58 protein-coding genes (2 of these 58 only partly in view) are annotated in these 55,917 nt (G+C 57.8%); 35 read left to right on the top strand and 23 right to left on the bottom strand.

Annotated elements, in window-relative coordinates; translation table 11 throughout:
- The 13 genes from BQ5462_RS01440 to BQ5462_RS01380 all read left to right on the top strand — a co-directional run.
- A protein-coding gene (locus tag BQ5462_RS01440) for an enolase C-terminal domain-like protein (RefSeq protein WP_071141667.1) crosses the window boundary here: on the top strand, positions 1-925 show its 3' portion. 404 nt of this gene lie to the left of the window's left edge; 925 of the gene's 1,329 nt are visible here — the last part of the coding sequence; its start codon lies beyond the left edge, outside the window; the stop codon is at positions 923-925.
- Positions 926-959: 34 nt separating this feature from the next.
- Positions 960-2,372 carry a GntP family permease gene (locus tag BQ5462_RS01435; protein WP_071141666.1) on the top strand — a complete coding sequence of 471 codons (1,413 nt, stop codon included), beginning with the start codon at positions 960-962 and terminating at the stop codon, positions 2,370-2,372.
- Between the two features lie 224 nt (positions 2,373-2,596).
- A complete protein-coding gene (locus BQ5462_RS01430; protein WP_071141665.1) occupies positions 2,597-3,556 on the top strand; it encodes a hydroxyacid dehydrogenase in 960 nt (319 codons plus the stop codon).
- 60 nt (positions 3,557-3,616) lie between these two features.
- Complete coding sequence (locus BQ5462_RS01425) at positions 3,617-3,814, top strand: 4Fe-4S binding protein (protein ID WP_083378025.1); 198 nt, start codon at positions 3,617-3,619, stop codon at positions 3,812-3,814.
- Positions 3,815-3,816: 2 nt separating this feature from the next.
- On the top strand, positions 3,817-4,962 hold the full coding sequence (locus tag BQ5462_RS01420; protein WP_071141663.1) for a 2-oxoacid:acceptor oxidoreductase subunit alpha: 1,146 nt from the start codon (positions 3,817-3,819) through the stop codon (positions 4,960-4,962).
- The gene (locus BQ5462_RS01415) at positions 4,962-5,777 is read left to right on the top strand and encodes a thiamine pyrophosphate-dependent enzyme (RefSeq protein WP_071141762.1); all 816 of its coding nucleotides are present in this window, start codon (positions 4,962-4,964) and stop codon (positions 5,775-5,777) included. Before BQ5462_RS01420 ends, BQ5462_RS01415 begins: the two co-directional genes overlap by 1 nt.
- A 3-nt stretch (positions 5,778-5,780) precedes the next feature.
- The gene (locus BQ5462_RS01410; RefSeq protein WP_071141662.1) at positions 5,781-6,311 is read left to right on the top strand and encodes a 2-oxoacid:acceptor oxidoreductase family protein; all 531 of its coding nucleotides are present in this window, start codon (positions 5,781-5,783) and stop codon (positions 6,309-6,311) included.
- A gap of 66 nt (positions 6,312-6,377) precedes the next feature.
- Positions 6,378-8,063 carry a dihydroxy-acid dehydratase gene (gene ilvD / locus BQ5462_RS01405; RefSeq protein WP_076978281.1) on the top strand — a complete coding sequence of 562 codons (1,686 nt, stop codon included), beginning with the start codon at positions 6,378-6,380 and terminating at the stop codon, positions 8,061-8,063.
- A gap of 60 nt (positions 8,064-8,123) precedes the next feature.
- The gene (locus BQ5462_RS01400) at positions 8,124-8,477 is read left to right on the top strand and encodes a VOC family protein (protein ID WP_071141661.1); all 354 of its coding nucleotides are present in this window, start codon (positions 8,124-8,126) and stop codon (positions 8,475-8,477) included.
- A gap of 227 nt (positions 8,478-8,704) precedes the next feature.
- Positions 8,705-10,024 (top strand): acetyl-CoA hydrolase/transferase family protein, encoded by a 1,320-nt coding sequence (locus BQ5462_RS01395; RefSeq protein ID WP_071141660.1) that lies wholly within the window; start codon positions 8,705-8,707, stop codon positions 10,022-10,024.
- A gap of 162 nt (positions 10,025-10,186) precedes the next feature.
- Positions 10,187-11,500, top strand: a complete 1,314-nt coding sequence (locus tag BQ5462_RS01390; protein WP_071141659.1) for a nickel pincer cofactor-dependent isomerase, group 22 — start codon at positions 10,187-10,189, stop codon at positions 11,498-11,500.
- 133 nt (positions 11,501-11,633) lie between these two features.
- Positions 11,634-13,154, top strand: a complete 1,521-nt coding sequence (gene garD / locus BQ5462_RS01385; protein ID WP_071141658.1) for a galactarate dehydratase — start codon at positions 11,634-11,636, stop codon at positions 13,152-13,154.
- A 126-nt stretch (positions 13,155-13,280) separates the two neighbouring features.
- The gene (locus BQ5462_RS01380; RefSeq protein WP_071141657.1) at positions 13,281-14,573 is read left to right on the top strand and encodes a Na+/H+ antiporter NhaC family protein; all 1,293 of its coding nucleotides are present in this window, start codon (positions 13,281-13,283) and stop codon (positions 14,571-14,573) included.
- 57 nt (positions 14,574-14,630) lie between these two features.
- On the opposite strand, the gene BQ5462_RS01375 is transcribed toward BQ5462_RS01380, so the two are convergent.
- From BQ5462_RS01375 to BQ5462_RS01365, 3 genes are read right to left on the bottom strand one after another with little or no spacing between them, the layout of a single operon-like run.
- Positions 14,631-15,080, bottom strand: a complete 450-nt coding sequence (locus BQ5462_RS01375) for a Fur family transcriptional regulator (protein WP_071141656.1) — start codon at positions 15,078-15,080, stop codon at positions 14,631-14,633.
- Positions 15,067-15,885 carry a metal ABC transporter permease gene (locus tag BQ5462_RS01370; RefSeq protein WP_071141655.1) on the bottom strand — a complete coding sequence of 273 codons (819 nt, stop codon included), beginning with the start codon at positions 15,883-15,885 and terminating at the stop codon, positions 15,067-15,069. The genes BQ5462_RS01375 and BQ5462_RS01370 overlap by 14 nt, the downstream gene beginning before the upstream one ends.
- Positions 15,878-16,552 carry a metal ABC transporter ATP-binding protein gene (locus BQ5462_RS01365; RefSeq protein WP_071141654.1) on the bottom strand — a complete coding sequence of 225 codons (675 nt, stop codon included), beginning with the start codon at positions 16,550-16,552 and terminating at the stop codon, positions 15,878-15,880. The genes BQ5462_RS01370 and BQ5462_RS01365 overlap by 8 nt, the downstream gene beginning before the upstream one ends.
- A 183-nt stretch (positions 16,553-16,735) precedes the next feature.
- Between BQ5462_RS01365 and BQ5462_RS01360 the strand changes: the two genes are divergently transcribed.
- From BQ5462_RS01360 to BQ5462_RS01340, 5 genes are all read left to right on the top strand, one after another.
- Positions 16,736-17,635 (top strand): metal ABC transporter substrate-binding protein, encoded by a 900-nt coding sequence (locus tag BQ5462_RS01360; RefSeq protein WP_071141653.1) that lies wholly within the window; start codon positions 16,736-16,738, stop codon positions 17,633-17,635.
- Positions 17,636-17,861: 226 nt separating this feature from the next.
- Positions 17,862-18,137, top strand: a complete 276-nt coding sequence (locus BQ5462_RS01355) for a hypothetical protein (protein ID WP_143037994.1) — start codon at positions 17,862-17,864, stop codon at positions 18,135-18,137.
- Positions 18,138-18,202: 65 nt separating this feature from the next.
- Positions 18,203-18,916, top strand: coding sequence for a response regulator transcription factor (locus BQ5462_RS01350; RefSeq protein ID WP_071141651.1), 714 nt, complete (start codon positions 18,203-18,205; stop codon positions 18,914-18,916).
- 2 nt (positions 18,917-18,918) lie between these two features.
- Positions 18,919-20,091, top strand: a complete 1,173-nt coding sequence (locus BQ5462_RS01345; RefSeq protein ID WP_071141650.1) for a sensor histidine kinase — start codon at positions 18,919-18,921, stop codon at positions 20,089-20,091.
- 155 nt (positions 20,092-20,246) lie between these two features.
- Complete coding sequence (locus BQ5462_RS01340; protein ID WP_071141649.1) at positions 20,247-20,792, top strand: DUF6803 family protein; 546 nt, start codon at positions 20,247-20,249, stop codon at positions 20,790-20,792.
- A 144-nt stretch (positions 20,793-20,936) separates the two neighbouring features.
- Here BQ5462_RS01340 and BQ5462_RS01335 read toward each other — a convergent pair whose 3' ends face one another.
- The gene (locus BQ5462_RS01335) at positions 20,937-21,794 is read right to left on the bottom strand and encodes a LysR family transcriptional regulator (RefSeq protein WP_071141648.1); all 858 of its coding nucleotides are present in this window, start codon (positions 21,792-21,794) and stop codon (positions 20,937-20,939) included.
- Positions 21,795-21,995: 201 nt separating this feature from the next.
- On the opposite strand from BQ5462_RS01335, the gene BQ5462_RS01330 reads away from it, so the two are divergent.
- On the top strand, positions 21,996-23,318 hold the full coding sequence (locus BQ5462_RS01330) for a CitMHS family transporter (RefSeq protein ID WP_071141647.1): 1,323 nt from the start codon (positions 21,996-21,998) through the stop codon (positions 23,316-23,318).
- Between the two features lie 72 nt (positions 23,319-23,390).
- Here BQ5462_RS01330 and BQ5462_RS01325 read toward each other — a convergent pair whose 3' ends face one another.
- The 16 genes from BQ5462_RS01325 to rsxC all read right to left on the bottom strand — a co-directional run bounded on the left by BQ5462_RS01325 (position 23,391) and on the right by rsxC (position 37,413).
- The gene (locus tag BQ5462_RS01325; protein WP_143037993.1) at positions 23,391-23,729 is read right to left on the bottom strand and encodes a hypothetical protein; all 339 of its coding nucleotides are present in this window, start codon (positions 23,727-23,729) and stop codon (positions 23,391-23,393) included.
- Positions 23,730-23,748: 19 nt separating this feature from the next.
- Positions 23,749-24,510 carry a hypothetical protein gene (locus tag BQ5462_RS01320; RefSeq protein WP_071141645.1) on the bottom strand — a complete coding sequence of 254 codons (762 nt, stop codon included), beginning with the start codon at positions 24,508-24,510 and terminating at the stop codon, positions 23,749-23,751.
- Between the two features lie 237 nt (positions 24,511-24,747).
- Positions 24,748-26,166 carry a HAMP domain-containing sensor histidine kinase gene (locus BQ5462_RS01315; RefSeq protein ID WP_071141644.1) on the bottom strand — a complete coding sequence of 473 codons (1,419 nt, stop codon included), beginning with the start codon at positions 26,164-26,166 and terminating at the stop codon, positions 24,748-24,750.
- Positions 26,150-26,824, bottom strand: coding sequence for a response regulator transcription factor (locus BQ5462_RS01310; protein WP_071141643.1), 675 nt, complete (start codon positions 26,822-26,824; stop codon positions 26,150-26,152). Before BQ5462_RS01310 ends, BQ5462_RS01315 begins: the two co-directional genes overlap by 17 nt.
- A gap of 584 nt (positions 26,825-27,408) precedes the next feature.
- A complete protein-coding gene (gene amrS / locus BQ5462_RS01305) occupies positions 27,409-28,248 on the bottom strand; it encodes an AmmeMemoRadiSam system radical SAM enzyme (protein ID WP_071141642.1) in 840 nt (279 codons plus the stop codon).
- Positions 28,245-29,642, bottom strand: coding sequence for an AmmeMemoRadiSam system protein A (amrA, locus tag BQ5462_RS01300; RefSeq protein WP_071141760.1), 1,398 nt, complete (start codon positions 29,640-29,642; stop codon positions 28,245-28,247). Before amrA ends, amrS begins: the two co-directional genes overlap by 4 nt.
- 103 nt (positions 29,643-29,745) lie before the next feature.
- A complete protein-coding gene (locus BQ5462_RS01295) occupies positions 29,746-30,393 on the bottom strand; it encodes a uracil-DNA glycosylase (RefSeq protein WP_071141641.1) in 648 nt (215 codons plus the stop codon).
- A gap of 13 nt (positions 30,394-30,406) precedes the next feature.
- Complete coding sequence (locus BQ5462_RS01290) at positions 30,407-30,928, bottom strand: Gx transporter family protein (RefSeq protein ID WP_235819532.1); 522 nt, start codon at positions 30,926-30,928, stop codon at positions 30,407-30,409.
- A complete protein-coding gene (locus BQ5462_RS01285; protein WP_071141639.1) occupies positions 30,909-31,286 on the bottom strand; it encodes a NusG domain II-containing protein in 378 nt (125 codons plus the stop codon). Before BQ5462_RS01285 ends, BQ5462_RS01290 begins: the two co-directional genes overlap by 20 nt.
- A 13-nt stretch (positions 31,287-31,299) precedes the next feature.
- The gene (locus BQ5462_RS01280) at positions 31,300-32,298 is read right to left on the bottom strand and encodes an FAD:protein FMN transferase (protein WP_071141638.1); all 999 of its coding nucleotides are present in this window, start codon (positions 32,296-32,298) and stop codon (positions 31,300-31,302) included.
- 11 nt (positions 32,299-32,309) lie between these two features.
- Positions 32,310-33,227 (bottom strand): RnfABCDGE type electron transport complex subunit B, encoded by a 918-nt coding sequence (locus BQ5462_RS01275; RefSeq protein ID WP_205407911.1) that lies wholly within the window; start codon positions 33,225-33,227, stop codon positions 32,310-32,312.
- Between the two features lie 18 nt (positions 33,228-33,245).
- On the bottom strand, positions 33,246-33,821 hold the full coding sequence (locus tag BQ5462_RS01270; protein WP_071141637.1) for an electron transport complex protein RnfA: 576 nt from the start codon (positions 33,819-33,821) through the stop codon (positions 33,246-33,248).
- Positions 33,814-34,410 (bottom strand): RnfABCDGE type electron transport complex subunit E, encoded by a 597-nt coding sequence (locus BQ5462_RS01265; RefSeq protein ID WP_071141758.1) that lies wholly within the window; start codon positions 34,408-34,410, stop codon positions 33,814-33,816. The genes BQ5462_RS01270 and BQ5462_RS01265 overlap by 8 nt, the downstream gene beginning before the upstream one ends.
- Before the next feature lie 14 nt (positions 34,411-34,424).
- Complete coding sequence (locus BQ5462_RS01260; RefSeq protein ID WP_071141636.1) at positions 34,425-34,985, bottom strand: RnfABCDGE type electron transport complex subunit G; 561 nt, start codon at positions 34,983-34,985, stop codon at positions 34,425-34,427.
- On the bottom strand, positions 34,982-36,016 hold the full coding sequence (locus BQ5462_RS01255; protein WP_071141635.1) for an RnfABCDGE type electron transport complex subunit D: 1,035 nt from the start codon (positions 36,014-36,016) through the stop codon (positions 34,982-34,984). The genes BQ5462_RS01260 and BQ5462_RS01255 overlap by 4 nt, the downstream gene beginning before the upstream one ends.
- Before the next feature lie 26 nt (positions 36,017-36,042).
- A complete protein-coding gene (rsxC, locus tag BQ5462_RS01250) occupies positions 36,043-37,413 on the bottom strand; it encodes an electron transport complex subunit RsxC (protein WP_071141634.1) in 1,371 nt (456 codons plus the stop codon).
- A gap of 310 nt (positions 37,414-37,723) precedes the next feature.
- Between rsxC and BQ5462_RS01245 the strand changes: the two genes are divergently transcribed.
- The 7 genes from BQ5462_RS01245 to BQ5462_RS01215 all read left to right on the top strand — a co-directional run bounded on the left by BQ5462_RS01245 (position 37,724) and on the right by BQ5462_RS01215 (position 46,181).
- A complete protein-coding gene (locus BQ5462_RS01245; protein WP_083378023.1) occupies positions 37,724-38,632 on the top strand; it encodes a radical SAM protein in 909 nt (302 codons plus the stop codon).
- Positions 38,633-38,691: 59 nt separating this feature from the next.
- Positions 38,692-39,390 carry a C40 family peptidase gene (locus tag BQ5462_RS01240; protein ID WP_076978280.1) on the top strand — a complete coding sequence of 233 codons (699 nt, stop codon included), beginning with the start codon at positions 38,692-38,694 and terminating at the stop codon, positions 39,388-39,390.
- Positions 39,391-39,405: 15 nt separating this feature from the next.
- Positions 39,406-41,322: a sigma-54-dependent Fis family transcriptional regulator gene (locus BQ5462_RS01235; protein ID WP_071141633.1), complete on the top strand. Its 1,917-nt coding sequence runs from the start codon at positions 39,406-39,408 to the stop codon at positions 41,320-41,322.
- Between the two features lie 72 nt (positions 41,323-41,394).
- On the top strand, positions 41,395-42,036 hold the full coding sequence (gene trmB, locus BQ5462_RS01230; RefSeq protein ID WP_071141632.1) for a tRNA (guanosine(46)-N7)-methyltransferase TrmB: 642 nt from the start codon (positions 41,395-41,397) through the stop codon (positions 42,034-42,036).
- A 30-nt stretch (positions 42,037-42,066) separates the two neighbouring features.
- A complete protein-coding gene (locus BQ5462_RS01225) occupies positions 42,067-43,251 on the top strand; it encodes an FtsW/RodA/SpoVE family cell cycle protein (RefSeq protein WP_159429662.1) in 1,185 nt (394 codons plus the stop codon).
- A 2-nt stretch (positions 43,252-43,253) separates the two neighbouring features.
- Entirely contained in the window at positions 43,254-45,341 is a 2,088-nt protein-coding gene (locus tag BQ5462_RS01220) for a penicillin-binding protein (RefSeq protein WP_235819543.1), read from the top strand.
- Positions 45,342-45,362: 21 nt separating this feature from the next.
- Entirely contained in the window at positions 45,363-46,181 is an 819-nt protein-coding gene (locus tag BQ5462_RS01215; protein ID WP_071141630.1) for a bifunctional 5,10-methylenetetrahydrofolate dehydrogenase/5,10-methenyltetrahydrofolate cyclohydrolase, read from the top strand.
- 5 nt (positions 46,182-46,186) lie between these two features.
- On the opposite strand, the gene BQ5462_RS01210 is transcribed toward BQ5462_RS01215, so the two are convergent.
- The gene (locus tag BQ5462_RS01210; RefSeq protein ID WP_071141629.1) at positions 46,187-46,582 is read right to left on the bottom strand and encodes a thioesterase family protein; all 396 of its coding nucleotides are present in this window, start codon (positions 46,580-46,582) and stop codon (positions 46,187-46,189) included.
- A gap of 74 nt (positions 46,583-46,656) precedes the next feature.
- On the opposite strand from BQ5462_RS01210, the gene BQ5462_RS01205 reads away from it, so the two are divergent.
- The 4 genes from BQ5462_RS01205 (at position 46,657) to BQ5462_RS01190 (ending at position 50,144) form a co-directional block, all read left to right on the top strand.
- Positions 46,657-48,153 (top strand): class I adenylate-forming enzyme family protein, encoded by a 1,497-nt coding sequence (locus BQ5462_RS01205; protein ID WP_071141628.1) that lies wholly within the window; start codon positions 46,657-46,659, stop codon positions 48,151-48,153.
- Positions 48,150-48,926: a hypothetical protein gene (locus BQ5462_RS01200; RefSeq protein ID WP_071141627.1), complete on the top strand. Its 777-nt coding sequence runs from the start codon at positions 48,150-48,152 to the stop codon at positions 48,924-48,926. Before BQ5462_RS01205 ends, BQ5462_RS01200 begins: the two co-directional genes overlap by 4 nt.
- Positions 48,927-49,017: 91 nt before the next feature.
- Entirely contained in the window at positions 49,018-49,413 is a 396-nt protein-coding gene (locus BQ5462_RS01195; protein ID WP_071141626.1) for a DUF190 domain-containing protein, read from the top strand.
- 251 nt (positions 49,414-49,664) lie between these two features.
- Complete coding sequence (locus tag BQ5462_RS01190) at positions 49,665-50,144, top strand: S-ribosylhomocysteine lyase (RefSeq protein ID WP_071141625.1); 480 nt, start codon at positions 49,665-49,667, stop codon at positions 50,142-50,144.
- Between the two features lie 200 nt (positions 50,145-50,344).
- Here the strand turns inward: BQ5462_RS01190 and BQ5462_RS11395 are convergent, their stop codons facing one another.
- Together BQ5462_RS11395 and BQ5462_RS01180 are read right to left on the bottom strand one after the other, a co-directional pair.
- Positions 50,345-52,081 (bottom strand): ATP-binding protein, encoded by a 1,737-nt coding sequence (locus tag BQ5462_RS11395; protein ID WP_071141624.1) that lies wholly within the window; start codon positions 52,079-52,081, stop codon positions 50,345-50,347.
- Between the two features lie 10 nt (positions 52,082-52,091).
- Positions 52,092-52,769: a response regulator transcription factor gene (locus BQ5462_RS01180; RefSeq protein WP_071141623.1), complete on the bottom strand. Its 678-nt coding sequence runs from the start codon at positions 52,767-52,769 to the stop codon at positions 52,092-52,094.
- 216 nt (positions 52,770-52,985) lie between these two features.
- Here BQ5462_RS01180 and BQ5462_RS01175 point away from each other — a divergent pair, with 216 nt between their 5' ends.
- The 5 genes from BQ5462_RS01175 to BQ5462_RS01160 all read left to right on the top strand — a co-directional run.
- On the top strand, positions 52,986-53,282 hold the full coding sequence (locus tag BQ5462_RS01175; protein ID WP_083378021.1) for a LysM peptidoglycan-binding domain-containing protein: 297 nt from the start codon (positions 52,986-52,988) through the stop codon (positions 53,280-53,282).
- 245 nt (positions 53,283-53,527) lie between these two features.
- A complete protein-coding gene (locus BQ5462_RS01170; RefSeq protein ID WP_071141621.1) occupies positions 53,528-55,078 on the top strand; it encodes a hypothetical protein in 1,551 nt (516 codons plus the stop codon).
- Between the two features lie 11 nt (positions 55,079-55,089).
- On the top strand, positions 55,090-55,239 hold the full coding sequence (locus tag BQ5462_RS11200; protein ID WP_159429661.1) for a hypothetical protein: 150 nt from the start codon (positions 55,090-55,092) through the stop codon (positions 55,237-55,239).
- The gene (locus BQ5462_RS01165) at positions 55,236-55,694 is read left to right on the top strand and encodes a hypothetical protein (RefSeq protein WP_071141620.1); all 459 of its coding nucleotides are present in this window, start codon (positions 55,236-55,238) and stop codon (positions 55,692-55,694) included. The genes BQ5462_RS11200 and BQ5462_RS01165 overlap by 4 nt, the downstream gene beginning before the upstream one ends.
- Positions 55,684-55,917, top strand: partial view of an AAA family ATPase gene (locus tag BQ5462_RS01160; RefSeq protein ID WP_071141619.1) — the 5' portion only. It continues 1,389 nt past the right edge of the window; only the first 234 of its 1,623 coding nucleotides appear in the window; the start codon lies at positions 55,684-55,686; its stop codon lies off the right edge, out of view. Before BQ5462_RS01165 ends, BQ5462_RS01160 begins: the two co-directional genes overlap by 11 nt.

The following is a 55,917-nucleotide window of genomic DNA, read 5'->3' as shown; positions in this document are numbered from 1 at the left end:
CCAGCAGCGGGACTTCGTCCGGTTCCTGGGATATCTGTTCTTTGTGGGTGATCGGAAGAAAACGGATCTGCCCTACGACCACGAAGAAGATTCCGATTGCGAATGGTACCGCCTGCGCAATGAGGAGGCCCTGGATGCCGACAGCGTGGTGGCCCTGTGCAAAGCCGCCAAAGAGAAATATGGCTTCAAGGATTTCAAACTGAAGGGCGGCGTACTGGCCGGCGACGAAGAAATGAAAGTCATCAAGGCCATGAAGAAAGCCTTCCCGGATGCCCGCATGGACCTGGATCCCAACGGGGCCTGGAAGCTGGATGACGCCGTGAAGTACGTTTCCGACATGCACGGAATCCTGACCTACTGCGAAGATCCCTGCGGTGCGGAAGGCGTCTACTCCGGCCGCGAGATTATGAGCGAATTCCGCCGCCGCACCGGGTTCCCCACGGCGACCAATATGATTGCCACCGACTGGCGGCAGGTGGGTCACTCCCTGGAAAGCCAGGCCGTGGACATCATCCTGGCCGATCCCCACTTCTGGACCATGAACGGCTCCGTACGGGTCGCCCAGATGTGCCACGAATTCGGCTATACCTGGGGCAGCCATTCCAACAACCACTTCGACATCTCCCTGGCCATGTGCGTCCAGGTAGGGGCTGCTGTACCGGGCTTCTACAATGCCCTGGATACGCACTGGATCTGGCAGGAAGGCCGGGAACGGCTGACCAGAGAACCGCTGCAGATCAAAGACGGCGGCATCAAAGTGCCGGATAAACCGGGTCTGGGCGTGGAAGTGGATCGGGAACAGGTCCTGAAAGCCCATGAACTGTACAAGAAACATTGCCTGGGCGTTCGGAACGATGCTGTGACCATGCAGTATCTGATCCCCGGCTGGAAATTCGACGCAAAATCTCCCTGCCTGGTACGGTAAGAAATACTCGTAAGGAGAACTGGAGGAATCTGAAATGGCAGAATCTACACGGATGGTCCTGGGCCTGGGCCTGGGCATCCTGGTTATGATCATATTGGTAGCAAAAACCAAAGTACACAGTTTCATTGCCCTGCTGATCGCAGCCCTGATCACCGGCATCATCGGCGGCATGCCCATCCTGACCGTGAAAGTGGGGGGCAAGACCACGGTGGGCGTCATCAACGCCATCAGCACGGGCTTTGGCAACACCCTTTCCAGTACCGGCATCATCATCGGCCTGGGCGTCATGATGGGGGCCATCCTGGAAAAATCCGGGGCGGCTGAAAAGCTGGCTGTGAGTTTCATCAAACTGGTGGGCAAAGGCAACGAAGAATGGGCCCTGGGCGTAACCGGCTGGGTGGTTTCCATCCCCGTGTTCGCCGACTCTGCAGTGGTCATGCTGTGCCCCCTGTGTAAAGCAATTTCCCGGGTAACCGGTAAATCCGTCATCGGCCTGGGCTTGTCCCTGGCCTGCGGCCTGCAGCTGACGCACGTGCTGGTGCCGCCCACTCCCGGCCCGCTGACCGCGGCCGGCATGCTGGGCATCGACGTGGGCCAGATGATTGCCGGCGGCGCCATCCTGAGTGTTCCCATGCTGCTGGTGATCGTTCCCTACTGCAAATGGATCGGCAAGAAGATCTACCAGGTGGTGAATGAAGAAGGCGAATACATCCGCCCGGCCAAAGGCGAACAGGTGAAACTGGCTTCCACTGAAATGCTGGACCAGTTCCTGAACCGGACTGACCTGCCGCCTCTGTGGATTTCCGCAGCCCCCATCGTACTGCCCCTGGTCCTGATCCTGACCAAGACGGTGCTGGATCTGGTGGGCATCGACAAGGGCACGTCCTTCTATTCTGTGGTGGCCCTGCTGGGCAGCCCCATCGTGGCGCTGATGATCGGGTGCCTGATTGCCATCTATGGCCTGGTCCCCAACCGGGATACCAAAGAAGTGCTGAAGATGATGGATGACGGCATCAAAGATACGGGCATCATCATGCTGATCACCGGCGTGGGCGGATCCCTGGGCTATGTGGTGCGGGCTTCCGGCATCGGCACGGTACTGGGCCAGATGGTGGTTTCCTGGCCGATTCCCGCGGTCCTGATCCCCTTCTGCATCGCCGCTCTCATGCGGATCTGCCTGGGATCTGCAACGGTTGCCATCGTAACCTCTGCTTCCCTGACCATGCCGTTGATGGGGCAGCTGACCATCAGCCCGCTGCTTATGGCGCTGTCCTGCTGCGTAGGTGCCATTTCCTTCGGGTACTTCACCGACTCCGGGTTCTGGGTCTGGAATGGGATGTTCGGTGTCAGCGACCTGAAAGAACAGCTGCAGTGCAAGACCGCAGTTTCCATGATCATGGCCGGTACGGGCCTGCTGGAACTGCTGGTGGCACAGTATTTCATCTGATGGAGTGAGTAGTGGCTAGTGACCTGTCCTGCGTAGGGACGACCCATAAGGGGCGTCCGTTCCCAGGTCGTCCGGAGGGCTTCCTTCGGCTAGTGACTAGTGACTGTTCAGGGGTCTGTGGGCTGCACAGACCCCTGGGAAAGACAGAGACGGTCCTCTGTTTTTCCCAGGGGCTTTTCCCCGGAATTTGCATTACACAGGAGTTTGTATAGGAGGGGTATGAAATGTATAAGATCCTGGTTCCCAAGGCACTGAAACAGGTTGCCCGGGATTTCCTGACGGACCGGGGCTACCAGCTGGTCAGCCCGGAAGCCACGGACGAGGCTTCTCTGGAGAAAGCCATTGCCGACGTGGACGCCGTCATCGCCCGGACGGAAAAATACACAAAAAATGTGATCGGTGCCGCCAGGAACCTGAAAATCATCGCCCGGTATGGGATCGGATATGAAAACATCGACCTGGCTGCCTGTGACGAGAAGAACGTGACAGTGACCCTGGCCCGGGGGTGCAACACCTATTCCGTGGCCGAACATGCCATTTCGCTGATGCTTGCCTGCCTGCGGGCCATTCCCCAGTTCAACCAGGAAATCTGCCAGGGGAACTGGAAGAGCCGGGATGCCATCCCCACCCACGAGGCACGGTACAAGACCTTTGGCAGCATCGGCATCGGACCCATCGGATGGGAAGCCGTGAAAATCGCCCACTACGGGTTCCAGATGAAGATCCTGGTCTACGACAAATTTGTGGACCGGAGCCAGTTCCCCGACTGGGTGGAATTCACCGATACCCTGGATGAGATGATGGAACGGGCGGATGTGGTTTCTCCCCATCTGCCGCTGAACAAGGGTACCTTCCATATCATCGATGAGGAAGCCATCTCTCACATGAAGCCCACGGCGGTGCTCCTGAACGTATCCCGGGGTGCCATCTGGGATGAAAAGGCCGTGTATGAGGCTTTGAAAGATCACAAGATCGCCGCTGCCGGTGCCGACGTGTTCGAAACAGAACCGCCCAGCCCCGACATGCCGCTGTTCAGCCTGCCCAACTACATCGGCTGCCCGCACACAGCAGCCCTGACGAAAGAAGCCATCGAAGCCGTGGCCATGAATTGCGCCCACGCCATCGACGATCTCCTGAACGGGCGGGAACCCAAATACATCATCAACCATCCGAAAAAAGGCTGACGCCAGTCACTGGCTGAAGAAAGCCGGCTTTGCTGGCAAAGGAATATGGGAGGATCGACAATGAGCAAAGAAATCACCATCAACATCAATGACAAACTGTGCAAGCAGTGCGGCATCTGCTCTGCCCTGTGCCCCAAACAGGTCCTGGAACAGAGCTATGGCAGCTATCCTCGGGTAGCCCATCCGGATGCCTGCATCGGCTGCAAGCTGTGCGCCCTGCGCTGCCCTGATTTTGCAATTGAAGTGGAGGTCAAATAAATATGGCTAAGGTAGAAAAGAAATTCATGGAAGGCAACGAAGCGATGACCGCAGGTGCCATCGCTGCCGGCGCCCGGTTCTTCGCCGGGTACCCCATTTCTCCCAGTTCTGAAGTGGCCAAGGCCGCTGCCAAGGAACTGCCCCGCCACGGCGGCATCTACATCCAGATGGAAGATGAACTGAGCTCCATGGCCGCTCTGCTGGGGGCCTCCCTGGCCGGGAAGAAGGCCTTCACCGCCACCAGCGGCCCGGGCTTCTCTCTGATGCAGGAAAACCTGGGCCTGGGCATCATGAGCGAACTGCCCTGCGTGCTGTATAACGTACAGCGCAGCGGCCCGTCCACCGGTGCTGCCACGAAACCGGCCCAGGGCGATCTGATGCAGGCCCGGTACGGGACTCACGGGGATCACAGCATCATCGCCCTCAGCCCCTCCTCCGTACAGGATTGCTACGACCTGTCCATTACGGCCTTCAACCTGGCTGAAAAATACCGTACGCCGGTCATCTTCCTGGCCGATGAAGTGGTAGGACACCTGCGGGAAACCCTGACCATCCGGGAACCGGAACCGGACGAAATCGTGAACCGGAAAGCGCCGGCCACCACGAAACAATCTGAATTCCATCCTTATGATTACAGCGGTACGGAAGTGGCTCCCATGGTGGGTGTAGGCGACCGGAACCTGCTGATGCGGACCACCGGCTCTACCCACGATGAAAAAGGGGAGTTCTGCCCCTCTCCGGAAAACATCGACCGGGTGACCCATTACCTGGTGGACAAGATCGAAAAACATGTGGATGACATCACCATCACCCGGAAATACCAGATGGAGGATGCGGATGTGGTCCTGATCTCCTTCGGCTGCTCCGTACGGAGCTCCCTGAGCGCCATCGAAATCCTGCGGAAGAAAGGCGTCAAAGCCGGGTTGCTGCAGCTGGTCACTGTATGGCCCATGCCGGAAAAAGAAATCCGCGCTGCCCTGCAGCAGGCCAAAACGGTGATCGTACCCGAACTGAACCTGGGCCAGCTGGCCGGGGAAGTCCGGAAGTACAACGACTACGGCTGCAAAGTGCTGCAAGCCAACCGGACCGACGGGATCCTGATCACCCCGCAGCAGATCGTGGATGTTTATGAGGAGAGTGAAAGATGATGAAATCCTTTAAAGACTATATGCTGTTCGACAAACTGCCCCACACCTGGTGTGCCGGCTGCAGCCACGGTATCGTGCTGCAGTCCATCGCTGCGGTGCTGGCAGAACTGGGCCTGGACAAGCACGACATCGCCCTGGTATCCGGTATCGGCTGCTTCGGCCGTGTGGATGACTATCTGGACATCAACTGCATGCACGTGACCCACGGACGTGCCCTGGCAGCAGCCACCGGCGTAGCCCTGGGCAATCCGGATCTCCATGTGCTGTGCACCATGGGTGACGGCGACGGCACCACCATCGGGGGCAACCACCTGATCCACGCTGCCCGCCGGAACATCAACGTGACGGCCATCATCTCCAACAACTACAACTATGGGCAGACCGGCGGCCAGTACTCCGGGACCACCCCCACCCACAGCATCACCCAGACCTCTCCCTACGGCCATATCGAACAGAACTTCGACGTGTGCAAGCTGGCCATGGCAGCCGGTGCTTCCTACGTAGGGCGGGCCACCGCCTACAATCCCATCATGATGCGGAAGCTGATCAAGGAAGCCATGCAGGTGAAAGGGTTCTCCCTGGTGGAAGTCATGAGTGCCTGCCCCACCCACTTCGGCAAGTTTAACAAACTGGGGGCTGTTTCCCATATGATGCAGCTGATGAACGAACAGAGCGTCACCGTGGCCCAGGCTGCCAAAATGAGTGACGAAGAACTGAAGGGCAAGATTGTGGTGGGCTGCCTGAAGAATGAACCGCGGGATGACTACTACACCAGCTACAAGCGCATCATCGATGCCAACAGAATCGAGGGTTAAGTTATGAAAAAAGAAATCGTATTGTCCGGTGTGGGCGGCCAGGGCGTAGTCTCCGTAGGTGAAGTCATGGGACTGGCCTCCCTGAACGAAGAAAATATCAATGCCACCATGAGTGCATCCTACGGGGCAGAAGCCCGGGGAACCTTTACCAAGACCGATGTGGTCCTGAGCGATGGACTGGTGGGCTATCCCAACGTGGAAGTGCCGGATCTGATTCTGTGCCTGGCCCAGGTTGCCTATGACCGGTATGTGGACAAATTCACCGATGACACCTTGGTGTTCTATGATTCTGACGAAGTGAAGCCCAAAGAAGGCTCCAAAGGGATCCAGATCGGCCATCCCTTCCGGAAACTGGCCGTGGAACTGGGCAGCATCCAGAGCGCCAACTTCATCGCCCTGGGGGCCATGATGAAGAAAACAGGCCTGCTGCAACCGGAAAGCGTGGAACAGGGCATCGAAAAACGATTCGCCGGCAAGCAGAAAGTCATTGACAGCAACCGGAAGGCATTTGAAAAAGGACTGACCCTGGAATAAGGGGTTAGTGAGTAGTGGTTAGTGACTGGTGACTGACCAAATCAGAATGAATTGAGGTAGAACTCCATGAGCGGAAATGAATTGCATTATAAGGATACCCGCAGTGGAATCATGGTCAATGGGGTCGGCCGGAGCGGCAACCGGGCTCTCTTGTACAGCATGGGCCTGGAAGAGGACGATTTTCGGAAACCCATCATCGGGATCGCCAATTCCTTCAGTGAACTGGTACCCGGCCATATCCACCTGCGAGAACTGGCCAGGGATGTGAGCGACGGCATCCTGGAAGCCGGGGGCATTCCCCGGGAATTTGATACCATCGCCCTGTGCGATGGCCTGTGCCAGGGGCACAGCGGCATGCGGTATTCCCTGCCCAGCCGGGAAATCATTGCGGACTCGGTGGAAGCGGTGGTCCAGGGCAACCAGCTGGATGCTGTGGTGATGCTGGCCAGCTGCGACAAGATCGTCCCCGGGATGATCCTGGCCGCAGCCCGGATGAAGATCCCGGCCATCATCGTCACCGGCGGCCCCATGATTGCCGGCCACTGTGACGGGTACGACAACATCTGCCTGAGCAACCTGCGGGAATTCGTGGGCCAGTATCAGGTGGGCAAGATGACCTATGAAGAACTGCGGAAAATGGAAATGGCTTCCCTGCCCACCGTGGGCTCCTGTTCCATGATGGGGACGGCCAACACCATGAGCTGCCTGGCCGAAGTGCTGGGACTGACCCTGCCCCGGATGGGGACTTCCCCCGCCGTCTCTGCCGAAAAACGGAGACTGGCCCGGGCCAGCGGCAAACGGATCGTGGCCATGGTCAAGGAAGGCATCACCACCGATCAGATCCTGACCCGTCCGGCCCTGCTGGATGCGGTGAAGGCCGTCATGGCCCTGGGCGCTTCCACCAACTCGGTGCTGCACCTGATGGCCATTGCCCATGAGGCCCATGTGGACCTGACCCTGGAAGATTTCGACCGGGTCAGCCGGGAAGTACCCTACCTGTGCAACCTGCGTCCCTCCGGGAAATACGCAGTGGGCGTGCTCCATGAGAACGGCGGCATCCCTGCAGTGCTGAAAGCCATCGAGGACAAGCTGGAAGATCATATCACGGTCACCGGCCATACCCTGAAGGAGAACATCGCAGCCCAGCCTCTGGTGGAAAACGATGTGATCTTCCCTCGGAGCAAACCCAAGAACAAGGAAGGCGGCATTGCCATCCTGCGGGGCAACCTGGCTCCCGACGGTGCTGTGGTCAAGGCCAGCGGCGTGAAACCCAGCATGCATGTGTTCACCGGCAAAGCCCGGGTGTTCGACAGCATGGAGGATTCCATCAAAGCCATCGAAGCCGGCGAAATCGAACCGGGTACGGTGATCGTACTGCGGTATGAAGGCCCCAAGGGCGGCCCCGGCATGCGGGAAATGTACCTGGTGACGGCGCTCCTGGTAGGCCGCGGCATGGACGAAAGCACCGCTCTGGTGACGGACGGGCGCTTCTCCGGCTCCACCCGTGGACCATGTATCGGCCACGTTTCTCCGGAAGCGGCTGCCGGCGGTCCCATCGGACTGGTGGAAGACGGGGACGTGATCCATATCGACATCCCCAACCGGGTGTTGAAAGTGGATGTATCTGAGGAAGTGCTTGCAGAACGGAAGAAGCATTTCAAACCGGTGGTGAAAGCCACTTCCCCGCTGCTGAAAAAATATGCAGCCCTGGTTTCTTCTGCTGACAAAGGGGCCGTCCTTCATGTAGAATAAGGATAGCGGGAAACGGTTCCCCTAGCAAGCCGTTTCCCATCCTGAAGGAGGCATTGGATCATGGCAGAAAAAATCAAGTATACCCTGAAACACGTGGGCATCAATTGTGCCGACGAGAAAGAGGCCAAACAGCTGGTATCCCTCTTATGCAGCCTGTTCGACCTGGAACCGGGAAACGAGAATGACACACACATCTTCGTTTCCAATATGTTCGAAGTGATGAAGGACAGCACCCGCGGCAAACATGGCCACATCGCTCTGCAGACTCCAGATGTGGAGCTGGCCATGGCGGATCTGGCGAAGAAGGGCATTTCCTTCAAGGAAGAGACCATTCGCCGGGATGCTGACGGAAAAGTCATCTTCGTCTATCTGGACGGGGACATCGGAGGCTTTTCCTTCCATCTCACCAAATGATTGTGTAAGACGACTCCTGAAAAGAAACAAACCATACCCCTCTATGATGACGCCGGAACCCTTTTGACAAGGAGGGTTCCGGCGTTTATCCTATGGGTAGATCCATCGTTCATTGAGAGAAACGATAAACAACCGATCACAGGGATATCCGCCCTTTTAAGGGCGGGGGACCTGCCGAATGGCGGATGGTGGGTTCTTTATCCAATGTACAGGGAGGAATATCATTTATGTTAGAAAAATACCGCAACAAGATCATGACCCCGGCGGAAGCAGCCAAAGTGGTCAAAAACGGCGACTGGGTGGATTTCGGATTCGGCAACGGGTTTCCCGAACTGTTCGATGAGGCCCTGGCAGCCCGCCGGGATGAACTGACGGATGTGAAGATCCGGGGCGGCCTGGTGTATCGCCCCCTCATCCACACGGTGGACTGCGATCCGGAAATGAAGCATTTCCACTACTACAGCTGGCATCTGGGCGCCTACGAACGGAAAATGTTCACCCAGAAGCGCCTGAGCTTCGTGCCCATGCTGCTGCGGCTGCTGCCGGAAATGTACCGGGAGTATCTGAAGGTGGATGTGGCCGTGATCCCCGTGTCCAAACCGGACGAAAACGGCTATTGCGGCCTGGGACTGGCCAGCTACGGCTGGAGAGCCATTATGAAGAAAGCCCGCACAGTGGTCTTTGAAATCAATGAACACATGCCCACCCTCCAGGGGGTGGACGGCTCCCACCGGGTCAGCCTGGACGAAGCCGATGTGATCATGGAGGGGGAACATGGCCCCCTGTGCACCTCCGGGTATCGGACCCCCAGCGAAGCAGACCTGCAGATTGCCCGGAATGTGGTGGCGGAAATCCCCAATGGAGCCACCCTGAGCCTGGGTGTGGGCACCATTCCCTTTACCATTGCCCAGCTGCTGGCCCAAAGCGACAAGGAAGATCTGGGCTGCCACACCGGGACCATCAGCGATGCGTTCCTGGCTCTGTACAAGGCCGGCAAGCTGACCAACGCCAGAAAGGAAGTCCAGACCGGCCGCAGCACCTGGAACCTGGCCAGCGGCTCCCAGGAACTGTATGACTGGCTGCAGGAACATCCTGACCTGTTTTATCCGGCGGATGTGGAATATGTGCACAATCCCCGGGTCATGGAGAAGATCTCCAACTATATCAGCATCAACGGCGGCGTGCAGCTGGACCTGATGGGCCAGGAGAACGCTGAATCCGTAGGCACCCGGCAGCTGTCCGGCGTGGGCGGCCAGCTGGACTTCCTGGAAGGGGCCTTCCTGAGCCGGGGCGGTGCAGGGTACATCTGTATCGAATCGTCCCGGGTGGACAAGAAGGGCGTACGCCATTCCAACATCCTGCCGGCCATCCCTGCAGGCAGTGCCATTTCCGGTCCCCGGGCCCTGATCCAGAATGTGGCCACAGAATACGGGGTGGCCCATCTGACCGGGCTTTCCCTGAAGGAACGGGCCCAGGCCATGATTGCGGTGGCTCATCCGGACTTCCGTGCAGAACTGACGGAATATGCGGACAAAGTATTTGGGTAAAGAAACAAAGGGCCATGGGTTGGTGACCCGTGATGGGGTGTGAAAAATTTCACACCCCTTAATTTATTTAAGGAAAACACTAAAAACAATGAATTTGATTTATAGTCATTCAGCCACTACAATGAAGGTATCAGAAAAATCTGAAGGGAAGGAGTGACTTTCATGAAAATCACCAGTCGGGGTGGTGTGGTCTCCCAGCTGCTGGCAGATGTGCCCCTGCCCCGGATGTTCCGGGCCAGCCAGACTTTTCCCCGCCCGGTCCTCCCGCCGGAAAGCATTCCGGGGGTGGTGAATGAAGAACTGAGCCGGGAACCTTTTGTGAGCAAGGTCCAGCCTGGCATGCGCATTGCCATTACCGCAGGCAGCCGCGGGGTGGCCAATGTGGACATCATCACCAGGGCGGTGGTGGACTTCTGCAAGCGGCGGGGTGCCCATCCCTTCATCGTACCGGCTATGGGCAGCCACGGCGGCGCCACAGCGGAAGGGCAGCTGGCCATCCTGAACGGGTATGGCATCACCGAAGAGGCCATGGGGTGTCCCATCATCAGCTCTATGGAAACGGTGTATCTGGGACAATCCGAAAGCGGCCGCCCGGTATACATGGACAAACAGGCCTACGAAGCCGATGGCATCATCATCTCCTGCCGGCTGAAACCCCACAATGCCTTCCGGGGCAAGGTGGAAAGCGGCCCCTGCAAGATGATGGCCGTAGGGCTGGGCAAGCAGAAAGGCGCTGAAAACGTCCACGCAGACGGCATGGGCCGGATTGCCCAGCACATTCCCTCCATGGCCAGGGTGTTCCTGGAAAAGGCGCCCATCCTGTTTGCCATTCCCTGCATCGAAAATGCCTACGATGAAACCTGCAGGATCGTGGCGCTGGATACCCCCAATCTGATCGAGGAAGAAGCCAGATGGCTGAAATTCGCCTTTGCCAACATGCCTTCCATTTTGGTGAAGGAGGCAGACGTGCTGGTGGTGGACGAGATCGGCAAGAATTACTCCGGAACGGGAGTGGATCCCAACATTGCAGGGACGTTCTCCACAGAATATGCCCATGGGGGGCTGAAAGTCCAGCGGACCTGTTTCCTGGACCTGTCGGAGGCCAGTCATGGGAATTCCCTGGGCATAGGACTGGCCAATTGCATCACGGCCCGGCTGTTTGATAAAATCGACATGGACGCCATGTATCCCAACATCGTGACCAATACGGTGTTCAAATCGGGGATGATCCCGTTTGTGGTCCCTACGGACAAGGAAGCCGTCCAGCTGTGCATCCGCACAACCAACGGGGTGGACCGGGCACCGGATAAGGTGCGGGTGGTCCGGATTCCCAACACGTCCCATATCGGTACCATCATGCTCAGTGAAAGTTACTATGAGGATGTGGTGGCCGGGAAATATCCCAACGTGAAAGCCCTGGACCAGCCGGCTCCCCTGGAGTTCGATGAGGAAGGGGCCCTGATCACAAAAATTTAACCCGCCTTTCTATCCGCGAAGGAGGGACCCCTGCTGACGAAAATTTAACCCTCTTTTATATCCGCCCTTTTCAAGGGCGGGGGACCAGCCGAATGGCTGGTGGTGGGTTCTAACAGAAAGGACTGATACCAACATGACTGTACCGCTTGTCATCAAGGTCAAGGAGAAGGACAATGTAGCCATTGCCGTCCACGACCTGCCTGTGGGAACGGAAGCACTGCCGGGAGTGTTTGCCCTGCAGCCCATTCCCCAGGCCCATAAGATCGCCCTGGTGGACATCCCCAAAGGGGGCGAGATCATCCGTTACGGGGTGGTCCTGGGCTATGCAAAGGAGGCCATTCCCAAAGGCAGCTGGATCAACGAACATATGCTGGATCTGCCGGAAAGTCCGGCCCTCCATGATCTGCCCTATGCCACCCACATTGTGCCCAAAGAAGAACTGCCGGATCCACCGGAGACCACCTGGATGGGATACAGGAATCAGGTGGGTCCGGCCGGGACCCGGAACCTGCTGGGAATCGTCACCACCGTGCAGTGTGCGGCCGGGGTGGTGAATGTGGCCGTGGACCGGATCAAAAAGGAGCTTCTGCCCAAGTATCCCCATGTGGATGATGTGGTGGCCGTGAACCATCCCTATGGCTGCGGGGTGGCCATCAATGCGCCTCTGGCCAAAATCCCCATCCGGGCGGTACGGAACCTGATCCGCCATCCCAACTTTGGGGGCCAGATCATGGTCATCGGTCTGGGCTGCGAAAAGCTGACCTATGACCGGCTGCTGGAACCGGAGGAAATCAATCCGGACAATTGCCTGACCCTGCAGGATTACCATGGTCATGATGCCATGATGCAGGCCATTCTGGATATGGCCGAAAAAAAGCTGCAGAAGCTGGAACAGCGCCGCCGGGAAGAACTGCCTCTCAGTGAACTGGTGGTAGGGCTGCAGTGCGGTGGTTCCGATGCCTTTTCCGGGCTGACGGCCAACCCCAGTGCCGGCTATGCAGCCGACATGCTGGTCAAGGGCGGCGCCACGGTGATGTTCAGCGAAGTGACGGAAGTCAGGGACGGGGTCCCCATGCTGGCCGCCCGCTGTGTGAACAGGGAAGTGCGGGACAAGCTGGCTGCGGAAATGAAATGGTACGATGACTACCTGGCAGAAGGCGGCGTGGACCGGGATGCCAACCCCACGCCGGGGAACAAGAAGGGCGGCCTGGCCAACATTGTGGAAAAGGCCATGGGCTCCATTGCCAAAAGCGGCACCAGTCCCATCGTGGAAGTCCTGTCCCCGGCAGAAAAGCCCACGAAACACGGTCTGATCTATGCGGCTACCCCGGCCAGCGATATCGTCTGCGGACCCAGCCAGCTGGCTTCGGGCATTGGCCTGCAGGTGTTCATGACCGGACGGGGCACCCCCTACGGCCTGGCCATTGCGCCGGTGATCAAGGTGTGCAGCCGGAATGAAATGAAGGACAAATGGTTCGACCTGATCGATATTTCTGCCGGCGGGGTGGCCACCGGGGAGGCTACCATTCCGGAAGTGGGGACCCGGATCTTCCACTTCATCCTGGATGTGGCCAGCGGCAGGAAGAAACCCTACAGCGACCAGTACGGTTTCCATAATGACCTGTGTATCTTCAATCCGGCACCGATTACGTGATATAATGAAAGGGCTGTCGCAGGTGCGGCAGCCCTTGTTTTGTCCTTCCCGCCACGGCTGTGAAAAGGGCGGGGAAACACAACTGGATCCGGATTGATTTTACGTTGTATTTTGGAGTCTTTGTATATGGAAAATCTCATCCTGGGGGCGTTCTGCCTCATCCTGTTCCTGTTCATCCTGACCGGGCTGCCCCTTTTGGGGGCCCTGGCCATCGGTTTCTGCCTGTTCTTCGGCTACGGCCTCCACAAGGGCTTTTCCTTCCGGCAGGTGGCCGGTATGGCCTGGCAGGGGGTGCTGTCGGTGAAAACCATTTTCCTGGTATTCCTGCTGATCGGCATGCTGACGGCACTGTGGCGGGCGTCGGGGACCATCGGGTATATCATCGCCCTGGCCGTGCAGTTCATCCGGCCCAGCGTATTCCTTCTGCTGACCTTCTGGCTGAACTGTGCCGTGTCGTTCCTGCTGGGGACGGCTTTTGGCACAGCGGCCACCATGGGCGTCATTACCCTGTCTCTGGGGGAGACCCTGGGGGTGTCCGGCCTGTACAGCGGCGGCGCCATCCTGGCAGGAGCCTATTTTGGCGACCGGATGAGCCCGGTTTCTACCAGTGCCCTGCTGGTGAGTGTGTTGACAGGGACGGATATCTATAAGAATATCGCCAATATGGCCCGGTTCACTGTGGTGCCCTTCACCGTGGCCAGTGTGTTCTATCTGGGCCTGGGGCTGGCGCTGCCCGGCGTGGGCAAGGTGGGGGATATGGTCAGCGGACTGTACGACCTGTACAACTTCACCCCCTGGCTGGTACTGCCGGCGGTGAGCATCCTGGTGCTCAGCTTCTTCCGGGTCTCGGTGAAGAAGAACATGCTGGTGAGCATTGTGTGCGCTTTTGCCCTGAGCCATTTCGTCCAGGGCTGGCCGGTGCGATACCTGCTGCGGATCATGGTGACCGGCTATCAGCTGTCCGATCCCCAGTATGCAGGCATGCTCAGTGGGGGCGGCATCGTGTCCATGCTTCGGGTGGCTTCCATTGTGTGCCTGTCGGCCTCCTTCGGGGGCATCTTCAAGGGAACGGGCCTGCTGGACGGCATCGAGACCCTGTTCCAGAAGCTGGAGAAGAAGGTGGGGACCTACCTGTCCATCATCCTGGCGGCGCTCTTTACGGGCATGGTGTCCTGCAACCAGACCCTGAGCATCGTACTGACCCATCAGCTGTGCGCACCCTTTGTAAAGGACCGGTCCCGGCTGGCCCTGGATCTGGAGAATACGGCGGTGGTGATTTCGCCCCTGATCCCCTGGTCCATTGCCTGTGCCACCATCCTGGATACCACCGGAGCCCCCCATGAGGCCGTGGCGCTGGGGGTGTACCTGGTGCTGCTGCCCCTGTGGGGGTACCTGCAGTCGCGGGTGCACCCGCACTAGGACCGGACAGGAGAAGCCGTGAGGCACCAGTCACTACCCACTAAAAAAGGACTTCTCTTATCGGGGAAGTCCTTTTTTCTGGCATTCTTCACAATAGCCGTACAGTTCCAACGCATGGCCTACAATCTGGAAGTGGGTCTTCCGGGCCAGTTCTTCTTCAAAACCGTGGAGAGGACAGCCTTCCAGGTTCACCACTTTGTGGCAGCCCAGACAGATCAGATGGTGGGTATGGCTCAGGGTGTACACCAGGAAACCGTATTTCCGGCTCTGGGGCAGCAGCACTTTTTCCGTCAGTTTTTTCTCTGTGAAGCTTTCCAGGATCCGGTACACTGTGGAAAAGTTCAATTTGGCGCCGTCCTGGTGCAGTTTTTCGAATACCTCATCGGCGCTGAGCACTTCCTGCTGGGCAAGGAGCAGCTGCAGCACCTGGATCCGGGCAGAGGTACATTTCAGGCCGGTCTGGCGGATCAGGCCCCGGGCATCCAGCGGCAATTCAGTCTTGTGCATGGCGTGCCTCCCGTTTGTCCTGGAATTGCTGGTAGAACAGCACCAGCAGGAGCAGCAGGACGGACACGATGGCGGTAATGCCGCCGGGGGCTGCGCCTGCATAGTAGGAAAGCACCAGGCCGGCCATCACGTCGATGAAGCTGAACACCACAGCCAGCACCATGGTCTTCTTGAAGCCCTGGTGGAGCTGCAGGGCCGTGGCCACCGGCAGGGCGATCAGGGAGCTGATCACCAGGATGCCTACGATGCGGATGGAAACGGAAATGGTGGCAGCCACCAGGATGGAGAAGATGTAGTTGATGGCCCGGGCCTTCACTCCGGCAATCCGGGCACCGTCCTCATCGAAGGCCAGCAGCACCAGCTGGGGGAACAGGCTGAAAATGGTGAGCAGGCTTACCAGAGTCAGGATGGCCACCGTGGTCACTTCCCCCTGGCTTACGGTCAGGATGCTGCCGAACAGGAAGGAATCCACATTGGCGTGGACCAGGCCGCTGCTGATGATGGTAATGGCGATCCCTACGGACAGGGAGAGGACAATCACCAGGGTCAGCTCTGCATAACGCCGGAACTTTTCCCGCAGGGCTTCGATCAGGAGTCCGAAGAAGGAGGTCAGGCAGAAGGCGCTGAGGATGGGGTTGGTGTGGAACAGCAGCCCTGTGGCCACCCCGGCCAGGGAGGCATGGGCCAGGGCGTCTCCAATCATGGAGTACCGCCGCAGCACCAGGAAGGTCCCGATCAGGGGGCAGATCAGGGAAATCAGCACGGACACCATAAAGGCGTTCCGCATGAATGCGTAGTCAAACATGGGCACAGTCACCTCCGTTTTCTGCCAGGTATTCCCGGATGTATTCATGAGGGGAGCAGAAATGGCCCTGGCCCCGGACCACGTGGAAAAAGCTGGTGGCCTGATGGGCTGCATAGCGCAGGTTGTGCTCCACGGTGATGATGGTGATGCCCTGCTCTTCGTTCAGCTGATGGATCAGGGGGTACAGGTCATCCTGGCTCTTCAGGTCCATACCTGTGGAGGGCTCATCGAAGATCATCAGGTCGGGCTTGCCCAGCAAGGCTTTGGCAATCATGACTTTCTGGTACTGGCCCCCGGACAGGGCGCCGATCAGATGGTCCCTGAGATCGGTGATGTGCATGCGCTCCAGGGCCCGGCTCGTAGCGGCCCTGTCCCTGATATGAAGGACCTGGCGGGTGTAGTCCAGCACTTCATAGACGGTAATGGGGAACTGCTTGTTCACCATGTCCGTAGGCTGGGGAACGTAGGCCGGACGCCGAAAGGTGCTGCGGATGGTCCCCCGGCTGGGGGAGAGCAGCCCCAGGATCAGCTTCACCAGGGTACTTTTGCCGCTGCCGTTTTCGCCTACGATGGCCACATAATCCCCATCGCGGATTTCCATGGAAAGATCCTTCAGAAGGGCGGGACCCTGCTCATAGGCAAAGGTCAGATGAGAAATGGAAAGCATGAGAAAAGGTCTCCTTTTTAGAAAGCAAATGCAAATGATTCGCGTTTATTGACGGAACGTACTCTATATGTTATGATATTTTTCGCGAAAATGCAAATCATTTGCATATAGGACCTGTAAGAAATCCCAAGGCCCTTTTGCAATGGATGCTTCGATTGATCAAAAGGAAAGGATTAACAACCCATGAAACGATTGCTCTACCTCTTTTGTTCCGTCCTGCTGCTGCTGGCCGCTGGATGCGGCGCACCGAAAGCAGAGAAACCGGATGGAGGCAAACTGCCGGTGGTGACCAGCTTTTATGCCATGAAGGAAATCACACAGGCCATTGGTGGCGATAAAGTGGACGTGCGCACCCTGATCCCTGAGGGAACGGAGCCCCACGAATTCCAGCCCACCACCCGCAGTATGAAAGACCTGAGCCGGGCCCGGGTATTGGTCATCCAGGGCCTGGGTATGGAACCCTGGGCGGAGGAAATGGTGAAGGCTGCGGAAAATAAGGACCTGGTCCAGGTGGTGGCGGCCCAACAGGTGCAGCCCATCCAGAATGAAGAAAAAGAGGAAATCCGGGAACACGGCCAGTATGATCCCCATGCCTGGCTGAGTCCGTCCTGTGCCCAACTGGAGGCACGGGCCATTGCCGATGGCCTGGCCAAGGCGGATCCGGCCAACAGGGCCTATTATGAAGCCAATGCGGACAAGTTCATTGCCCGGCTGCAGACCCTGGAGGGCAAGTATAAAGAGAAATTCCGTCAGGTACACCGGAAAGATTTTGTGACAGGCCATGCGGCCTTTGCCTATGTGTGCCGGGATTTCGGCCTGGAACAGAGCAGTGTGGAAGGGGTGTTCGCCAGCGGGGAACCCAATGCCCGGCAGCTGGCCGCCCTGGTGGAGTTCTGCAGGGAACGGGGTGTGAAGACCATCTTCACGGAAGCGGCGGTGAGCCCCAAGACCAGCCAGTCCCTGGCACGGGAAGTGGGGGCGAAAGTGGTGCCCATCCATACCCTGGAAGGGAGTGAAGGGGAAGGGGACTACCTGCAGCAGATGGAAGAGAACCTGGAACGGATTTATGAGAGCTTAAAATGAGTAATGGGTCCGGAGGACTATATATGATTCAAGGCCAGCGTAAGCTGGCTTCCATCGGCTAGAGACTAGTGACTAGAGACTCGTGACTGAAAATGGTAAGGCGGTGTATCCACCTTAACATTTTCTTCATATTTCCCCAACATCTTCTGCACAGAGCCGTTGTATAATGGAACCAGAGAAAAGGAACAGGAAAACGAACTGGAGAATGGAAGAAAGGATGATCACAATGAAACAATCGATCAAGATGCTGGCCATGGGTGCTGTCTTCTTTGCGGCCGGGGCTGTGGCCGGGCCCGGGATGTTCCATGTGGGCGCTGTCCATGCGGGGGAAGGGAAACCCGATAACCAGCCGGTTGTACAAACCTTGGACAACCAGGTTGGATGTCCCTATTACGACCAGAACGGGCGCCATTACCGGGGCGGCCGCCGGGGTGGCTGCTGGAACGGTCAGCCGCCCTGCTGGCAGGACGATGGCAATGAAGGGAACCAGGGGCAGAAGTAAGGCAAAGGGCTGTTGCGCAGGCAACAGCCCTTTTTGTATAATAGTCCCGACAGGAGGTGCCACGCATGTATTCCGTTCTGCTGGTGGATGACGATCCCAAACTGCTGGGACTTTTAAAAAATTACTTTACGAAGGAAGGGTTTGGGGTACTCACGGCCCGGGACGGGGAAGAAGCCCTGCAGGTGTTCCGCAGGGACCATCCCCAGCTGCTGGTGCTGGATCTGATGCTGCCCAGGATCGATGGCCGGGATGTGTGCCGGACCATCCGTCAGGAAAGTACGGTACCCATCATCATGCTCACGGCCCGGGATGCGGAATTCGATCGGCTCATGGGGCTGGAACTGGGGGCGGATGATTATGTGACCAAACCCTTCAGCATGCGGGAACTGGTGGCCCGGGTCCGGGCCCTGCTGCGGCGTACCTACGGGGCCTATGGCCAGAAGGCGGAAACGGCTCCTTCCGCCGTGCTCCAGGTGGGGAACCTGAAACTGGACCAGGACCGGCACGAAGTCCTGCGGTTCAACGCATCCGCAGATCGGTGGGAATCCATTGAACTGACACCCATCGAGTTCAGCCTGCTGGAAGTCCTTATGAAAAGTCCTGGAAGAGTGTTCAACCGGCTGCAATTAATGGAAAACAGTCATGGCTTCGCCTTCGATGGGTATGAACGGACCATTGACGCCCATATCCGGAATTTGCGGCGGAAAATCGAGACGGAACCGAAGAATCCCCGGTACATCCTGACGGTGTACGGGATCGGGTATAAATTTGGAGGCTGACCATGCGCTTTCACAGTGTCCGGTATAAAATGATGCTGAGCACTTTTGTGCTGATCCTGGTCTGTGCCCTGGTGGTGATCTATATCTGCAACCAGCAGATGGAAACCCACTTTTTCCAGTATCTCCAGGACCCCTCTGCCCTGGCAGGGCAGAACGGGCAGGGCGGCGGCTTTGGCCATGGTATGGGTCACGGCATGATGGGTGGCGGTATGGGCATGGGAGGCATGCACCACCGGATGATGCTGGGCGCTGCGGAACGGACTTTTGTGGAATCCTATCACAGATCCCTGTGGTGGATCGGATTCCTTTTTGCCGGAATCGGACTGGTGGTGAGTTATTTCCTGTCCGGGAACATCACCCGTCCTCTGCGGCAGCTGTCCCGGGCGGCAGAAAAAATCCGCCAGGGGGAACTGAAACAGGAAGTCCCGGTGGAAACCCGGGATGAAGTGGGACAGCTGGCAGCGGTGTTCAACCAGATGTCCGCGGAGCTGGCGGTGAACGAAAACAACCGCCAGGAGCTGCTGGCCAACATTGCCCATGAATTGAAGACACCTCTCGCCATCCTCCAGGGCCATCTGGAAAGCATGCTGGACGGCGTGGAACAGCCGGAACCGGACAAACTGTTTTCCATGCAGGAAGAAGTGATGCGGCTGACCCGGCTGGTGGGGGACCTGCGGGATCTGTCCCTGGCCCAGGTCCATCAGCTGGAACTCCATCTCCAGCCAATGGATCTGGGAGAAAAGACGGAACGGGCCGCAGAAATGCTGGAACCCCTGCTGGAGGAGAAAAACCTCCATTTTGTGAAAGAACTGGCTCCGGAGCTGCCGCTGCGGCAGCTGGATCCGGACCGGCTGAACCAGATCCTGTACAACCTGATCACCAATGCCATCCGGTACACCACCCCCGGGACGGCCATCCTTCTGAAAACGGAAGCGGCAGGAGAGAACGTGCGGCTGCTCATTGCCGATGAAGGACCGGGGATCGCCCCGGAGGATCTGCCCCACGTATTCGAACAGTTCTACCGGGGGGACAAATCCCGGAATCGGGCCCTGGGAGGCAGCGGCATCGGTCTCTCTCTGGCCAAAAGCTTTGTGGAGGCCCAGGGAGGTTCCATCCGGGCCGAGAACCGGAAAAACGGAGGCGCGGCGTTCATCGTTGAATTCCCGGACCGATAGGCAATTTTGCCCTTTCCTGCAGGGGATGACGGAACAGGAGCTTTTGTCCCTGGATTCTTCATATTTTCTTAATAAGTTTTTCCCGGTATCTGCACATTTTATTCCTATAATACGACTATGAAATCAATGACACAGCTAAAGGAGCGAATGTGCAAATGGTTATGACGAATTATATGGACCTGTTGGCCCAGAACCAGCCCTGGAATCTGATCCTGTTCATGGTGGTGCCGGTGGTGCTGGCGGAATCCCTGGTGGCCACGGAATTCATGATGGCCTACCGGGGGCCGGAACAGGCCGGCGGCTGGAAAAGCTGGAACCACGGCCTGAGCATCCTGGCCGGGGTGTATTTCGCAGGCGTGGTGCTCTACCTGCTGACCCGTGTGGTACCGGGCCTTGCCTGGAAGGGCTGGACGGATGAACTGGCCATTGGGGCCTATCTGCTGGGCATCGTCCCCTTCGGCGCCCTGGCGCTCATGGAACTGGGTGTCATCGGCCGGGGACTGGAACCCCAGAAGAAACTGCTGCACCATTTTGGCTGGCTGGTGGTGTTCCTGATCGTCAGCCACGTGGCCATGGTGTTCGGGATGGTGGATCCCACCCTCACCGGGTATCAGCCGGCTCCGGCCATGATGCACCAGATGGATGGCATGCCCATGCAGCATGGCAGTATGCAGCACAATATGGACGGGATGCAGAAATAAAAAGAATACAAGGCAAAAAAAGGCGCTGTGAAAAAATCATCCACAGCGCCTTTATTTCGCTAGCGTCAGCTGGCTTCCATCAGCTAGTGACTAGAGACTAGTGACTAGTGACGGGGGTAAAAAGCATTTTTTCACACCCCCTTTTTAGTACTGCTCGTCCATAAATTCCACGAAGGCTTTGATGCTGGATACCAGCTGGTAATCTTTGCGGTAGTACAGCCAGGTTTTGCGCATGAGGGGCGACCCGTCCGACTGGGTCAGGGGCACGGGCCGGATGTCCGGGGCATCCTGGCCGCAGCTCTGGGAAAGCAGGGTGAACCCCAGGCCCTGCTGAACCATCTTCATGGCCGTGTCCATGGCATCGGTGACAATGAGGGTCCGGGGTGTTTCCCGGTAATGGGAATACCACCAGTCGTCCAGTACATCCTGCAGCAGGGGATCTGTCACATAGTGGATGTAGGGATATTCCGGCAGCCGCTCCAGATCCACCGGATCCCGGCTGAACAGGCACAGGGCATCCTGCCACAGGAATTTCCGTTCCTCCGTCCAGTTGTGGTCCCCCCGTACGATGCACACCTGGAATTTCCCCTGGAGGAAATCCCGGTACAGGTTGTGGGTAAATCCGCTCTGGAGGTGGATCTGGATCTGGGGACAGGTTTTCTGGAACTGGGAAAGCAGCCGGGGCATGTGGTATTTGGCAAACACGTTGGAGCAGCCGATGGACAGGGTGCCGCTGGGATGGGTCGCCAGTCCCTCCAGGGCGGCCCGTACCTGCCGGTAGTCCTTTTCCGTGCGCAGGCAGTACTGATGGACCAGTTCACCGGCTGAGGTGAACCGGATGCCCCGGGGCTGGCGGATGAACAGGGTGGTGCCGAATTCCGCTTCCATCCGTTTCAGCCGGTCCGTAATGGCGGGCTGGGAGATGAAGAGCCGTCTGGCAGTATGGGTGATGTTCTTTTCTTCATACAGGGTTTTGAGAAGAAGGATGTCTTTGGAATCCATAATTGCTCCTTTTGTATCAAAAAAACCATAGATTTGGGCTATCGCAGCCAAAAAGGAAAATATATTTGTGAAACTTCCCAGATAATTCTATTATAATAGCATATAATCGGTATGGGAACCTGTAATGACACAGAACCCATCGAAATTTCAGATGCCTGCGGAGAGGAGCCGGCAGTCTCTCCAGGCGGAAAGGAAGTTATTATGCTGTTAGGTATTGCTGGTTTCATTATGATCGGGCTGGTGGTATACTGCCTGATCTCCTCCAAAATGAATGCCATCCCCATTTTCGTGGCATTCCCCATTATCATTGCCCTGCTCTGCGGGTTCGGCCCGGCTGAAGTGTTCGCCTTCATCAAAAAAGGGGTGGGGACCACCATGTCCACGGCCATCTTGTTCCTGTTCTCCATTGTGTATTTTGCGCTGATGAATGATGTGGGCATGTTCGATCCCCTGATGAACTTCCTGGCCAGGAAGGCCGGGAGCAACATCGTCCTGGTGACCATCGCCACCGGCATCATTGCCACCATTGCCCACCTGGACGGCACCACTGCCGGGACCTGCCTGATTACGGTACCGGCCATGCTGCCCCTGTACAAGAAACTGCACATCCGTCCGGTGGTATTGTGCTGCATCATTTCTGCCGCTATCTCCATCATGAACCTGACCCCCTGGGGCGGTCCTGTGGCCCGTACGGCCATCATCCTGAAGACCGACGCCAGTATCCTGTGGCATGAACTGCTGCCCCTGCAGGGTGTAGGGCTGGTCATCGTATTCCTGTTCTGTGTGTATATGGGCCTTCTGGAAAAGAAACGGGGCGCCGGCCTCAACCCCACCGGAAAAGCCGCTGAACTCAGCGAAGACCTGGATATGGCCGGAGCCGATGCACCGGCAGATCCCAGCCTGAAACGGCCCAAACTGGTGTGGGTGAACTGGGGTGTGACCCTGGTGGTCATCCTGCTCATGTGCTTCACCAAGATCCCTCTGTACGGAGCCTTCATGATCGGCCTGGCGGCAGCCCTGATTATCAACTTCCATTCCGCCAAAGAACAGGCCAACGCCGTGAAACGGCACGCTTCTGCAGCCCTGCTCACCCCCATGATCCTCTTGACCACCGGGATTTTCCTGGGGATCCTGAACGGAACCGGGATGATGAAATCCATGGCCAACATCCTGATCAACATCATGCCCACTGCCCTGGGACCCAAACTGGCCACCGTCATGGGCTGCCTGTCCGTGCCTTTCGGCATGATGCTGGGGACCGACTCTTTCTTCTTTGGCTTCATGCCTCTGTGCATTGGCGTGGCCGAGAAATTCGGTGTGACGGCCCATGACATCGCCATGAGCATGCTGATCGGCAAGGACTTCTGCATCATGGTCACTCCCCACAACGCCACCACCTGGCTGCTGATCGGGATGGCCGGGGTTTCCCTGAAAGACCAGCTGAAGTTTTCGGCACCCTATCTGTGGGTCCTGAGTATCATTACCGTGTTCGCGGCCGGGGCCATCGGCGTTTTCCAGATGTGATCCGGAACAGCGCTCTCTGGATTGAAAAAGAGGAGGGCTGCACGTAAAAGTGCAGCTCCTCCTCTTTTTTTGTCATCGGTTCCAGGGCATGCTTTCGGGCCTCTGGTCCGGCTGATGGTTCCGTTGCTGGACGGGCGGACGTTTCCTGCGGTTCTTTCGCTGGGCTTCCCGTCTTTTCCGGGCTTCTGCTTCCCGCTTCTTCTGGATTTCCTTCTGCCGCTTCTCAAAGGCTTTCTGCTGGTCTCCACTATTCCGGCGTTCCATTCTGGGCGGGTTCCCGTTGTCCCGGGGCACAGCGGCCTGGGCTTCGCTGGCAGACAGGGCGCTGGCGCCCAGAATCAGGGTCACCCCCAGGACGAACAGGCTGGTGGCCTTTTTGAACCGGTTTTTCAGATCGACATGTTTCATCATGGATTCCTTCTTTCTTTTTTCAGCTGAACAGCTGCTGGAGAGGGTTGATTTTATGGACCTGGCCGCGGAGGACCTGGCCACTTTGGGCGTCCACCAGAAAACTGTAGCGCAGGCCGTCTTTTTCACAGCGGGCTACGTAGACACCGGGGAAGGCATCCGCCCTGGCTTCTTTGGCCAGTTGGGGCCGGGGGAAACCCTGAGGCTGACGGCTCTCCTGGCCCTGCTCACCGGGTATTCCGTCCGGACGCTGGCTGTTATTTTTTGCATTCTGTCCGGGGATCATGGGCGGCTGGCCCTGGCGATCCTGTTCACCCTGGATACCGGGGAAACCATTTCTCCCGTCCTGTCCCTTGTCGCTTTCTTTGTATTTCCTGCTGTCCTTCTTCTGCTCTTTCTTTTTTTTGTCCTTCCTGTCTTTTTTGAAGTCCTTGCCCGGTTCGCCGGGTTTCCGATCATCCAGGGTCACACTCTGGAAAGAGATACTGGTGGGATCTGTTCCCAGAGCACTGGCAATGTTTTCTTTTACCTGGTCCGTGGAAACCAGCTGGATATTGTTTTGGGCGGCCATGTTCTGAAGAAGTTTGGTGCGAGCCTGGGCTTCCTGGGCTCGGGACTGGGCCTTGGCCTGGTGCAGGGCGATCTTGCTGCCGCCAGCCGCTATGGCCAGAACCAGCAGGCAGCCGGCCCCTTTCTTCAGCCGTTTCGGAGTCAGTTTGCTTTTGCCCCAGTGGGCGGCCTCCTGTAACCGTTGTTTGCACGCATCCATTTTTTCTTTGTCCATATTCATCCCTCCTGGATACCGGAATTGATCAACTCGTTTTGATGGTTTCAGTATAACGGGGGGAGATGAAAGGGAAATGAACTAAAAATGAGGGTTTGGTGAAAGAAGCGGGCTTCTATTTGTGTCCCCCTTCCCTTTCCCGCAGGACTAGGCTGTTCCTATTCGTCACAGCCGTCGCAGGGAAGGACAATTGATTGCTGATCAAAAAGGAGTTGTGAGAAATCACAACTCCTTTTTTCATGCCTTAAAAACCAGCCCGAACGTGCTGCCCTTTCCTTCTTTGCTTTCCACCGTGGCTTTGGCTTGCATCAGCTTGGCCGCGGCAGCCACAAAGGAAAGACCCAGCCCCAGTCCCATATTCTGTTTTTTGTTCCGGGAGGGATCTGACTGGTACAGCCGGTCCCAGATCTTTTCCTGATCCTCCTCGGGAATCCCCGGTCCATCATCCTCCACGGCCAGGGCAATGCACCCATCTTGCCGGGCCAGGGTCACCGTGATCCGGGTCCGGGTGAATTTCAGGGCATTGTCCAGGTAATTGCCCAGAATCCGATGGATCAGCTGATCGTCTCCCAGGACCACCTGGTCAGGTTCCACCTGGGCATGCCACTGCAGTTCCTGGGCCTGGGGCAGCTTCTGGTAATCCTGGAGGGTTTCCAGGACCAGCCGGGACAGTTTTACCGGCTGCAGTTCCAGATGCTTCCGGTTGCCCAGCCGGGACAGCTCCAGCAGCTGGTTGATCAGCCGGCTCATGCGGCGGGATTGCAGGAAGATGTGCCGGAATTCCTCCTTTGCTTCGTCGATGTTGTCCGTATAGTCCTTTCCGAATTCACTTTCGCTCATGATCACGGCCGTGGGGGTGCGCAGCTCATGGGATACGTCCGAGGTAAAACGTTTTTCCCGTTCCAGCAGGTTTTCGAGCTGTTCCAGCATCCAGTTGAAGGTACGGCCCATCTGATGGATTTCATCCTGGCTGTCATCCAGGGGGATACGCTGGCTCAGATCCCCTGTTTCCCCAATGGCCCGTGCCGCCTGGCTGATGGCCTGGACCGGAGCAAAACTCCGTTTGATGATCTTATAGCCGCCCAGGGTGACCAGGAGCAGGAAAAGCGGCAGGGTGATGAGCGCGGTGAGGAGAAGCACACGGTAATGCTGGGTGTAAGCCCTGTCTGGCAGGTACCCCCGTACAAAGGGTGGCCATTTGCCCATCTCCGGTCGGAAATCCTTCTGATCGGGAGGCAGAGGATGATCGATGTAATGATAGCTTTCTCCCTGGATGATCACCTGCTGGGGACCTTTGTTGAAGTTGATGGGCAGTTCCGGGGCACCCTCAGGTTCTGCTCCTTTGAGCAGCTTCCCGGTATGATCCCGCAGGGACAGGTAGACATTGTTGTCGAAGGCTTTGAATTTCCCCTCTTTCTTTTCATACCGGTCAGAGGCTTTTTCCACGGCTTTGATCAGGGTACGTCCGGAGGTTCGCCGCTCATAGTCCTCACCCATATTCAGCAGCACCCCGGTGAACAGTACCAGGATGAGAGTCAGGAACAGGGTGTACCACAGGGTCACCCGGGCGGATACGGGCAGGGTGTTCAGCCGGTGCCACAGGTTCCGTCCCAGCTGCCGGAAAAATTCCGGCACCTTTTTACACTTTGAGCACATAGCCCGCTCCTCTTACGGTGTGCAGCAGCTTGGGCGTAAAATCCCTGTCGATCTTTTTTCGCAGGGTCTTGATGTACACATCCACCATGTTGGAATACCCTTCATAGGAAAAATCCCAGGCATGCTCCAGGATCTGTTCCCGGGAAAGGACGGTGCCCTGGTTCCGCAGCAGGTAATCCAGCACGGAGAATTCTTTGGGGGTCAGGGCGATTTCCTTGCCGGCCCGGGTTACAGTATGGGTCCGGGTATCCAGGGTCAGATCAGCCAGGGAAAGCTGGGTGCTGGCGGTCTGCTGGGGATTGCTGCGCCGGAGCAGGCTGCGGATACGGGCCAGCAGCTCGTCAAATTCAAAGGGCTTCACCAGATAATCGTCACCGCCGCTGTCCAGACCGGTGACTTTGTCCTGGGTGCTGTCCAGTGCGGTCAAAAACAGGACGGGCACCTGGGAGCCCTGTTGCCGGATGGTCTTTACCAGCGTCAGGCCATCCATCTCGGGCATCATGATATCCACGATCAGCAGGTCATATTCGGCGGCATTCAGATATTCCAGGGCTTCTTTGCCGTTGAAGGCACTGTCCACCGAATAGGTCTCGATTTTCAGCCGCTTGGCAATGATCTTATTTAACGTGGGTTCATCTTCTGCAACAAGGATTTTCATATGCGTAACCTCCTGTGAATCCAGTTTCTTTCATTTTATAGGATAAAGGAGAAAAATGAAATGGGGGTGAAAGAGTCGGATACAACAGGATATAGAATTTGTCATAGGCAAATTTTAATGAAATAAGTTAGCCTAAACTATATATGGAAAAAGAACAGATAAATCCGCATAATACCTTGATTTTTAGGGGATAAGTGGTACAATTCTGGTTGGGGAGAGAAAAAATGATTCAAACCTTTTTCAAGTTTTTTTGAAAAAAGCTTGCATATTTCCTAACAATATGCTAGAATCACTCCTGTAAGTAAAGACTAACCGCATTGTCTTTATTTTTTTCAAGGTATGGGTTAGCAAAAACTAACCCATACCACTCCCCTTACTTATTGTCGTTTTTGGAAGGTCCTCCGGGATCTTCTGAAATCATTGTCATAGGAATGACAGGTTGTGTGCCCCTGGACATTCCACTCCCTCTCATTTGGAGGAACCACCACTCCTCAGGTTTCTCCAACCCGAACCATTTTTATTGTCAACCTTCAAGCAAAAACAGCGATAGAGAAGCGCAACTCTATCGCTGTTTTTGTATGCGTTCAGCAATTTCCCTCATACACGTGTTTCAGCCATTTCCGGGCCACCCTGGCCAAATGGTACACCGTGGGCACCGGGGTGGCGGGGGTGCTTAGCTGCCAGCGGGGGAAGTACCGGGACAGGTGCAGGGGCAGGTCCGGGGATATGCCGGCCAGCCAGGCGGCTTCCTGCTCCATTTCGTCCACACTGTCGTTTTTGCCGGGGATGACCAGGGTGGTCACCTCCACGTGACAGCCGGCTTCCACTGCCAGTTTGATGTTCGTTTTTACGGTTTCCAGGTCTCCCTGGAGCCAGTGGTAGAACGCCGGTGTGAACCCCTTCAGGTCGATGTTGGCGGCGTCGATCAGGGGCAGCAGCTCCTGCCAGGCCCGGGAATCGATCATGCCGTTGGTGACCAGGACGGTGGAAAGATCATTTTCTTTCAGCAGGCGGCAGCAGTCCCGCACATATTCGTACCCTGTCAGGGGCTCGTTGTAGGTGAAGGCCACCCCGATGTTCCCGGCTTTTTCCCTGTATTCCAGGGCCAGCTGCAGCAGCTGCCGGGGCAGTACTTTCAGCCGGGCGGTCTCCGGGCCTGCCTGGGAGATGGAGGCATTCTGGCAGAACGGACAGCGCAGGTTGCAGCCGAAGCTGCCCACGGACAGGATCAGGCTGCCCGGATGGAACCGGCGCAGGGGTTTCTTTTCGATGGGGTCCAGCGCCAGGGAGGTAAGGAGACCGTAATTCCGGTCTATGATTGTTCCCTCCGCGTTCTCCCGGGCCCGGCAGAACCCCACAGCCCCCGGCGCCAGGGTACAGTGGTGGGGACACAGGGTACAGGTGCGTTTGGCCTCCTGGGTCATTTGTGTCTCACCACCTGGAACCGGTACAGTTCAACGGGCTCTCTGGCGCCGATATTGCCTTTCTGACGGGCGATGCTGATCTGCTCAGCCGTTGTATCCACCCCGTCCAGATCGGGCAGCAGGAGGCCTTTCCGTTCATCACAGGCACTTTTCACGATGACACCGTACTTCTTTGGGTCCAGCTGGCCGGCATCGGCCACCGGCTCGGGCTTGCCCAGCACGTCCACATTGTATTCCAGGTCGGACAGTTCCCAGGGCTGTACCGGGGGAAACCGGGGATCGCGGGTGGCAGCAGAGATGCCGTTCTGCAGGATCTCTTCCGCCACACAGGAGCGCACCGGACTGATGGTGCCGATACAGCCCCGCAGCTGGCCGTGGAGGTGGAGGGACACGAAGGCACCGGCCCGGGTGGTCCGCATTTCATCCGGCAGCTGGGCGGGAAGCCGGGCCGGTTCCCCGGTCTTTACGAAGGTTTCCACGGACAGCCGGGCCAGTTTCACATAAGGATCCTCGTGGGCGATCCGTTCTTCCTTCTGCTTTTTCTGGTACTGGAGCAGGGGCAGCAGGAACTGGCGGCTGGGATCCGGCCCTTCCGGATAGAAGGAGGCCACCCCGTAGCCCACGCCGAAGGGGCCTTCATAGGACAGCAGGCGGGACTTCAGGGCCACCTCGTCCCAGGCTCCGGTCATGATCCAGAAGGAACGCAGGCCGCATTCGGCGGCCCGGGTGCACAGGGAGTCATCCAGGGTCAGCAGGCGCAGGAAGTCGCTTTTTTCCAGGCATTCTGTACAGGCCCTGTCGAATACCGGACCTTCGGGCACTGCGCCGTAGGGACCTTCCGGCAGCAGTTTGTGGGAGAGATCCCCGCTGGCGATGAACACCACCCGGCGGCCCAGCTGGTCCACGGCCCGGCGGATGCACTGGCCCAGTTTGTAGTGTACGTCCGCCGGAAAACCGGACAGGCCGATGCGGACCACCTTCACCTGGTCCAGGGGCTTGTATTTGCGGAAAAAGTACAGGGGGATCATGGTGGCATGATCCAGTTCCGGATTCCGTTCCCCTTCGAACCCGGCCGGGATACCGGCTTTTTGGGCATCATCGGCGATCAGGGAAGCCAGGGTGGTGTCGTAGTCCACGGCGATTTCCACCTGGGGTGCCCGGAACTGGGCGAAACTGCCCCGGCCACGGGAGCCGGGGGCGATGTGGAAATAATCCAGGTACAGCTCCGCATGGGGGCTGGTAATCACCAGGGTATCGGGATTGAGATCCGCGGCCGCCTTCATGACTGTATCGTAGGCGTCGATAGTCTTCTGGATCTTCTTTTCTTCACCCCGCCCGATTTCCGGCAGGATGATGGGGGGATGGGGTACGGCAAAAGATGCAAGAATGGTCATGGCAAACACCTCTCTTTTCTCCCATTGTAGCATAAAAATCGGGGTGTGAAATCATTCACACCCCGTCATACGTTACAGGTAAAAATTTGCCGCAGGCTCTTTTTCAGTTCCGTTTCCGGAACAGCTCAAACAGATGCACCGGCGCCCCGCTGTTCCAGTTGTAGCCCGGGACGGCGGCCTCCACTTTGGCCTTGACGGCCTCCAGGTCGTGGAATACCTCCCATTTGGCGGCAATCTGGGCCTGGCCGCTGAGGCGCAGCAGGTAGGAGGGATGGAAGGTGGCCAGGAAGGGGATGCCTTCCGTGGTCGTGTACCACTGGCCCCGTTCCCGGGTGATGCGGGCATCCGGCCCCCGGAAATACCGCAGGGCTACGCTGCCCAGCCCCAGGATCACTTTGGGCTGCAGCAGCCGGATTTCCTGATCCAGCCAGCGTCTGGCACAGAAGGCACCTTCCTCCACCGTGGGGGTGCGGTTGCCTTTGGGTCGGCATTTGATCACATTGGTGGTATACACCCGATCCCGGGTGATCCTTACGGACCACAGGGCCTTGTCCAGCAGCTGGCCGCTGGGGCCGATCAGAGGACAGCCGTAGTCATCCTCCACGCCGCCGGGGCCTTCGCCTACAATCATGAGAGGGCTTTCCAGGCTGCCGAACCAGCCTACCGGGGCCTGACAGTCGCCCCGCAGAGGGCAGGCGGTGCAGTCTTCCAGCTGTTTTTTCAGGGTATCGAACGAATCTGCAGATTCCACGGATGAGGCCTCCTTAGGGTTTCTCTTTTTTCAGCCTGTCCAGGAAAAATCCGGCCAGAAAGCCGGTGAACAGGCCGGTGGGGATGCCGATGGCAATCAGCACGGGCAGGTAGGAGAACAGGGCCGGTGTCATCATGATCCCTACGGCAATGAGGATCTGGCCACAGTTGTGGAGGAAGGCTCCCAAAAGCCCCACGCCAACGGTGGAGAACCACTGGTATTTCACAGCCAGGGCCATGCCGATGAAACTGAGCACAGCGCCGCCCAGGCCGATGAGAAAGCCCGGGGTCAGGAGCCCGGTGAACAGCAGCCCGGTGAGCAGCAGCCGGGCCGCCAGGAACAGCGCACCTTTCTGCACCCCGTACAGGTACAGCACGATGATGGTCACGGTGTTGGCCAGGCCCAGATGGGCTCCGGGCAGGGGCAGCAGCCAGGCCAGACTGGTTTCCGCCAGCCGCAGGGCGATGGCGGCAGCCAGCAGCACCCCCAGCTGGGTCAGGTCGTGGATGGTGAGGTTACCGGAGGATGGCATCATGATCATTCTCCTTTGCAGCAGTGGTGATGGTGACCAGGACTTTTTCCGGTACGCAGGCAATGGTCTGGCCGCTCCGGGTGATCTTGCCCTGGTGGATGCAGACTTTATCCGGGCAGGGTGAAGAGGTGACCCGGGCGCCGTCCCTGTCGTACAGGACGGTGAGTTCCCCATCCGCCACCGGGACGATCAGCTTGGTCTCGGCGGTGATCTTCTTCAGTTCGATCCGCTGAATCACCTGCTGGTCCTGTTTCACCACCAGGACTTTATCCTTGGCGGAGGTGTTGGACCGGAAGAAAAAGGTGCTGCCGAGGGCCAGGATCACAAGGACCAGGATCAGCCAGAAATCATTCTTGCGCATACGGAATCTCCTTTTATTCAGGGGTATAGATGGTTTTCAGGCCGGAGGACAGGTGGACGGTGCCGTCTTCCTCCACATACAGCATTTCCAGATCGGGATTCTGCTCCACCAGGTCCATGGCTTTCTGCCAGGGCAGTACGAACAGCAGGGTGGAGTAGTAGTCCGCCCAGAAGGCGGAATGGGTCACTACGGTGACAGAACGGGCATTCCAGGCCGGCCAGCCGGTCCGGGGATCCAGGATGTGGTGGTACCGTTTTCCGTCCACCTCATAATACCGCTGGTAGTCGCCGCTGGTGGCAATGGCCGTCCCGTCTTTCACGGCCAGGGTACCCAGCACCTTCTGGGGGTTCCGGGGATCCTGCACGCCGATCTTCCAGGGGGAACCGTCTTCCTTGCTGCCCAGCACTTTGATGTTTCCACCGGCGTTGATGAGGGCCGTTTTCACCCGTTTGTCCCGGCGCAGCAGCTCAGCAGCCTGCTCCACGGCATAGCCCTTGGCCACGGCTCCCAGATCCAGCTGGGCACCGGGGGCCAGGGTCACCGTGTTCCCGGCTACGTCTAAAGTATACTTCTCCGGACCGCATTTGGCCAGTGCCTGGGCGATTTCTGCCTTTGCGGGCACGGTTTTGTCTTCCTTATGCCGGTTCCACACCTGGATCACCGGGCCCAGGGTCAGGTCCAGGTTACGGTCCTGCAGGGGCTGCACCTGGCTCAGGATGTCCATCAGGTAGGGGGAGGCCTTGTGGGGTCCCCGGCCTGCTGCCTGGTTGATGGCGTACAGGTCTTCCGGTCCCTGCTCCGCATAGGGGTCCGTCTGGGTGGCAATGGTCTGGAACAGGCTCATGGCGTCGTTGGTGGCGTCCGTCAGATCTTTTTTGCTGTTTCCGGTGGTGGTGATGGTCACAATGGTATCCATCATGAACCGGGTATCTTCCTGTTTTTCCGGTTGAAAAAAGCAGCCTGCACAAGTCAGGCTGCTGAAAACCAGAAGCGATGCTAATAGTTTTTTCATGGATCTCCTTATCAGGCCTGTTTCTGGGCCTGGGCGGAAGGACATTGATCGGCCATGGCGCAGCAGGCGCAGCCGGTGGGTTCTGCCTTCTTGGGAGCGTCCGGAGACCCTTCCACAGGAACGATGTCAACCAGGCACTTCCGCGGGCATTTCTGTACGCAGATGCCGCAGCCATCGCACTTGGTGTAGTCGATGACGGGGATGCTGCCGTTGGGGGTATCTTCCAGGGTGATGCATTTCTGCGGGCAGTTCCGTACGCACATGCCGCAGCTGATGCAGGATACCTTGCAGTTGGTCATGGCAGCCTTGCCTTTTTCCCGGTTGTTGCACTGTACCAGGACTTTTTCGTTGGCAGGCAGCATTTCGATCAGCAGCTGCGGGCAGGCCTTGGAGCAGGCACCGCAGCCCACGCACTTGTTGTAGTCGAATTCAGGCAGACCGTTTTTGCCGATCTTCAGGGCGCCGAAGTTGCAGGCGTCCACGCAGGCACCGTCGCCAAAGCAGCCGAAGTTGCACTGGCCGGGGCCGCCGGCGGTGGCAGCCTTTACATAGCAGTTGTGGATGCCTTCCCGGTCAGCCACAGGGGTCCGGTTGGCGGTGCAGCCATTGCAGTGCAGGCGGGGGATGATGCGGACAGCGTCAGCGTTGTCATCGGTTTCCACACCCATCACAGCAGCAATGGCCTTCTTGGCGTCGGGGTTGGCGACCACGCATCTGGTGGCATCCTTTTCCTTACCGGAAACGATGGCATCAGCCAGGGCGCCGCAGCCGGCATACCCGCACCCGCCGCAGTTGGCGCCGGGCAGCAGGTTGGTGATTTCCCCGATACGGGGATCTTCTTCAACGGCAAATTTCTTGCTGGCCGTAGCCAGTACCAGGCCGAATACACCGCCCAGTACGGCGACCAGGATCGCAGCAGTTGTAATCATAGTTTTTCAGCTCCTAACTCAATGGATGCCGCTCATCCCCATCATGGAAATGGACATGCAGCTGGCAGTGATCAAAGCGATCGGCAGGTTCCGCAGGCATTTGGGCAGAGCGTTTTCGTCCAGACGTTCACGGATGCAGGAGAACAGCAGGATGGCCATGGTATAACCGATGGACGTACCGATGGAGTTCACGCAGGAATCCAGGAAGTTGTAATTGCTTTCCACGTTGATCAGAGCGATACCCAGGATGGCGCAGTTGGTGGTGATCAGAGGCAGGTAGATACCCATGGCCTTGTGCAGGGAGGGCATGGCCTTTTTCATGAACATTTCAACCAGCTGTACCAGGGTGGCGATGGCCAGGATGAAGACCAGGGTCTTCAGGTATTCCAGGTGATAAGGCACCAGGAGCAGATGATAGCAGGCGTAGGACAGCATGGAGGCCAGCAGCATGACGAAGGACACGGCGGCGCTCATACCGACGGAGTTCTTGAAGTTCTTGGAAACCCCCAGGAAGGAGCACATCCCCAGGAACCGGGACAAAATGATGTTGGTGACGAAAATGGAACTGAAGAGAATGCCAAAAGTACTATGCATTATGAGCACCTCTTTCTTTGAAGTAGTTCACAGCGGCGAACACAAAGCCCATGGTCAGGAATGCGCCGGCCGGCAGGATGAAGATCAATACAGGCTGATAGGCGGCAGGCATGACCACGTGGTCGAACAGTTTGCCGGAACCGATCAGTTCACGGAAGAAGGCGATGCAGAACAGGGCGAACGTATAACCGATGCCCATGCCGATGGCATCCAGGGCAGAATCGATGATACCGTGGTCGCAGGCGAAAGCTTCTGCACGGCCCAGTACGATACAGTTAACAACGATCAGAGGAACGAATACGCCCAGGGCTGCGTACAGCGCCGGTACGAAAGCGTTCATCAGCATTTCCAGCACGGTTACCACGGAAGCGATAACTACGATGTAGCAGGGAATGTGGATCTGATCCGGAATCAGTTTCCGGATGGCGGCAATGATCATGTTGGTGAAAAACAGAACGAAGGTAAAGGCACAGCCCATACCGATTGCGTTGGTCAGGGAAGTAGACGTTGCCAGCGACGGACATACACCCAGCAGCTGAACGAACAACGGGTTTTCCTTGATGATACCTTTGGTCAACTCATGCAGCATCTCGATCAGTCCTTTCAATTGGCATGATTCTTCATGTAGTCATCCCGGGCAGCGTTCACGCCGGTGACGACAGCTCTGGAAGTGATGGTAGCAGCAGTGATGGCCTTGATTTCATTGGGCTTGGAAGCTTCCTGCTTCGTGACTACCAGTGCATCTTTCAGAGGTTTGCCCTTGAACTGGGCCTGCCATGCAGGTTCGGTGCTCTTGGCGCCCAGGCCAGGAGTTTCACTGTGGTTCATGACCTTGATGCCGGTGATTTTGTTGCCGTCTTTGGAGATCCCCACCATGAGGGTGAGCTTGCCGCCGTAACCGCTGGGGGTCACGGTGTAAATGTACCCGTTGGGTTTGCCGTTCTTGGAAGATTCCTGCACATCGGTGATCAGGCCGCCGGGAGCCGGCAGTTTCTTCAGATTGCCCAGGTCGGGCAGGACGACTTTATAAGCGGCACGAGTGTCCGCTTCATGTTTTTTCGCGATGGTATCCTTGGTGCCTTCGTTGGCTGCAGCCACCAGACCTACGCTGACGCCGCAGATGACGGCCAGGATGCCGGTATACTTAACAAAGAGGTTGCTCATTTCTTTTGACCTCCTCCGAAGGATACATTCCGTACGAACCGGTCAATCATGGGAGTGACCATGTTCATCATCAGGATGGAGTAGCAGACACCTTCCGTATAGCTGCCCCGCAGCCGGATCAGGGAGGTCAGCAGGCCCAGGCCGATGGCGTAAATGATCTTGCCTTTTTTCGTGATCGGAGAGGTGACCCAGTCGGTTGCCATGAAGAAGGCACCGATCATCAGGCCGCCGGCGAACAGATGGTACAGCGGGAACGTGGAGGGATACCCGTTCACAGCCCCGTAGATGCCGGTGATCACGGCTACCGTGGCCAGATAGAACACAGGGATGCGCCAGTCGATCAGTTTCTTGTAGATCAGGTACAGGCCGCCGATGACCAGGGCCGGTACGCAGGTTTCACCCAGAGAACCGCCCACATTCCCCATGAACAGATCGGACAGGGGAGGCAGCTGGGAAGCAGCGGCACCGCCGGCTGCCCAGACTTTTTCGGTCATACGCATCACAGCCAGCGGAGTGGCGGCGGTGGTGGCGTCAGCCCCTGCGGTGGCAGCCGTTACAGCAGCCGCCTTGGTGGCCGGGATGACCCAGGTGGTCATCTGCTGGGGGAAAGAAGCCAGCAGGATGGCACGGCCGATGTGGGCCGGGTTGAAGATGTTCTTGCCCAGGCCGCCGAATACGGCTTTGCCGATGACCACGGCAAACATGCCGCCCAGGACAGCCATGTAGCTGGGCAGGGAGGCGGGCAGGCACAGGGCCAGCAGCAGACCGGTCAGAGCCGCGGAACCGTCTTTTACGGTGTCCTTCTTTACGCCCATGACCTTGTTGGCCAGCTTTTCAAAGATAATGGCAGAAACCATGCAGCACACGATGACACGGGCTGCGTCAAAACGGAAATAGTAAAAAGATGCCAGGACAGCAGGTACCAGTGCCAGCATAACTTCCCGCATGGACTTGCTGATGGTGAGCCCACAGTGCATGTGGGGAGACGAGGAAACGAGAACCAGCGGTTTCGGTTCTTTAATAGGTTCCATAATCAATATCCAGTCCTTTCGCGATATTATTTCTTATCGAATTTATAGAAGGGGTTATGACCGCCGTCACCTTTCCCTTTGATAAATTGCTTGCCCATCCGGATGTACTGCACCAGAGGAATGTGGGCAGGGCATACGAAAGCACAGGAACCGCATTCGATGCAGGCATGACAGAAGAACCGTTCGGCTTCATCCCAGTTCTGTTTCTTGACAGCCTGGACGATTTCGGTGGGTTCCAGTCTCATGGGGCAGGCATCCACGCAGCGGGCGCAGTGCACGCAGGGATCCGGTTCCACATATTGGGCGAAAGGAGATTTGGAGTTGAAGATCAGCAGGCCGCTGGAACCCTTGGTAATGGGGTAATCCAGGGAGTTGACGGCAAAGCCCATCATCATCCCGCCGGAAATGATCTTGCCGAGATCGCCTTCCAGGCCGCCGGCGGCTTTTTCCACGGCGTCGCTGTACAGGGTACCCAGACGGACGATGTAGTTCCCGGGTTTCTTCACGCCGTCACCGCTGATGGTTACGACACGTTCATACAGGGGAACATTGTTTTTCACAGCGCGGCAGGCGGCAACCGCCGTACCCACGTTGTCCACGATGACGCCCACATCGGCAGGCAGGCCCCGATCCGGGACGGTGCGGCCGGTAGCGGCGTAGATCAGGTGTTTTTCAGAACCCTGAGGATATTTTTCTTTGCAGACGCAGACTTCGATGTTGGCTTCAGAAGCCACTTTCTTCTGCATCAGTTCGATGGCATCGGGTTTGTTGTCCTCGATGCCGATGATCCCCTTGGAGGCACCGGAGGCCAGCATGAAATACTTCAGGCCCTGGATGATCTCATCCGAGTATTCCAGCAGCGTGCGATGGTCGGCCGTAACGAAGGGTTCGCATTCGATGCCGTTCAGCAGGACGGTATCGATGGGACGATGGCCTTCCTTTACAGGCGCATACTTCACTGCCGTGGGGAACGTAGCACCACCCATACCGGCGATGCCTCTGTCACGCAGTACCTGACGGATCAGATCCGGCGTGATGTCTTCTTCCTTGCGGGGCTGCATGTCCTCGCAGGGGGTGTCCTGGCCATCGTTTTTGATGACCACACATTGGGAAATCATGCCGTTGGGCATGTAACGGCTCTCCAGCTTCATCACCATGCCGCTCACACTGGAGTGGATGTTGGTGCTGACGAAGCCGCCGGCTTCCCCAATCACCTGTCCCATTGTGACTTTGTCTCCCGGTTTGACCACCGGTTTTGCCGGAGCACCAATGTGCTGGGAGAGAGGAATGTACACCATGTCCGGGGCCGGGCATCTTTCGATAGCCACTTTGTCGGTCAAGGACTTGCTGGGCGGTACTTCAACACCACCCATGAAACTTGCTTCTTGTGCAGACATTCAGTTCACCTCTAACCTTTCATGTGTCAACTTCAAGTAAAAATTATATATTGTAAAATTACAAAAAACAAGGGGTTGAACGGATACAGTTTGGGAAAGGGCATGGAATCTAAATGAAAATTTTTTGGAAATTTTCTTCTCAAAAAGTTTACAAAAAAACATGCACAATATTGTAAAATAGTTTATAATAATGAACGTGACCAGTGGAACTTTGTTCAACTAAATGAATTAGAAGAATCTTATGAAAATACTGTCTTTAAACACGTGTATATATAAGGAAGGCAGTTGTTGATTTCTGGAGGAATGTACGATGTTCGGTCTGTATTTTGATGATTATGATACGCCGGTGTTCCGGCCGCCCAGCGAAGCCAACAGTTTCATCCTGCGGGTGACCCGTGGCTGTGCCCACAATACCTGCACGTTCTGCGCCATGTATAAGGATGTGCAGTTCTCCGTGTGTCCCGATGAGGAAATCTCCCGGCAGATCGCCCTGGCGGCCCGGTATGCCCGGAACCAGGTGAAGCGGATCTTCCTGGCGGACGGGGATGCCCTGGTGCTGCCCACCAGCAAGCTGCTGAAGCTGCTGGTGGTACTCTACCAGACGTTCCCCAACCTGCAGCGGGTCACCTCCTATGCAGGTCCGCGGGATATCCTGCGCAAAAGCGACGAGGAGATGGTGCAGCTGCGGGAAGCCGGTCTGAAGATGCTGTATTTCGGACTGGAGACCGGGGACGATGCCCTGCTGCATCGGATCAAAAAGGGAGTGTCCGCCCAGGAAGCCATTGCTGCCGGACAGAAGGTGGTCCGCTGCGGCATGAAGCTGTCCATGATGGTGATTGCCGGACTGGGCGGCAAGGCGGACAGCGAACGCCATGCCATCAACACGGGGAAAGCCGTGACGGCCATCCAGCCCAATATGCTCAGCGTGCTGACCCTGCGGCTGTACAAAGGCACCGAAATGCTGCGCCAGTTCGAGGCAGGAGAATTCGAACTGCTGTCGCCGGCGGGCCTGGCCCAGGAAGCAAAACGCATGCTGGAGCATGTGGACATTGAACCCGGGCGCCATACCCTGTTCCGAAGCAACCACATTTCCAATTATGTGCCCCTGGCGGGGACCCTGCCCCAGGACAAAGAACGCCTGATCCAGGAACTGGAGGTGTCCATCGGCAAACTTTCCAAATTGACGGATTGGGAAGTTTATACTAATATGGAGTATTGAGAGTGTATCATTTTTAATAAATCCGCAAGGATTGCCGTGGAAGAAAAGAGGCATAAAAAATGAAACTGCACAATGTGGTACTGGCACTGTTCCTGAGTTTGCTGGCCCTGCCCCTTTCTGCAGGGGCCGCCGCCCATAAGACCGCACCCCTGAAGGTGGGGGATCATGGGTGGAAGGTGAAGACGGTACAGATCAAACTGAATGCCATTGGCATGAAAACACCTACCACCGGGAAATATACGAAGGACCTGGAGACCCAGGTGCGGGCGTTCCAGCGGAGCCACAGGCTGCCCTCCACCGGGAAGGTGGATGATACCACCTATTTCCGGATCCAGGAAGCCGCTTTTGAAAAGGAGGGCATCCATGGGATCCGGGGGGAGGACGTGGTCCGTACGGCTTCCCGGTACAAGGGGGTGCCCTACAGCTTCGGTGGTACCACACCCCGGGCCTTCGACTGTTCCGGGTATGTGCAGTATGTATTCCGTCAGCATAAGGCAACGCTGCCCCGTACGGCAGACCTGCAGTATGAGAAGGGACTGTTCGTGACCCAGCGGCAGCTGAAACCGGGGGATCTGGTGTTCTTCTCCACCTACGAACCCGGGGCTTCCCATGTGGGAATCTATGCAGGCGACGGGCTGTTCTGGAACGCCACCTCTTCGGCAGGGGTGCGGCTGTGCAGCCTGTCCGACGAATACTGGAGAACAAGATACTACGGTGCCAAACGGGTCCTGGTCCCGGCGCACAAAAGGTATAAATAAGCAGGGGGGAAACCAATGATTAGGGAACGACGCAATAAGGAAAAGCTGACCAGCTATTACAATAAATTCATCGATGAGGGAATCATCGATCCCAATGTCCATCCGTGGGTGGCTGAGTCCTGGCGCCGGTGTGAAGCGAGAAAACTGAACCACGAGACCATGCCGGCCCATGGGGTGCGTCTGAGCCCCCAGGACCTGCAGAAGGCCCTGGAACGGAACGAGGATGTGGTGAAGTATGTGGACGGTCTGTTCGAACAGAACAAACAGTACTTCAACTCCCACAACCTGAGCATGCTGCTGGTGGATGAGGAAGGCTATGTGCTGAAGAACTACGCCCTGCCCTTCTTCCAGCGGAGCATCGAGGATATCCAGGGCATGCGGGTCCTGGAGGAGGACGTGGGTACCTCCAGCATTTGTGTGGCACGGGCCCACAATGTGCCGTTCCTGATGTTCGGGCCGGAAATGTGGATCCGGGACAGCCATTCCGGGGATGCCTGCTCGGCCCCCATCAACGTGGCAGGCCAGAGCCGGTACATCCTGTCCCTGTTTTCCCTGGACCAGGAGAACCTGCCCTATGACATCCTGCTGAGCCTGCTCATGACCATGAAGTATTCGGTGGAGAACTTCCTGACCATGCTGGCGTACTGGAAGGTGTGCGGCCTGATTTCCGAGGAAATCCCGGCTTCCGTGTACTGGGTGAACCAGGACGGCAGCCTGCGCTATGCCAACACCAACGGCCGGAAACGGCTGGAAGGCAGCCAACGGCTGGATGAGGTGTTCCTGAACTATGAGCACATCCCCATCCAGAAAGGCTTGTCCGGCAAGAGCACCCTGCGCAAGGAAATCACCTGGATCACCCAGGACCGGACCTATGAAGATGTGACCAGCGTACTGCCGGTGAAGGCCGGAGGCAAGGTGGACAGCGTGGTGATCATCACCATGTCCATCGAGGACCTGAAGACCACCATCGCCCATGCCACCGGATACAGTTCCCGGTACAGCCTGTACAGCATGGTGGGGAATTCCAGCGAGTTCCTGGCCCTGCAGCATAAGGCGGCCCGGGTTGCCCGGGGCGACAACAATCTGTTGCTCCAGGGTGAACCGGGTACCGGCAAACAGCGGCTGGCCCATGGCATCCACCAGGCCAGTCCCCGGGCGGCAGCTCCTCTGATCACCGTACGGGGCCACGAAGGCTCGGAGGCGGAACTGGAAGCGGAATTCTTCGGCAGCGACGACGGCGCCGGCCATGTGACCGCCGGGGCCCTGGAACTGGCCAACGGCGGGACCCTGTTCCTGGATGAAATCGAAAAATTCCCCACCCGTCTGGAAGATGTGCTGGCGGATGCCCTGCGCAACGGGGTGCTGAACCGGGAAACCGGTACCCGCCGGAAATTCAACGTACGGGTGATCGCCGCCTGTGACTCCAACTTGAAGCGGCTTACGGACAAAGGGCTGTTCTCCCGGAGCCTGTACGAACTGGTCATCGGTACGGTGATCCGGGTTCCGCCGCTGCGGGAACGGGTGGAAGACGTGGAAGTGATCGCCAACCACATCCTGACGGAAATGGCCGCCCGGCACAACATGCCCGGCAAGACCCTGTCGCCGGAAGCCCTGCACATGCTGAACAGCTGCCAGTGGCCTGGCAACATCAAACAGCTGCAGGGCGTCATCGAGCAGGCCTTCTTCCATACATCCGGCAGCGTCATCGAAGCCAGCCATATCAAACTGCCGGGAGAACACCGGATCGAGAAATCCTGGAAGCATGACAAGGACGCCTTCGTGGCCGCCTGGAAACAGGCCGGGGGCAATATCAGCAAACTGGCCATCATGCTGGATGTGAGCCGGGTGACTCTGTACAGATACCTGAAGAAATTCAACCTGGGGCCGGAAAAGAAGGGTGCCAGGGCGAAAAAAGCAAAGAAAGACGAATGAGTCATAGAACAGGAAACCATAAAGGGGCTGTCGCCTTGCGACAGCCCCATCTGTGAAAATAGGAGAACCAATATGCGTTTACGAAAGAAACCCTGGATCCCCCAGGCACTGGAAGACTATCGGGGAAAGGAACTGCTGGAGGACGACCTGGAGCAGTATAGGGGGCACTGGTCGGATCAGGTGCTGGGGGGCCGGCCGGTGCATCTGGAAATCGGCTGCGGCAAAGGCCAGTTCCTGGCTGCCATGAGCCAGCTCCATCCTGAAATCGGCTATCTGGGCATGGAGACCCAGCGGGAAGTGTGCTATTACGCCGTGAAGAAGCTGCGAGAGGCCGAAATTCCCAATGCCCGGATCATCCACGCCGATGCGGCCCATCTGCTGGAGTGGTTCGAACCCGGGGAAGTGGATCAGATTTTCTTGAATTTCAGCGATCCCTGGCCCAAGGCCCGGCATGCCAAACGGCGGCTGACCTACCGGACCTTCCTGGCAGAGTATAAAAAAATCCTGAAACCGGGTGGACATTTACGCTTCAAGACCGATAATGATGACCTGTTTGCATTCTCCGTGGAGGAATTCAAGGAGTTCGGCCTGAAGATCCTGGCCCTGACTACGGACCTCCACCACACGGACATCCTGAATGAGGCCCAGACGGAATACGAGCAGAAGTTCAGCGCCCGGGGCAAGAACATCAATTTCTGCGAAGTGCAGTTCTAGGGACCGAGGCAAGTTATGGGAAAACGGATCATGTTCTGGGACAACGCCAGGGATGCGCTGCTGAGCCTGGTGTTCTTCCTGCTGGTGCTGGGGGCGGTGAACGTGTTCAGTGCCAGTTATGTGGCGGCGGCCGACATGTTCGGCAACGGCTACCATTATCTCCTTCGCTATGGCATTTTCAGCCTGGTCGGACTCCTTGTCATGTTCGGCATCGAAAAGAAGGTGGATTATCACTGGCTGTTCAAGTATGATCAGATCTTCTGCGTGCTGCTCACCGGTACCCTGATCGCCGTGGACATCTTCGGCCGGGCCACCAAGGGGGCCCAGCGCTGGGTCATCCTGGGACCCATTTCCTTTCAGCCCTCCGAATTCGTGAAGCTGGCGGTGATCCTGCTGGGGTCCCATTACCTGGGGCAGCTCATGGAACAGGGGAAACGGCCCCACCTGCTCCGCCGGGATACGGGCATGGCCTTCTGGGAAACGGCCTTTCTGTCGTTCCTGGTCCTGATCCAGCCCGATATGGGTACGGCAGCCATCATCATGACGCTGATGATCATCCTGTACATCCTGGCCGGTCTGCCCATGAAGGAATTCTGGAGCCTGCTGGGGGTTGCGTTCGTGGGTGCGGCTGCGGCTGTCATCCAGGCCCCCTACCGGCTGAACCGGATCCTGTTCTGGCTCCATCCGGAACAGGATCCCCAGGGCAAGGGCTATCAGGCCATCCAGTCTTTTAACGCCATTGGCAGCGGCCGGTTCTTCGGCGAGCCTTTCGGCATGGGTACGGGAAAGTTCTTCTACCTGCCGGAAGCCCATACGGATTTTGCCTTCGCCAACTACTGCCAGGAATGGGGCTTTTTGGGAGCAGTCTTCCTGATCCTGGTGTTCCTGCTCCTGGGTGTGGTGCTGTACCACATCGGACAGCGGACCCAGGACCGGAAAGGCTTCCTGCTGGTCAGCGGTGTGAACTTCCTGGTGGTGGGCCAGGCCTTCGCCAACATGGCCATGGTCTGCGGGGTGCTGCCCATCATCGGGGTACCCCTGTCCTTCATCAGTTACGGGGGTACGTCTCTGATCATGACAATGGGGGCCATCGGTCTGGTGCTGTCCGTCTATAAGGACGAGCACAAAAAACATCGGCGTTCCAGGGAGATACCGGCAGAGAAACCGGCGGCATCCCGTCCCGGAGTGCCTGCAGCCAGGAGGTGGCGGCCGTGAAAATGCCCTGGTTCCTGAAAAAAAAGAACAAGAAGAACATGACGGCAGCCGATCCCCGGGTGCTGAAGCTGGACCCCGTCCATCAGGATCTGCTGCTCCAGGGCAAGGGCCGAGCCATCGTCATCGGCAAACTGGTGGCCGCCGTAGCGGGTATCGTAGTGGTCATGCTGTTCTGGAAGCAGATTGTCCGGGGCGGCTATTACAGTGAGGCCGCCAATGCCCAGATCATGGGTGAACATACGGAGATCTCCCCCCGGGGCAGCATTGTGGACCGGAACGGGGAGGAACTGGCCGTGAGCATCATCAGCAAATCCCTGTATGTGGATCCCCAGGAACTGGTGGACGATCCGGAACGGTGGCCCCTGGGCCAGATGCCCAGCCGGGACCCGAAACGGGTGGCTGCCGATCAGCTGGCCCCCATCCTGGACATGAAGGCCGATGCGCTGTATGAGAGATTCACTGAGCCGGACCGGCGGTTCGCCTGGGTAAAACGGCAGCTGGATCCCCATGTGGCTGATGAAGTGGAAAAGGTATTGAAGGACCAGAAACTCAGTGGCTTCCATTTCCAGGAAGAAAGCAAACGCTATTATACGAAAGACAAACTGGCGGCTCAGGTGCTGGGCTTCGTGGGAGATGACGGCAAGGGACTGGAAGGCATCGAGGCTGCCATGGACGAGTACCTGCGGGGCCAGGATCAGAAGAAACGCAGCTTCTTTGATGCCAAGGGTCATCTGGTGGGCCAGAGTGCCATGAACCAGGTCCAGGCCCGGCGGATGGATACGGTGCAGCTGACCCTGGACGCCCGGATGCAGTTCATCCTGGAAAAGAGCCTGGACGATGCCATCGCCAAGACCCATGCGGCCAGTGCGGCAGCCATCCTCATGGACCCCAACACCGGAGAGATCCTGGGCATGGCCAGCCGGCCCACCTTCGATCCCAACCATTTTTCCCAGGCACCTCAGGGGGCATTTCTGAACCGGGGCGTGAGCATCGTCTACGAACCCGGGTCCGTATTCAAGCCCATCATGGGTTCCGCCGCCCTGATGGAAGGGATCATCACCCCCACCACGCCTTTTGATGACCAGGGATCCATCGATGTGGGGGGACGGCGGATCCGCAACTGGGACGGCAAGGGGATGGGCCATGTGACCTATACGGACGTGATCAAATTCTCCCTGAACACCGGTATGGCTGCCCTGGGGTTGAAGCTGGGAGGCGAACGGGAGACTGCATACGCCAGGCAGTTCGGCTTCGGCAGCAAGACCGGCACGGATGTGCCCGGGGAAGAAGAGGGCATCCTGTACGATCCCAAGGATATGGTGCCGTCCGATGTGGCCACCATGGGTATCGGACAGGGCATCGCCGTGACTCCCCTGCAGATGATCCGGGCCATCAGTGCCATCGCCAACGGGGGCAAACTGGTGCGGCCGTACATCGTGGCCAAGGTCACCGACCCGGATGGCAATGTGGTGAAAGAAAACAGGACCCAGGTGGACCAGCAGGTGATCACCCCCGAAGTGGCTGAGGAAATGCGCACCATGATGGAAAAGGTGGTTTCCGAGGGCGGTGGCAAGACGGCCCAGATCAAGGGCTACAAGATTGCCGGCAAGACCGGCACCGCTGAAAAGCTCTCCCCCAAGGGCGGGTATATCCCCGGGGTGTATATCGCCTCGTTTGTGGGATTTGTGCCCAGCGATGCGCCGAAATACGCCATGATCATCATGCTGGATTCCCCCAAGGGGGCCTTCTACGGGTCCCAGGTGTCCGCACCGATTTTCCGGGATACCCTGCAGCAGATCCTGGTGGCGGAAGGCATCGAGCCCAGCAGCTGGGAGGGTCTGCCTACGGTGGAATCCCTGCTGGCCAAGACAGCCCGGGAAGCCGCACCTCTGGCAGCCCTGGAGGCGGACGGCAACGGTGCAGTGAAACTGCCCAATCTGGCGGGCCATTCCATCCGGAACGTGGCTGCGGCCCTGGGTGGCGCCGGCCTGCAGCTGATCCCCGTGGGCAGCGGTACCAGCTGGAAACAGAGCCCGGCACCGGGAACGGTGCTGCATGAAGGCGATACCGTCACAGTGTATTTCCGCTAAAGGCGGAGGAAGGAAAGCAGCATGGAACAGACGATTCTTTATGGCAAACCGGTGGCAGATGCCATCCGCCAGCAGCTGAAGGAGAAATTTGCTGGCCGGGACCTGACCCTGGCCACCTTTCTGGTGGGGGACAATCCGGCGGCGAAGGTGTACAAACGAAGCCTTCTGAAGACGGCAGCCAGCCTGGGGGTGAAGACCCGGGATGTGGAACTGCCGGAGGCAACCACCCAGGAAGAGGCGGAAATCCGGCTGCGGGAATTGAGCGAAGATCCGGCCATCACCGGTATCCTGCCTCTGATGCCCCTGCCCCGGCACATCAGCAAGCTGGACCTGATCCAGCAGCTGGACCCGGAAAAGGACATGGACTGTGTGCATCCCATGAACAGCGGCCGGCTGTACCTGGGAATCACCCCCTGGGGACCCTGTACGCCCCGGGCCTGCATGGCCATCCTGGACCACTACGACGTTCCCCTGGAAGGCAGCAACGTAGCCATGGTAGGGTACGGAGAAGTGGTGGGGCGGCCCCTCACCCTGATGCTCATGGGACGGTATGCCACGGTGACCGTCTGCCGTTCACGCACAAAAAATCTGCCTGCCATTACCCGGCAGGCAGATGTGATCATCAGCGCTGTGGGAAAACCCGGACTGATCACAGAAGACATGATCAAAGAAGGCGCTGTGGTGATCGATGTGGGAATCAACTCTGTAGAGGGGAAACTGGTGGGAGATGTGCCCGAAGCGGCCAAACAGGCGAAAGCTTCGGCCTATACCCCTGTTCCCGGCGGTGTAGGCGTGGTGAGCAATCTCATGGTCATGGAGACCCTTACCCGCAGCTTCTGAGGCTGTTATTTTTTGTCCTTGGCGGCCAGCTTGCCCAGGAACTTGGCTTTGTTCACCAGGAACCGTTCATGGGTGGCCTGGCCGATGGTGCCGTAGTTGTCGGAAACGGTGATCTTGAAGGTCAGCTTCCGGCCATCCACGCCCACCAGGACGGCTTTGGCGGTAACGGTCTTGCCTACGGCAGTGGCCGCATCGTGGGACAGGTTCACGCCGATGCCCACGCTGGTGGTTTCATCATCCAGGCAGGGATTCACGATGTTGCAGGCCGCTTTTTCCATCAGGGCCAGCATGGCCGGGGTGGCATATACATCCAGGGAGCCGCTTCCCATGGCTGCAGCCGTGTTGGTATGGAGTACAGTTTCCGTGGCTTCGCCCACGGCGCCGATACGAAATTCTTTCATGAGATCCACTTCTTTCTATAGGATTTTATCAATTCCATCTTACTCGTTTTCGTCTGGAAAGGCAAGGAGGCAGCATGTTTTATGATGAGTTGATCAAGGGGAAGGCACCGGAGCAGCTGGCTCTGGTGGATGCCCAAGGGCCGGTGACCTATGGGGAACTGGAAGCACGGGTGGACCACTGGGCCCGATTCCTCCAGGCACGGGGCCTTATGCCCGGAGAGCGGGTGGGGCTGCTCAGCCGTAACTGCAGTGGGTTCGTCGCTGCCTATCTGGCAGTAATCCGGGCTGGAGGCGTCATCGTCCCTCTGAACTTCCAACTGGCGCCCCGGGAAGTGACCTACATCCTGAAGGACGCAGGGATCCGCTTTCTGCTCACCCGGGAGCCCCTGGATCTGACGGAAGCCCTGGCGGAGCAGGGACTCTCCGGGGTGCAGCAGTTCCTGTATGAGGACCTGGATGCCCCGGTGGATCAGCCTCTGCAGCAGGGAGCGCGGAAGGAGACGGACAACTGCACCATCATCTATACCTCCGGTACCACCGGCCGGCCCAAAGGGGCCATGCTCAGCCACCGGAACCTGATCACCAATGCCCGGGCCTATGTGGAGGCCGTGGGACAGCGGTGTGAGGACCGGGTGCTGTGCCTGCTGCCCATGTACCACTGCTACGGCTGGACCGTATGTGTCACCAGCTCTCTGCTCCTGGGAAGTCCCATCATCATCCAGACCACCTACAACTTCAAAGCGGCCCTGCGGCTGGTCCAGGCCCAAAAAGTCACCGTGTTCGTGGGGGTTCCGGCGGTGATGGAGCTTCTGGTGGACGGCGCCGACCTGGGGGAACTGGAAAGCGTACGGCTCTTTATCAGCGGCGGAGCCAGTTTGGGCGAGAACCTGGGCCAACGGTTCACCGCCTGGTGCCATCGGCCGCTGCTGGACGGCTATGGCCTGTCTGAAACCTCGCCGGTGGTGAGCTTCAACCAGCCGGGGCACACCCGGTTCGGATCCATCGGCCTGCCCATCCGGGGGGTGGAAGTCGCCATCCTGGACCCGGAGGGAAAGGTATTGCCACCTGGGGAAAAGGGTGAGATCGGGGTCCGGGGCTCCAATGTGATGCTGGGGTACCTGAACCTGCCGGAAGCCACGAAGGAAGCCTTTCGGGGCGGCTGGTTCCACACAGAGGATGTGGGGTACTTCGATGAGGACGGGTACCTGTTCCTGGTGGATCGGCTGAAGGATATGATCATTTCCAGCGGGGAGAACATCTATCCCAGGGAGGTGGAGGAAGCCATCCAGGAATACCCGGGTGTGGAAGAAGCTGCGGTCATCGGCGTTCCGGATCCCCTGCGGGGTCAGGCCGTGGCTGCCTGGGTGGTGCCGCGGCAGGGAGCTGACCTGGATTTCCGGGCGCTGCGCAGGACCCTGCTGAAACAGATTGCCGCCTTCAAGGTGCCGAAGAAATACTTCCAGACAGACAGGCTGCCCCGGAACCATCTGGGCAAGCTGCTGAAAAATGAATTGCGGAAACAGACCCTGAAGATATTGGAAAAAGACAAAACTGCCGGGAGGGCTTTATGAAAAAATTTGTACTCCTTCTGTGCCTGGTCCTGACCACGCTGCTCAGCGGCTGTGCCAGGGGGCACATCACCCTGGAAATCACCCGACTGGGTGCCGCGGATCTGACCTGTGAACTGGTTTCAGCTCCCGTGCTGAAACCCACAGTGGACGCTTTCTCAAAGGATTTCAAAGAAGATGGGTACGCCATCGAAGACACCAAAAAGGGCCAGTATGAAGGATTTGTGGCCCGGAAGCATTATAACCAGCTGAAGGATATCAGGGATTCCAAGGTGCTGAAGACCTTCGACATCCGCACCTGGCAGCAGGCCGCCCAGGCCGCCGCCGATCAGGGAAAACCCGGGCAGAAGACCCGGGACCCGCAAGTGTCCAAAGAGAAGCGGGATCCGGTGGTGCGGCTGGATGGAGGGCTGCTGTTCGACACCATCAGCGTCCATACGGGCATCAATATGGAGCCTAAGGGAGAACTGAAGGACAAGGACGCCCAGGCCCTGCTGCGGAACGTGATGAAGCAGTTCGATCTGCAGTTCACCCTGGTGCTGCCTACTGCGGTGGATGATACCAACGCCACCAGCATCAGCGATGACCGGAAGATATTGACCTGGAAACTGCCCCTTGGGGAAAAGACGCCCATGGATGCCACCGTAACGTATCTGAATCCGGTGAAAGCCGCCGGCTGGCTCATGGTGATCCTGGTGCTGGGTGGCGTGGGGAACGCCTACTACCGCAAGCGGAAACGGCTGCAGCGGCAGAAAGAGGCGGAGCTGGAGAACTGATCATTTTTTCTCTCTATTACGCAAAAGATGAATTTATGTTACAATAATAGTGAAGAAATTGAAAATTTTCACCTGACGGGAGGGACAGCAAATGGCTGAATTCTTAAGCTTGACCAAACTGACCATCTATGTAGGGGAGGACTTCTTCTACAAGGACAAACCGTTTTACAAGGCAATCTTCGATCTATGCGGCAAGTATAAGATTGCCGGCTGCACCATGCTGCGGGGAACCCAGGGGTATGGGAGCCGGGTACGGGGCAAGGAACGGCGTCTGTTCATCAGTGTATCGGAAGCCATCAATCTGCCGGTGATCATCACCATCATCGACAAGAAGGAACAGGTGGAACTGCTGTACCCGTTCCTGGAGGAGAACCTGCGTCACGGGGTGGCAACGGTGGAGGACATCCAGATGCTGGAAACCAACTTCGTGAGGGAAGAATACAAAAAACGGATTGCCAGCCGGGACAATCCGGCCGAAGAAGTGTAGGGCTGTGAAACTTGCTTTCACAGCCAGTCACTGGTCACTAGTCACTAGCTGATGGAGGCCAGCTGCCGCTGGCAAATAAAAGGAGCTGTGAAATTTTTCATAGCTCCTTTGGTTTTATCACACAAACAAATGACTTCGTGTTATACTGGTTTTACAGCATCAAAAGGATCCGTCCGTCAAGGACGGGTCCTTTCCATTGGCTAGAGACTAGTGACTCGAGACTAGAGACTTATAGTAGGAGGAATGGACGCATGGAAAAAGTCATCATTGAAAGTTTTACGCTGGATCATACGAAAGTGAAAGCTCCCTATGTGCGGCTGATCTCTCAGGAAACCGGGGAACACGGGGACATCGTGTCCAATTATGATATCCGCCTGGCCCAGCCCAATGTGCAGGAAATCCCCACGGCCGGCATGCATACCCTGGAACATTTGCTGGCCCTGTATCTGCGCCCCCGGATCAAAGGGTACCTGGATTGCTCCCCCTTCGGCTGCCGCACCGGATTCCATCTGCTGTGCTGGGGGACCCATTCCGCCGAGGAAGTGGCCCGGGCCCTGAAGGAAGCCCTGGAACTGGTGACCAAGACCACCTGGGAGCAGGTGCCGGGGACGAAGAAGAAGGAATGTGGCAACTACAAGGATCATTCTCTGTTCTGCGCCCAGGAATGGGCCAAGGAAATCCTGGCCAAAGGGATCAGCAGCGATCCCTATGAGCGGAAGATCGTGGAATGATATTCTAAAAAATTTGCCGATGGCAAATTTTAACCATTGGCTGCTGACTAGTGACTAGAGACTAGTGACAAAAGGCGCTGTGAAAAAATCATCCACAGCGCCTTTATTTCGCCAGCATCAGCTGGCTTCCATCGGCTGCTGACTAGTGACTAGAGACTAGTGACAAAAAATAAGGGAGCGTACAACCGCTCCCTTATTTTTTATGCTTCCGGCAGCCGGATCACGAACGTGGTCCCCTCGTTCACCCGGCTGGTCATTTCAATGGTGCCCCGATGCTGTTCCACGATGTGCTTCACGATGCTGAGCCCCAGACCGCTGCCACCGCTTTTCTTGTCCCGGCTCTCATCCACCCGGAAGAAACGCTCGAACACCCGTTCCTGTACATCCTCGGGGATGCCCACGCCGGTATCCCGTACCGTCAGCACCACCTGATGCTGGTCGGCATCCCGCCACATGTCCACATACACATGGCCGCCGGGCCGGTTGTATTTCACCCCGTTGTCGATCAGGTTCATGGCCATTTCCCGAAGCATGCTGCTGCTGCCCCGGACTTTGGTCTCGGTCAGACGGCAGTGGATGGTCACTTTCCTTTCCTTGCAGAAGGGGTCCATGAATTCCACCACCGACCGGATCAGCCCGCCCAGGGGTACCGCCTCCTGGAGGGAATCGGCCGGGACCTCCTCGATCCGGGACAGGAAGATGATGCTGTTGATCATTTCCAGCAGGCGCCTGGCCTCCTGACGGATCAGCTGGCCGAAGTGGGCGATGTCTTCCTTCTTCTGGTACATACCTGCTGCCATCAGTTCGGCGAATCCACTGATGGAGGTGAGCGGCGTCTTCAGCTCGTGGGTCACGTTGGCCGTGAAATCCCGGCGGAGCTGTTCCCGCTCCCGGGCCTCCGTGATGTCCATGATGATCAGGATCCGGGTGGACCGTTCCTGGGGCGGATCCAGGGGCCGCAGGGTCAGCTGGTACTGTCGCTTGCGCAGCTTCATGTTCCAGATCCGGGTCTTGTTCTCCCGGGTCTGCTCAGTGGAAAGCCGGGAACTTTCGGGGAGCAGAGGCATCAGGAACTTGCCCAGCAGCTTTTGGCGGAAGGGAGAGAGGCTTTCATCATTCTGCAGCAGCTGCAGGCCCCAGGCGTTGATCCACTGGATCCGCATCTGGTCATCCAGCAGGATGACTCCCTCTTTCAGGCTGTCGGTGATCCGTTTCATGGTGTTCCGTTCCTGTTCCAGGTCGTGGAGGCTCTTGCCCAGCTGCTTGCCCTGCCGATCGATGGTGGCCAGGAAGGGCAGCAGTTCCGGATAGGAGGTGTGGAACAGCTGTTTCTCTTCTTCCGTGGTGTCCCCCTGGCCGATCTGGGACAGGTACCGGGTAGCCTGTTCCAGGGGATCAAGCAGGCCCTGGGTCAGCCGGCGCACCGTGAACTGGCAGACGAGGATGAGCAGCAGCAGGGAAATGATCCACCAGGGCAGCAGCTGTTCCAGCGGCCGGAACAGTTCTGTCTGGGTGCGGGCCACCCGGAGGATGGTCCCGTTCTCCAGCTTCTGGGCTGCGTACAGGGTCACTTCCCGCAGGGTATTGGAACTGCGGGCGTCGCTGCCCTGGCCTTCTCCGATGGCTGCGGCCACTTCCGGCCGGTCCTTGTGGTTGGGCAGGTTTTCTGCCGGTTCGTAGGAATCGTACAGGACACGTCCGTTCCGGTCAATCCAGGTGAACCGCAGCTCCGGAGCCGATTGGGCGGCCTGGCGGAGCAGGCGATAGGGGTCGTCGTGGTGATCCATGTCCACCGCCATGATCTGGGCCATCTGCTGCAGGTCGTACAGGGTCTGGCGCTTGGTGGTCTGCCAGGAGGCAAAGGCGCACACCAGGGCAGTGACCAGGATGCACACCAGCCCCACCAGGAACAGATGGAGATAAATCCGCTTCTTCATAGGAATCCTCCTACTGGATCCGGTACCCTACGCCCCGGACGGTCTGGATGACCTTGCCGGCGGGGCCCAGCTTCTGGCGAAGGCTCCGGATGTGCATGTCGATGGTGCGGCTTTCACCGGCGTAGGAAAAGTCCCATACCGCTTCCATGATCTGGTCCCGGCTGAGCACGATGCCCATGTTGGCCATCAGGTAGTGGAGCAGGTCGAATTCCTTTACGGTGAGCACGCAGGGTTTGCCACTTGTCGTCACCTGGTGTTTCTTCAGGTCCATGGTGATGTCACCACAGACCAGCAGGTCCTGGCTCTGGGGCTTTTGCAGGCCGCCCCGGCGCAGGACGGCTTTGACCCGGCTCAGGAGCTCCATAATGCCGAAAGGTTTGGAGATATAGTCGTCGGCACCGGCGTCCAGACCGGTGACCACGTCATATTCACTGGTGCGGGCCGTGAGCATGATGATGGGCAGGCCGGCAGTGGCCGGCTGGCCGCGGAGTTTCTTCAGGATATCCAGGCCGCTTTCTCCGGGCAGCATGATGTCCAGCAGCACCAGGTCGGGCTTTTTTTCCTCCATGGCCTTCCAGAAGGAAGGACCGTCGGGAAAGGCTTCCGCCTGGAACTTCTGGCTGCACAGGGCATAGCGTACCAGTTCCCGGATGTTTTCATCATCTTCCACACAGTATACCAGGGACATACAAAAAATCCTCCTTTGACAGAGCCAATGGGATAAAAGGCAAAGTTATATTACCTTTTATTATACTCTACATTCAATCTTTCGGATAGGGAGAGAACGGTTATAGCAATCTGCCAAAGATAACGAACAAAATTTCGCAAAACTTCTTGTAAAGGCGAACACAATGTGATATCATATCCATAACGAACAAAAGTTCGAATGATGGAGGGAAAAATCATGAAAAAATTGTTGCTGGTACTTCTGGTTGCATTGATGGGGATTTCCAGTTACGGCGTGCTGCAGATGGAAGCGGCGCCCACCAGTTATCATACAGAAAAAGTGGTGGTGAACCGGGGTGACAGCCTGTGGGGTATTGCCAGCCGGTACACCCATCCCGGCGAAGATGTGCGGGAGGTCATCGACCGGATCGCCAAAGCCAACCGGCTGGATCTGAAGCGGTCCATCCAGCCCGGTCAGAAACTGGTGGTGCCCGTCAAGGTCAAGGAGGGCGAGGCGGTGGCGTTGAAGAAATAGGCTGTAACCTACTATTTGTCCTCCCCTGAAAGGGGAGGGGGACCAGCCGAATGGCTGGTGGAGGGGTCGCACACCCGATGTGAGACCCCCTACCCGCAAGCGGGTCCTTTCCCCCTTTCAGGGGGACACAGTTTTAACAAATACAGGGCCGGCAGGCCCGTTACGCAGGGGTATCACGCATTGTGTGGTGCCCCCATTTGTTGTACAATGGAAAAAGTGACGAAGGGAAGGGAGCGTAGGAGTGCATGCGTGAGGGGAACCCGGCCTGCCGGGGTGAAAAAGTGGGGAAATATTACATCGGGGTGCTGCGGAACCTGACCCAGGGGCTGGTGCCGGACGAAATGTGGCTTGCCCGGGCTCGGGAATGGATCGTCCGGGCTTCGGAAGACTGGATGAGTTACAGCATGGCGGCTCTGGTATTCTGGTTTTGCGACAAACCGGAGGAGGCCCGGCGGGCACTGGCCAGGGCTCTTTCCCTGGATCGGGAGAAAACAGCCCTGTTCTTTCTGCTGGCAGGGAGCTGGCAGCAGCGGCCTGCCATGCAGCGCCAGTGGCTGGATGCCTGTCTGCGTCCGCTGGCGGCCACCCGGGTGCCTGGGACTTTCCTCTATGTGCTGGAGCTGGGGATGCAGGGGGCGTTGCCCACTGACTGCCTGGACCGTCTGAACAGGACCACGGAAGAGTGGAAGAAGACCCTGGCTTTCGACGAAGAAGGGGAAACCCGGCAGCGGGAACACTGGCGGCAGCAGTTCCGGAAGTTCCGGGACGGGGTGCAGGTGCCCGAAATCGACCAGTATCAGTATCTGACGGGGATGAATGGTACCACGGCTGCGGCCCTGCTCCGGGGAGCACTGCTCGCCCGACCGGTGGAACAGTTCGTGGAGCGCCATACCCATGGAGAACCGTTGGCCGAAGCTCCGGCTTCCACCGGGGAAAAGCTGCTGGAAAGGTTTCTGTGGGATGAGTGCCTGGGCTTTGGAGGAGCTGTCTGGCAGAGCACCTACAGCGATTTCCTCACGTTTTGGCTTACCACCGTGGAAAACGACAACAGCCGGCAGCTGTCACCACGGCTGCAGCGATATCTGGTGGCCAGCAGCCGGGAGTGGCTGCTTCAGGCCTTCGACCAGGTCCAGGGGGAAACGGCCCGGCAGGTTCCGGAGACCATACCCTTCCACTTCGACTATACCTTTCGACGCCAGAATCATCGCTTCACCTGTTCCATTGCCGACGGGCTGGAGGAGGAGCGGCTGGTGGCCGATGCCAGGGCTGATATGGATGGGCTCCTCGCCGGGTTGCAGCAGCAGGTGGACTGGCACCGGAGTGCCCTGCGGCTGCTGGTCCCCCTGGCCCTGGCAGGGGGCCTGCTGTTCTGGAAGGGCCCTGCGCTGCTGGATTCTTTGGGCCTGGGGATTGTCTTCCTCATGGGCTTCCTGGGCCTGGCTGTGGGCAAATGGCTGGGCTGTCTCCTTTCTGTGGGCATCACCATGGGCATCGGCATGACCCTCCAGCGGCTCCTGGCTTTGGGCCGGCAGGGTGTGTGGCTGTTCGTGGGCTTTTTGCTGCTGCTGGCCCTTTGGCAGTATATCCGGAAACAGGGTCCGGCGGCTCAGTTCCGGAAGGAACGGAAAGAGACCTGGGATGCGGTGGAGGGACTCATCCGCAGTTCCTGTGCGGAAGTGGCGGACTTTCGGGACCACTACCGGCAGTACACCAGGGAAGGAGATACCCTGCGGGAGAAACTGGACCAGCTGGCATCTGACGCTGTGCTCAACCGGCCCCGCCGGATCTATCGCTGAGGGAGGTACCTATGGAAACTGAAAAAGAACAGAATCCCTTTGCCCAGGGCAAACCAGCTGCGGCACAATCCAATACAAAGGGAAACGATCTGCATCACGATTTCCCTTCCTGGGATCTGGTGCCGCCCCATGCTCCTGTACGGAAGGGGGCTGACGCATGAAACCACCGACGATTTATGCAGAATGGATCCCGGTACTGGAGAAATTCGGCCGGGGGGAACAGGACGGGGAAGTGGTGGCCGCCCTAAAGGCCGGCAGGCTTCCGCTTTTCCAGGAGGTGCTGGAACGGTTCACGGTCCGGCTGAAGGATGCCATGGACAAGCGGTACGCCCGGCTGGTCAAGCAGTTCCAGGAACAGGGAGGCTTCCAGAACCCGGATCAGGTGGAAAGTGGCTTGAAGCACCTGCAGCAGGGGCTGGCCTTCCTGAAACAGGCCGTGACCCTGCCTGCCCTGCCGGAAAATCTGCGCAGGGAATTTCCCGGGGAAATCCAGCGGGGCGCTGACCGTCTGCAGCAGAGTCTGGAAAAGTCGGCGCTGCAGGATCCCACGGGTCAGCTGCGCCATCTGCTGCAGCTCTACCCGGTGAATCGATTGGAGGCAAACCATGAGCAATAGACAAGAAGCCAAACAGCTGCTGCGCCGGTACCTGATCGCCCGGATCCCCTTCATCGTGCTCCAGACCATCGAGGTGCCCCGGGCCCTGGCCCTGCTGAAGGAAATCGCGGAAGAACTGGACCAGGAGCAGTGGCTGGGCAGGGATACGTTTTACGCCCATACCCTGAGCAAGGGGGTGTATGCCCTGTGTACGGGACAGACTGTGGACGAAGGGGCCAAATCC

It is taken from the genome of Acidaminococcus timonensis (assembly GCF_900106585.1).
Lineage (GTDB): Bacteria > Bacillota > Negativicutes > Acidaminococcales > Acidaminococcaceae > Acidaminococcus > Acidaminococcus timonensis.
This window is presented reverse-complemented; position numbering and strand designations above follow the sequence as displayed.

Bases quoted from the DNA above. Each gene is read 5' to 3' on its own strand.
- BQ5462_RS01320 (WP_071141645.1), bottom strand. From the start codon at position 24,510: ATGGACAAAGAAAAAATGGATGCGTGCAAACAACGGTTACAGGAGGCC.
- trmB (WP_071141632.1), top strand. From the start codon at position 41,395: ATGCGTTTACGAAAGAAACCCTGGATCCCCCAGGCACTGGAAGACTAT.
- BQ5462_RS01210 (WP_071141629.1), bottom strand. From the start codon at position 46,582: ATGAAAGAATTTCGTATCGGCGCCGTGGGCGAAGCCACGGAAACTGTA.
- BQ5462_RS11395 (WP_071141624.1), bottom strand. From the start codon at position 52,081: ATGAAGAAGCGGATTTATCTCCATCTGTTCCTGGTGGGGCTGGTGTGC.
- BQ5462_RS01395 (WP_071141660.1), top strand. From the start codon at position 8,705: ATGTTAGAAAAATACCGCAACAAGATCATGACCCCGGCGGAAGCAGCC.
- BQ5462_RS01375 (WP_071141656.1), bottom strand. From the start codon at position 15,080: ATGCACAAGACTGAATTGCCGCTGGATGCCCGGGGCCTGATCCGCCAG.
- BQ5462_RS01175 (WP_083378021.1), top strand. From the start codon at position 52,986: ATGAAAAAATTGTTGCTGGTACTTCTGGTTGCATTGATGGGGATTTCC.
- BQ5462_RS01310 (WP_071141643.1), bottom strand. From the start codon at position 26,824: ATGAAAATCCTTGTTGCAGAAGATGAACCCACGTTAAATAAGATCATT.
- rsxC (WP_071141634.1), bottom strand. From the start codon at position 37,413: ATGTCTGCACAAGAAGCAAGTTTCATGGGTGGTGTTGAAGTACCGCCC.
- BQ5462_RS01365 (WP_071141654.1), bottom strand. From the start codon at position 16,552: ATGCTTTCCATTTCTCATCTGACCTTTGCCTATGAGCAGGGTCCCGCC.
- BQ5462_RS01205 (WP_071141628.1), top strand. From the start codon at position 46,657: ATGTTTTATGATGAGTTGATCAAGGGGAAGGCACCGGAGCAGCTGGCT.
- BQ5462_RS01170 (WP_071141621.1), top strand. From the start codon at position 53,528: ATGCGTGAGGGGAACCCGGCCTGCCGGGGTGAAAAAGTGGGGAAATAT.
- BQ5462_RS01255 (WP_071141635.1), bottom strand. From the start codon at position 36,016: ATGGAACCTATTAAAGAACCGAAACCGCTGGTTCTCGTTTCCTCGTCT.
- BQ5462_RS01335 (WP_071141648.1), bottom strand. From the start codon at position 21,794: ATGGATTCCAAAGACATCCTTCTTCTCAAAACCCTGTATGAAGAAAAG.
- BQ5462_RS01330 (WP_071141647.1), top strand. From the start codon at position 21,996: ATGCTGTTAGGTATTGCTGGTTTCATTATGATCGGGCTGGTGGTATAC.
- BQ5462_RS01430 (WP_071141665.1), top strand. From the start codon at position 2,597: ATGTATAAGATCCTGGTTCCCAAGGCACTGAAACAGGTTGCCCGGGAT.
- BQ5462_RS01195 (WP_071141626.1), top strand. From the start codon at position 49,018: ATGGCTGAATTCTTAAGCTTGACCAAACTGACCATCTATGTAGGGGAG.
- BQ5462_RS01355 (WP_143037994.1), top strand. From the start codon at position 17,862: ATGAAACAATCGATCAAGATGCTGGCCATGGGTGCTGTCTTCTTTGCG.
- BQ5462_RS01345 (WP_071141650.1), top strand. From the start codon at position 18,919: ATGCGCTTTCACAGTGTCCGGTATAAAATGATGCTGAGCACTTTTGTG.
- BQ5462_RS01285 (WP_071141639.1), bottom strand. From the start codon at position 31,286: ATGCGCAAGAATGATTTCTGGCTGATCCTGGTCCTTGTGATCCTGGCC.
- BQ5462_RS01420 (WP_071141663.1), top strand. From the start codon at position 3,817: ATGGCTAAGGTAGAAAAGAAATTCATGGAAGGCAACGAAGCGATGACC.
- BQ5462_RS01260 (WP_071141636.1), bottom strand. From the start codon at position 34,985: ATGAGCAACCTCTTTGTTAAGTATACCGGCATCCTGGCCGTCATCTGC.
- BQ5462_RS01410 (WP_071141662.1), top strand. From the start codon at position 5,781: ATGAAAAAAGAAATCGTATTGTCCGGTGTGGGCGGCCAGGGCGTAGTC.
- BQ5462_RS01265 (WP_071141758.1), bottom strand. From the start codon at position 34,410: ATGCTGCATGAGTTGACCAAAGGTATCATCAAGGAAAACCCGTTGTTC.
- BQ5462_RS01280 (WP_071141638.1), bottom strand. From the start codon at position 32,298: ATGAAAAAACTATTAGCATCGCTTCTGGTTTTCAGCAGCCTGACTTGT.
- BQ5462_RS01225 (WP_159429662.1), top strand. From the start codon at position 42,067: ATGTTCTGGGACAACGCCAGGGATGCGCTGCTGAGCCTGGTGTTCTTC.
- BQ5462_RS01350 (WP_071141651.1), top strand. From the start codon at position 18,203: ATGTATTCCGTTCTGCTGGTGGATGACGATCCCAAACTGCTGGGACTT.
- BQ5462_RS11200 (WP_159429661.1), top strand. From the start codon at position 55,090: ATGGAAACTGAAAAAGAACAGAATCCCTTTGCCCAGGGCAAACCAGCT.
- BQ5462_RS01340 (WP_071141649.1), top strand. From the start codon at position 20,247: ATGGTTATGACGAATTATATGGACCTGTTGGCCCAGAACCAGCCCTGG.
- BQ5462_RS01275 (WP_205407911.1), bottom strand. From the start codon at position 33,227: ATGATTACAACTGCTGCGATCCTGGTCGCCGTACTGGGCGGTGTATTC.
- BQ5462_RS01390 (WP_071141659.1), top strand. From the start codon at position 10,187: ATGAAAATCACCAGTCGGGGTGGTGTGGTCTCCCAGCTGCTGGCAGAT.
- BQ5462_RS01190 (WP_071141625.1), top strand. From the start codon at position 49,665: ATGGAAAAAGTCATCATTGAAAGTTTTACGCTGGATCATACGAAAGTG.
- BQ5462_RS01400 (WP_071141661.1), top strand. From the start codon at position 8,124: ATGGCAGAAAAAATCAAGTATACCCTGAAACACGTGGGCATCAATTGT.
- BQ5462_RS01220 (WP_235819543.1), top strand. From the start codon at position 43,254: ATGCCCTGGTTCCTGAAAAAAAAGAACAAGAAGAACATGACGGCAGCC.
- BQ5462_RS01215 (WP_071141630.1), top strand. From the start codon at position 45,363: ATGGAACAGACGATTCTTTATGGCAAACCGGTGGCAGATGCCATCCGC.
- BQ5462_RS01200 (WP_071141627.1), top strand. From the start codon at position 48,150: ATGAAAAAATTTGTACTCCTTCTGTGCCTGGTCCTGACCACGCTGCTC.
- BQ5462_RS01165 (WP_071141620.1), top strand. From the start codon at position 55,236: ATGAAACCACCGACGATTTATGCAGAATGGATCCCGGTACTGGAGAAA.
- BQ5462_RS01290 (WP_235819532.1), bottom strand. From the start codon at position 30,928: ATGATGCCATCCTCCGGTAACCTCACCATCCACGACCTGACCCAGCTG.
- garD (WP_071141658.1), top strand. From the start codon at position 11,634: ATGACTGTACCGCTTGTCATCAAGGTCAAGGAGAAGGACAATGTAGCC.
- amrA (WP_071141760.1), bottom strand. From the start codon at position 29,642: ATGACCATTCTTGCATCTTTTGCCGTACCCCATCCCCCCATCATCCTG.
- BQ5462_RS01380 (WP_071141657.1), top strand. From the start codon at position 13,281: ATGGAAAATCTCATCCTGGGGGCGTTCTGCCTCATCCTGTTCCTGTTC.
- BQ5462_RS01245 (WP_083378023.1), top strand. From the start codon at position 37,724: ATGTTCGGTCTGTATTTTGATGATTATGATACGCCGGTGTTCCGGCCG.
- BQ5462_RS01435 (WP_071141666.1), top strand. From the start codon at position 960: ATGGCAGAATCTACACGGATGGTCCTGGGCCTGGGCCTGGGCATCCTG.
- BQ5462_RS01270 (WP_071141637.1), bottom strand. From the start codon at position 33,821: ATGCATAGTACTTTTGGCATTCTCTTCAGTTCCATTTTCGTCACCAAC.
- BQ5462_RS01240 (WP_076978280.1), top strand. From the start codon at position 38,692: ATGAAACTGCACAATGTGGTACTGGCACTGTTCCTGAGTTTGCTGGCC.
- BQ5462_RS01325 (WP_143037993.1), bottom strand. From the start codon at position 23,729: ATGATGAAACATGTCGATCTGAAAAACCGGTTCAAAAAGGCCACCAGC.
- ilvD (WP_076978281.1), top strand. From the start codon at position 6,378: ATGAGCGGAAATGAATTGCATTATAAGGATACCCGCAGTGGAATCATG.
- BQ5462_RS01370 (WP_071141655.1), bottom strand. From the start codon at position 15,885: ATGTTTGACTACGCATTCATGCGGAACGCCTTTATGGTGTCCGTGCTG.
- BQ5462_RS01360 (WP_071141653.1), top strand. From the start codon at position 16,736: ATGAAACGATTGCTCTACCTCTTTTGTTCCGTCCTGCTGCTGCTGGCC.
- BQ5462_RS01315 (WP_071141644.1), bottom strand. From the start codon at position 26,166: ATGTGCTCAAAGTGTAAAAAGGTGCCGGAATTTTTCCGGCAGCTGGGA.
- BQ5462_RS01180 (WP_071141623.1), bottom strand. From the start codon at position 52,769: ATGTCCCTGGTATACTGTGTGGAAGATGATGAAAACATCCGGGAACTG.
- BQ5462_RS01415 (WP_071141762.1), top strand. From the start codon at position 4,962: ATGAAATCCTTTAAAGACTATATGCTGTTCGACAAACTGCCCCACACC.
- BQ5462_RS01235 (WP_071141633.1), top strand. From the start codon at position 39,406: ATGATTAGGGAACGACGCAATAAGGAAAAGCTGACCAGCTATTACAAT.
- amrS (WP_071141642.1), bottom strand. From the start codon at position 28,248: ATGACCCAGGAGGCCAAACGCACCTGTACCCTGTGTCCCCACCACTGT.
- BQ5462_RS01425 (WP_083378025.1), top strand. From the start codon at position 3,617: ATGAGCAAAGAAATCACCATCAACATCAATGACAAACTGTGCAAGCAG.